Consider the following 57251-nt stretch of genomic DNA (forward strand, 5'->3'; position numbering starts at 1 on the left):
GCGAGTGGGTCGAGGAAGTGACGTACCGGCTGATTAACCGGCGGTACAACTACGAACTCCCCACGCTGATCACGACCAACCTGGCGATCAAGGACCTGCGCTCCTACCTCGGGGATCGCGTCGCCAGCAGGCTCGCGCAGATGACCACCCGAGTCGAGTTCGAGGCCGCCGACCGCAGACGCCACAGCGCCGCCGCCTGACCCTCCACAGGCCACTCCGCCGGACCGCGCCCTCGCAGCGCCGTCCCCCGGGCACCTACCGCCAGCGAACCTCTCCGCCGACGCCCCTGCGCGCGGAGGGCGATCGGAGCACCCCGCATGACCAGCACGATGAACGGCCCCGCCCACCACCGTCAGCTCGGTGACCAGACCTGGCAGGCCGACGCCGTCTGCCAGAGCACCGAGTACAACCCGGTGGATCCCGAAGTCTTCTTCCCCGAACCCGACGAGACCACCAAGATCGCCACGGCCAAGGCCCTGTGCGGCCAGTGCCTGGTCCGCCGCACCTGCCTGGACGCCGCTCTGGAAGGGGGTGACACCGACGGGATCCGTGGCGGCCTGACGGAAGAGGAGCGTGGGCCGCTGCACGACAAACTCGCCAGCCGCCTCGACTACAGCCGCGTCAATGCCACCATCGCCGGGCGCGACGTGCACCTCACCCATGCGGAGCGCCGCGCGGTCGAGCACGCGGCCTACCGCCACGGGGTGAGCGAGCAGCGCTTGGCCTGGCTTCTGAAAGTCACCGAGGAGCACGCCAAAAAGCGATACCGCGAGATCCGCCGGGCCGAGCGCAACCGAACCCTGAACCAGCCCACCACGAACACCCCATCCCCCGAGACCACCGGCGAGCGCCTGATCCGCGACGACTTCGGGACGGCGGCATGAACACCGCAAGCGCGCCGAAGACGGCGCACATATCCGGGTGGGACCGCGCGGCTGTCGTGGCCCTCGGGGGCGCGGGGTGCGCGCTGTCGTACGACGCCCTGCAGCAGATGGCCGTGGCTATCCACATCCGAGGCTTCCTTACCTACTTGTTCCCCCTGGTGATCGACGGGTTCATCGCCTACGGCATCCGAGCCCTCCTGGTCCTGCGCAACGCACCCCTGCGCGCCCGGCTCTACGTCTGGACGCTCTTCGGCACGGCCACCGCCGCCAGCATCTGGGCCAACGCACTCCACGCCGTGCGCATCAACCAAGACACGGTCGCCGGCACCGGCCTCCAACTTGGTGACGCGGTGGTCGCGGTGCTCTCCACCATCGCCCCGCTCGCCCTGGCCGGAGCGGTCCACCTCTACATCCTCATCGCCCGGGGCCCGGTCAAGGACACTGACCGGCAGAACCTCGGTCAGCCCGGTCACCTCGGTCTGACCGATCGGGGCGACGCCATCGAGGTCACCCGGACCGACCGAGCCGGTCAGCAGCAGTCAGCGGCCGGTCAGGTCAAGTCCGGTCAGTCGGTCACCGCGCTGACCGACCGGCTGCCGCTGTCCCCGACCGACGAGGACACCGCCACCCGGTCAGTGACCGGAGACTCGACCCCGGCCACCAGCGGCCAGTCGGTCACCGACCACCGCAACCGGAGCCACGGTGCCCCTGACCTGCCGGGACAGGCGGACAAGGGGCGGACGGTCGCTGACCGCCCCGACAGCGCGGCCCCGGTCGGTGATGGCCAGGGCAGCCCGGCGGCGGTCAGTGCCCCGCCGGTCACCTCGCCGCCGGTCACTGACCGGGCCGCTCGGCCGACTGGTGACCGGCGTCCTGACCCGGACACCGAGGAGCTGCTGAAGATCGCCCGGTCGGCGGTCAGGGCCGAGGACAAACTGACCCGCAAGGTGGTCGCCCAGGCGATACGAGGTCAGCAGATCCCGCTGTCCAGCGACACCCTGACCGCGCTGATGGCCCAGCTGCGCGAGCAGCACCGCCAGCCGGTCACCTCCTCCCGGCCCTGACCGAACCTCCACGGAGTGGGTGACCAAGCCGGTCACCCCGGCCGGTCACCCGCTCCGCATGTCTCCGAGAAACCCCGCCACAGCAGAAGCGGAGAGCACCCGATGCGCACTCACCCGGCCACGCCCGCCGAAGTCGACTCCTGGCTGACCGTCCTGCACCAGCACGGACACCTCCACCGCGCCCAGTCCGGCCCCGACACCACCTGGATCGTTCAACGCGAGCAGCACGACCGGCCCTGGACCCTGCACCACCCCGTCCTGGCCATGGACTGGATCGAGGGACTCGTCCGCGAAATCCAGCAGCAGGACCCGGAGACGAGCCGGTGAACACCAACGACCCGGTGGCCACCCCCGCTGGACAGCAGCGTGACCCCACCACGGCTCCTGGCGGAGCAAGCTATCGCGTACGACGGTCCTACGGCCCGTCGTACGCACTTGCCCCCGCCCGGGAGGGCGGGGGAAGCCCGGCTGGTCCCCGAGCGAGGGCACACGGGGACCAGTCGGGCAACCGGCACCAGGGGGCGCCGGTCATCGGGGGAGAAGCAGATGACCCTGCCGACCGCGAGCAGCCGAGCCCGAGCACGCCCGCCTTCCCCGACCGCACCCCGCGCCGCCGTAGCCGCAACCCGAGCGAGCGCGCCCGCAAGACGACCACCCGCCTCTCCGACACCGAGAAAGCCGAGATCACCGACGCCGCCACCCAGCGCGGCGTCACCGTCGCCCGCTTCCTCGCCACCGCCGGCCTGAGCGCCGCCCGCGGACGTGCCGCCGTGCACAGCAACGACCAGCTCGACACCGCCATCGACGAACTCGCCGCTCTACGCACCGCGCTGGCCCGGATCGGCAACAACATCAACCAGATCGCCTTCGTCCTCAACAGCGGTGGCCAGCCGCGCGCCGGTGAACTCGAACACGCTCTGGGCACGCTGACCGGACTTCTCGCCCGCGTCGATGACGCGGCGAACGACCTGGTGACCCGGCGGCTGTGATGGTTCCCGATATCGGACGCGGCTCCCGCACCCACGGCCTCCTCGTCTACCTGTACGGCCCCGGACGGCGCGAGGAGCACACCGACGCGCACCTCGTCGGCTCCTGGGACGGCTTCGCCCCCGACCCCGGCCGCGACACCGGCCTCGACCCCGACCCGAAGGTCACCCTCGCCCGGCTCACCGCCGCCCTGGACCTGCGGGTCAAGCAGGCCGGCGACCGCGCGCCCGCCAAGCACGTCTGGCACTGCTCGGTCCGCACCGCCCCCGGCGACCGGCGGCTGGACGACGAGGAGTGGAACGCCGTCGCCCAGCGCATCGTCCACGCCACCGGCATCGCCCCGGCCGGAGACCCCGACGGTTGCCGGTGGATCGCCGTCCGCCACGCGGAGGACCACATCCACATCGTCGCCACCCTCATACGCGGCGACCTGCGCAACCCGCGCCTGAACTACGACTTCAACAAGGCCCAGGCCGAATGCCGCCGCATCGAGCAGGAGATGGGCCTGCGGCGCCTGAACGCCGGCGACGGAACCGCAGCGAAGAATCCCAGCAGCGCCGAGAAGTTCAAGGCCGAGCGCACCGGCCGCCCGGAGACCTCGCGCGAGACGCTCCATGAGGCCGTTCGTCGAGCCGTGGCGGGAGCGGATTCGGAGGAGGAGTTCTTCACGCGGCTCCGAGAGGCGGGGGTGCGGGTGAAGCTGCGGCACGCTCCGTCCGGTGACGCGCTCGGCTACAACGTGGCCCTGCCCGGCGACCGCAACCGCGACGGAGACCCGGTCTGGTACCCCGGCTCCAAACTGGCCCCTGACCTCTCCCTTCCGAAGATCCGCCTACGCCTCACCGACGGGGCCGCCGAGCCGAGCGCGTCCGCGGTCGGCGCTGACCGGACGAACTGGTCACTGCCCGCCCGTCAACGACGCAACGCGGTCGTCATCGCCGAGCGCTCGGTCACGCTCCTGGAACGCGATGAGGACGGCGAGGCCGCCGCCCAGCTCGTTGGCGTCGGAGAACTCCTCGACGCGGTGGCCCAGACCTCACCGGCCACCACCCGCGCCGAGCTGGCCGCCGCAGCTCGCGCCTTCGAGCGGGCGACCCGCAGCCATGTCCGCGCCGAACGCGCTGACACCCGGGCTCTCCGCTCAGCCGCCCGGGGCATCGTCCAGGCCGGCGGAGCGCTCGGTCGAGGCGAGGACGGCGGTACCACCGCCATGCTCGTTTCCACCCTCGTCCTGGTCACCCTCGCCGCCGCCCGCTGGCACTCCGCGCGTGGACACGCCCAGCAGGCCCACGCCTCCCGACAAGCCGCCGCGCACCTGCGCACCGCCTACCGGCAGGCCGCCGCCACCCCGATGCGAGTGCTGCACGACCAAGGTCGGGCCCTTCCAGAAGCGCAGCGCCGCACGCACGAAGCCACCCTTCGCGCCGCCCTACCGGAGGAGGTCGTACGGGCAGAGGGCATGGAAGCGAGGACCGACGCCTTGATCGCCACCCTCGCCCAGGCCGAGCGGGCAGGCCACGACTCCGAAGCCCTCCTGCGCCAGGCCATCGACATGCGCGAACTCGACAGCGCCGATGACGTGAGCGACGTCCTGGTCTGGCGCCTGCGGCGCATCGCCCAGCTCCCGGCACACCCGGGTGACGGTGCCCGTCGTCCGCAGGCCGCCACCCGCCAGGCCACCACGCCGAGCGGCCGCACCAGTGAACGAATCGCGACGGCAGCCGCGCCGCTCGGGACTGTTCAAGACCCCAATCGCCGCTCGTCAGGTCGCTGACCTGGTCGAACCGGTAGTTGACCATCGACCGAGAGAACGCTGCGAAATGTATGGACAGCCGGTTCCACCGGCTGTTACGGATGAAGAAAGGACCAACAACCGGGAGATGACGCTCGTGCTCAGAACCACCACCCGCACCACGGAACCGGCACCCGCACTGCCCGTCCTCCCCACTGGTACCGACCCCCTGCTGCAGTTCCAGGCCGAGACGCGGCCGGCCGACGGCCCCGGGGCGATTCGCTGCGTCGGCCACTCACGCGAACTCGCTCTCGGGGGCATCCCCGTGATGTGCTCCGCCTGCCGTGCCCGACGCGACTGGCTGCTCATCAACCACGGGCGCAACGTCTGGGTCCGCTGCCGGTGTGGCAACCAGTGGCTCGAGCCCGAGATCAGCCGCGCCGACTTCGACGCCCTGGTTGGCGGCCCGCACGGGACGATCTACCCGAGTGTCGAGGCGGGCCTGGCCGCACTCGGCTTCGACGGTGTCTTCTCCGGTATCTATCTGGAGTAGGCGAGCTCTGGCAGCGGTGGAATCTGGCTGAAGAACGCGCTGGCCGCCGCCCGACGCGGCTTCCAATGCTTGAAGGCGTCGCGGTCGTAGCTGGTGCGGTCCTCGACCGCCTCGGCGAGCCGGCCGACGACAGCATCGCTGCTGCACGCACCGGAGCGACAGAAGCTGGTCGATTCCACCGAGGCGGCGGGGATCTGGACGATCCAGGCAGGGATCCCCGAGAACACCGCCAGCCTCGCCGTCCACGCACGGGCTGGATTTGATCGGCACCTGGGAGCGGATCGGCCGTTACCACGGTGTGTGGCGGGACGCGGTGCTCGTCGAGCGCCGCAGCCTCACCGTGGTGTGTGCCGGCCCTGCTCCGGAGGCTGGACCCATGGCCGCGTGCCGGAGGAGGGCGGTGGCCTCAGTCCTGGGTGACGGGCGAGCCGTCCTCGGCGGTGTGGTTCCACAGGCTGCGGTAGATGCGCAGGTCTTCCTCAGGCAGCTCCAGATCGCCGTGGACGCGGACGGTGCTGGTGTCCCAGGGCCGCAGCCCGTCGTGGCGGGGGGTTAGCAGTATGCCGAGTGCGGAGGATTCTCCTGCCTTGCCGGTGCGGGAGGTCACCTTGTGGTGGCGCAGCTGTACGTAGGAGGTGAACGCGGTCCGGATGGTGTTGTCGAAGCGGGTGGCGGCGCCGACGATGAGCTGGCGGGTTCCGTCCGCGTCGAGCTGGCGTCTGAAGCGCCATTTCGTGTGTTCGGTGGGGACCTTGGGGACATCGTCGAGCATGTCGAGCAGGAGGCGGCCCCATTCGGTGCGCGCTGCGACGGGGAGCCGATCGAGGTCGCCGAGTATGGTGTGGCGGTTGGCTTCGGTCAGCGGGTCGGCGAGGGGGCTGAGGGCGATGTCCTCGAGCATGAAGCGGATCATGAGGTGGGCGCGGGTGCCGTCGTCTCCGGCGGGCGCCTGGGGCAGCTGCGGAACGGAGTACAGCACGCCGTCTTCTCCGACGAGGTCGGTGTCGATATTGCCGGGCGGGGTGTCGGCGTCGGCCGCAGCGAGTTCGTAGTAGCGGACCGGTTCCTCACCGATGGGGACGGCCGGTTCCTTCGCGGCTCGGAAGAGGTAGTCGAGTACGGCGGTGGTTGAGCGCAGCTGGTTGAACAGGAAGTCCCAGTCGCGTCGGGTCAGGGCGATGGAGGGCATGCCGGTTGGCTGCCACGTTGCGGTGATCCCTTCCGGTACGCCGGGGTGGTCCAGGAGGAACACCGAGACCCACTCGTAGTCGTTGCCATCCACGTGTAGGACGCGGCCTCGTCCGTTGACCATGTCGGCGGGCAGCATGCGCAGTTGCCGCACACTGCCCTTGGCCTGGCTCATCGCCTTGGCCGCGACCTTCTGGATCCAGTTGGCCTCCAGCGCGTCGGCCTTGGGCGCAATCGTGCGGGCCTTGACCTGCACCACCGCACCGCGGTGGCCGGCGATCAGGATCCGGTCGCCCTGCTCACGCGAACCCGAGCCCTTCGCCGCGTTCGCTACCTGCTGGAAGACGAAGTCCGGCAGACCCCACGTGGCCGCCGCGGTGTGGGCGGCTTCCTCGGCGGCCGTACCGTGCTCGATGTGCGCCGGCAGGGGCAGCGCCGGAGGTATGCGCCGCAGGTGGGGGCCGTTCGGCGTTTCGACGATCAGCGTTAACGACGTGGCGTCGTCCTCGATGAGGCGCCACAGGGCCGGTGAGGGCGTTTCGGTCATGGCGCTCATTACACGCCACACCTGGCGGCCGGTGCCAGGCATGTGCCTCGAATTCCGGGGCAGGAGCCGGGAGTTTCGGCGGATTGCTTCGCGGGCCGGGCACGGCCGAAGCCGGTGACGGTGACGAACCCGCGCAGGGCCCGGCACCGCAACCGGGCGGGGTCGGGCACGCATCGCTGAGATGTCGGATGCTCCCCTTGGCCAGCAAAGCGACACGGCACGGCCGCCGAGGGCCGTGCCATCAGGGGGATGAATGACGGTGCGGCGCCGTAGGCTGTGTTCACGGCGCGGGGCCTGACAGAAAAAAATGAGGTGCCATGAGTCATCCCTGCATCCCCGCAGCGCAGTTCATCGGCCGGATACTCCCCGGCCCGTACGAGGCACAGCTCGGCGGCCCGGACCCCGAGGCCCTGCACCATCTCTTGGCCGCCGTCCACGCGGACTTCTGCTGCCCGCCGAGCGGCCACACGGTCTCCTGGCAGGACTGCTACGACGCTGCGCAGCAGCGTCCTCTGCCGCACAAGGCCGGCTTCCTGCTGAATGAGCGCGGCGAGCCGGTACCGGTCCCCGCCCATGTGCGAGACGAGGCCGCCGACCGGGCTCGCGAGGCCCAGGCAGCAGCAGCCTGCATCCACCGGGTAGCTGCGAACATGCCGCTGGGCAACCAGGGCTGAGGAGCGCGTGGCGGGGAGAACCTGTGAGGGAGCCCCAGGCGTGCTGCCCCGCGAGGTTCGCGCGGAGCAGCGATGCGCGCGGCGGTGGGGCGCTGCTGCTGGGCGGGGGGTGAACTTCCTCCGCCAGGCCAGCGACACGTACGCAAGTGGGCGGCGACCTCCGGGCATCCCCAGAGCCTCTGGTCGTCGGCCTTGGTGTCCTCCTTCGTCGGGTCGAGCGTACGCAACGAACGGGTGGACACACGACGAGGCCGCCCCTGACTGAGCGGCGTGGGGCGGCATTCGGTGGTCCTCGTTCAGACCCCGGCGAGCCGGTTGGAGAGGTCGAGGGCGTCGGTCGCAAAGGAGAGGGCGGCGCACAGGCCGGTCACCTCGTACAGGGTCGGGCGGACCAGGCGCGGCCAGTCGTCCGGGGCGGCGGGCCAGGAACCGAGGAGCACCTCGGCAGTGGTCAGCCCAAGGTACGTCGTGACGTCCCAGCCACTGCGCGATGCGGGCTCCCAGCGCAGTCGGATGCGCCCGAGGGGAAGTTGGGGAGTTTCGGCAGCGAGCCAGGTGATGTCGAGGGGGGCATCGGGGCGGGTGGAGATGCGCTGGAGAAGCGCGCTGTGCACGCCTTGCGGCATGGGGCGGGCCGCGACAGTGTGCAGCGCGAGGCGGGGCTCGGGGCGCGAGAGTGACGAGATGGGAAGCCTCCGTGGTGGTGGGGAAGCGATCAGGCCCAGGCGAGGGCGTCGCGCGCCCCCACCGGGAGGTAGTCCTCCTGGCCGTCGTCGGCGATGTACGCCTTGCCATCGCGGACGACGACCTTGGCTCCCACGAAGTGGGCGAAGGGGAAGTCGGGGTTGACGGCGAGACGGACCGGCAAGTTGGGGTCGAGTTCCTGGAGCTGGCGGAGCAGGTGGCCGACGGTCAGATACTGGGGCAAGGAAACCTCCGAGAGCGGTGTGGGATGACGGGCCAGAACGAGAGCAGTGCACGAGGCGGGCCGTCGTCGGCCCGCCCCGTGGTCCGGCGGTCAGCGCGAGGAGTGGGCGACGAGGGCGGCGAGGAATCCGGCGACGGCCTCGGAAGGGGTGTGGACACCGAACTCCTGGACCCACACCTCGCCGTCGGCGGGCAGCACCTGGACGCGCCAGACGATCTCGCGCGCCCGGGCGGAGGGGTCTTCGGGAAGCCAGCCGACGTAGACCCCGCCTTCCGGGCTCGTCATGTGAATGTTGGCTTCCGGGGTCTCGGTGATCGCCCAGTCGAGACCGTCCAGGAGGTCGAGCACTGGAGCGGCGCAGTGGTCGGAGGAGAGCCAGTGGCGGTTTTCCACGGCGGGCCGGACGACGGCTGGCAGGAGGGTGGCAGAGGCGTTCACGGTTGGACGATCCCTTCGTTGACCTGCGGTTTTCCCGACGCCCGTACGTTGGCATGCGGCATGCCGAAGTGCGTAGTCGTTTCCCCATGGATGCCGTCTGCCGTGGGCGAACTGGAGGCCATCAGCGAGCGGTCGGCGGGACGGGAATGGATCGGCGACCGCGGTTGTCGTACCTGGGTTGCGGCGAGGGACGGCACGACGGTGAAGGGGGAGCAGGGGATGGCCGAGGCGAGTAGACACTGGGACGGCGCCGGACTGGAACGCAAGATCCGCGCCGCCGGACGGCCCTGGACCGTGGGCGACATCGCGATGGTCGCCGACGGCCAGTGGGAAGTCGGCGCACAGCTTGATCATTGGCCGGACGAGGAGACGGTGGAGCGTCGGGTCGCCGAAGGCCGGCGAGTGGAGCTGACGATGGAGGAGCTGGCCCGCGCGGTGGGCCTCCGCGCCGAAGAGGGCCACCGCGACGAGAATCAGAGCTATCCGCCAACGGCGGGGGCCCGTTGTGGGCGCCGACGGCCCGACGACAGCCGCCGAGGAGGACGGTTCGGGCATGGCCCCCGGGGCGTGCCGCGTCTGCCCGGAGCGGGCGACAGCGGCCTGTGCCAGCCGAACCGCCGGTGCCTCAACCTCGGGTGCGGCGGCCTCCCGAGCCTCCACCACGCGCCGGATCGCCTGGAGGACGCACGGCTCTCCGCGTGGGCGACGCGGAGGCTGACCGCCGCTTCGGTGATCCGGTCGAGTTCGTAGAAGTCAGGCACGTACCCATGCCGGGACAGGGCGTGGAGACGGTCCTGGTGGACGGTTACCGCGTTGTTCGTGATGGCCAGGGCCGCGCGGATGTGCATGGCGCAGCGCAGGAGCGGGTCCTCGCTGGGGCGGCGGACCCCTAGGACCTCATGAGCTTCGATGGGCTGGCCCCAGGCGCTCTCGATCATGGCCGTGGCCTGGTCGACATGGTGGTGGTGGGCATGGTGGAACTCCTGTTGGGCGGGGACGGTCGCGAGTGGAGTGCGGCCTGGGGTGGGAGTCAGCGTCCGCGCCGGGGCGTCGGCGAGCTGGCCGGCAGCCGGGCAGAGGTCGCGGGCGCGGGGTGTCCCGTCCGTTTCTGCGCCGCCCTCGTGGAGCGGCTCTGCGCGGCCATCACCCGGAGGTCGGTTGCTGTGCGTGGTGCCCGCGCGGCACGGTGTACGGCCTGGGTGACCGCGGTGCGGCGTACGTCCAGCGGAGTTGGAGCGCGCGGGACCTGAGCCTCGGCGATCGGCGTGGCCGAAGCGACAGGGGTCATGGTGACCAAGTGCTGCATACGCCGGTCGACTTGGTGGCGTTCGCGGACCACCGGGGTCGACTTCGCCATCACAGCGGCGGTTGCGGCGATCAAGTGGGACGGGGTGCGGGCCGTGAACGTCGCTTCGGCACGAGTGCCCCAGCCTGGCGGGCCAGCCCACAGCTCGACGGTCCTCCGGTCGGAGCCGTAGCCGCGCCGATCGATAAGGATGCCCGCTTGGTCGTCAGGAGCGATGATCTCGACGGTGCCGAGTTCAGCAGCTCCGTCAAGGTTCCAGCCGGTATCGGTCAGCGGCCGGACGGTGTCCCTCCAGGGGACGGTTGGCCCTGTCAAGAAGCGGCCGAGGGTGTCGGAAGCGATGGCTTCGTCGTAGTCCTGGACCAGTGCGGCGGTGAGGCCGGCGACCATCTCGGCCGGGGTAACGTGGTTGAACGTTGCCGTCCAGCGTGGCGCCGAGAAGGCGTCCTCGGCTGCGCTGATCTTCCACAGTTCGAAGTCGTCGCCGAACCAGCCGATCCGTATCCGTTGGTCGGGAGAGGTTACGAGGAGCTGGCAGGGGCCCTCATCGAGGTACTGATGAGGCCAGTGGGCGACGGGCGCGAAGCCAGCCTCGCCGGTCGCGTTGGAACCAGCCAGATACATAGGGCTGACCAGTACCTCTTGGTACCGGGTCGGGTCATCAGGGGCGTACATGGTCGAGTCTCCGGAAGCGAAGGAGGAGAACGGATCCGCGTGAGCAGCGGTGGGAGCCGCCGGAGCGCACGCGGATGCCGTGGCGGCGGCGAGTGGTCACTGGTTCTCACTCCCGTCACCGGCCCCGGACCGGTATCGACTGAGCGGTCACGGCCGCAGGCACCCGCCGTTGCGGCTGTGGCGCGTGGGTGAACATGACGTTGGACGCGGCGGCGCTCCGCCGTAGGGCCGCCGCGGTCCGGGCGCCGTCGGCCCCCAGCCCCTGCGGAATGCCAACGTGGGTACGCGTTGCTGCCGCTGCCGGACGCGGTGCCGCTGTTCCACCTCGCAGCGCGAAGGGCTGGCTCCAGTGCTCGACACTCGAGTAGACGGCCCCCAACGCCTGGCCGGCATCGGTGAGCACGTAAGCGTCTCCGTGCCGGGAGCCCGTCCGCGTGACCAGGCCATCGGCCTGAAGCCGGACAAGTCGCTGCCGTGCGAGGCCGTAGTCCAGACCGGCCGCCTCGGCGATGTGAACGAACCGCATCTGGCCGTCAGCCGAGTGGAGGGCCTGAATCACGGCAGTCGAGTGCCGAAGATGCAGCGGCGCAGCGCGTCCTCGACACGCTCGGCTTCGGCCATCGGTTCCTGTGTCAGGTGGGTGCGGGACCAGTCCGACACCGTGCGGAGGACGGGGGCCAGAGACGTGCCGAGCGCGCTGAGCCGGTACGGCGCGCCCCGCCGGTCGTCATCGCGGATCACCAGTCCGTCCGCGTGCATCGTGGCCAGCCGTTTGCCGACGAACTGCTCACTGACGAAGGGGAGCTGCGCAACAACGTCGCGGACGCGCACGGGGCCGTTCACCTGCGCCAGGGTCATCGCGGTCCAAGTGGTCCACTTGGGCCCGATCCGGGCGAGAGCCTCCTCGACGCGCTGGGCGTCGATGGAAGCGATGGAGAAGGTGGGAGGCATGCCGGGGGTAGCCATGGTGGGGTCCTTATCGGGATGAGGTCAGCGTGAGCGGGGGGTCGCGAGGGAGGTCCTGGCGACGGGCGTGGCGGCCGAGTCGGAGAGCGCGCCTGACGTGGTCCGCGTGGTGGTGCGGCCGAGGGCGGCGGACACCCGGGAGGTCGTCGCGCGACCATCACGCAGGGCGGCTTCCCCCTGCGCAGTGAGCGAGAGGAGCTGGCCGGGCCGGTACACGTTCTCGGTGATGTCCTGATGCAGTAGCCCGTCGGCGACCAGCCGCTGCACGGTCTGCGGGAAGACCGCCGGGTCCTGCCACTGGGTCTCCTCCCGCGAGATGTACGGGTCCTCGCCGATCGCGTTGCGGCGAAAGCGAACACCTCCGGCCGCAATCGCTTCGAGGGCTACCAGCCCGCGCTCCCCGGCGACGGCCCAGTCGTCGTCCCGGTGGGGCCTCGTCTTCTGGCCCGGCCCGTGGCTCTTGTGGCTCGCGTGTTGATCAGGCTCGGGCGAGGAAAGAAGCCGGCGGTAGGCGGACAGGGACTCGACGAGCTGGCTGTATGCCCGGTCCTGCTGGGCCAGGCCGTCTCCGAGGTCCGGGAGAGCTGTCCGCAGCAGCGCGTACGACACCTGGGCTCGGCCGACTTCACCGCGACCAGTGCCTTCGAGCAGCCGCTGAGCCCGCTGGACCGCGTTGAGCACGCTCTCGTGTCGCTCATCCAGCGCCGCTGCGGCTTCGATGACGCGTGTAGCGGCCTGGTGCAGCGGCTCCTCCGGACCATGTGCGAGGGCGTGCACGCTGACATCCCCGACACCGAGCACTTCGACGACGAGATAAGGCCCAGGGTGTGTGTCTGCGTCGTACGGGTTCACTCCGTCGTCTCCATCCGGGCGAGCAGGGAGCGGACCAGAGCGGGCAGGCTCCCGGGATCGTTGTCGAGCCGAGGGCGGTCGCTCACTTCGCTGAGGAGATCGGCGTCATCGAGCAGGCCGCTGGAGATCTCCATGCAGGCGTCGGTGATCCGGGCGGCGGCGAGCAGCGACTGGGAAAGAACCTCGACGTAGTCGTCCGGCGCGAGGCCGGCGGCCTCGGCTGCGTTGCGGACCGCCTCCAACTCAAGTGCGTTGAAGGCGAAGTCGAACTCGTCGTCCCGCTCAGTACCACCGAGTGCGGCGACGATCGGGGCGCGTGGCTCCGTGGGTATGCCCACGCGGGTACAGATCTCATCGACCGAGGAGGTCAGCTCGGCGAACGACTCGGTGAGCCACCCCAGCGCGGAGGCGTAGGAGGCCAGAGCGAACAGGCCCGCCGACCCAGCTGGGCGTGGCTCTATGGCCACGAAGTCCTCGAACCGGTCGTTCAGCTCGGTGATCACGCGGGGCCCAGCGGCCAGCGGACCCAAGACGGGATGCAGGTAGGAGCGGGCGGCGGCCGTCGGGTACTCGGCGGCAGGGATGCCGCCGACGTTCTGAGCGGCCTCGGTGAGGAGATCCGCCAGCTCTGAACGGGTGAGCGCAGTACGGTCGTTGGTCATCGCTGGGCGACCTTTCGAGAAGCAGTGGCAGAGGGCGGCGCTGGTGACGGGGCAGCCGCGCGGCCCGTTGTCGGCCGTTCGGCGGTGAGCGTCGAGCGAGACCGGGCGGCCTGCACGCGGGCCTCCGTGGCGGAGTCCGGGCCGACCCCTTGCTGGGGCTCGGTCCGTAGGTGGGCCGCGCGGTAGACCGCGTAGTCCTTCCGGCTGCCAGCCGCCACGAGGTAGATCTCGCGCTTGTGGGTCGAGGTCGGTGGCGCTTGGCGGAACTGGATGACCAGCCGGTAAGAGACTTCCGGGTCGACGTACACCTTGTGGAAGCCGGCGAGACGGCCCTTCAACGGCAAGCAGTCGTTGCTTCCGCGGACCAGGTTCTGCAGCTCCAGCAGAGCCAAATCGCGCATCTCGAACGGGAGTTCCCGCAGGTCGGCGATGGCGTCAGGGTGCGCGGCGAAGGCGAAGCGGGCGCGGCTCACAGCAGCCTCCCCTGGACCGCGCGCTGGACCGGTACCGCCGCTGTCGCGCGGGGCGCGTCGAGCCCGGTCTGCGGTGTCGGAGAGGTTCCGGCGGACCGGGAACGGGCGATGCGGGCGATGCGGGCCCGGACGACAGCACCGTTGTGGTCGCTATACTCCGGAGGCTCGGGCAGCGGTTCGCTGCGCTCGTCCAGCCAGGTCTGGGCGACGCCGACGTCGGGGAAGGCGCCTTCGCGCATCGTGTACGTGCCGGCACCGTGGTTCCACTCCTCGTAGAAGAGGCGAACCGGTGCCTGGGTGGCCTGGGAGTCATTGACGAGTGTCCACGCCGCGCTGGGGTTGTCGTCAGAGGTGTAGGTGTCGAGGACCTCGTAGCGGGTGCCCGACTTCTGGATCTGCTGTTCCACCTGGAGGGTGAGGTCGTCGGCGGGCTCGATGTAGTCGCCACCGCGCAGTGCGATCCGTTCGAGCGGGCAGCCGCGTTCTGCCAGCCAGTTCTGTGCGAAGGACGCCGTGGCGTGGTGACTCGTCTCGAACGTGAACGTGGACTGCCGCAAATCCCGAGCGACCGCGATCGCAACGAGCTGTGGCTCGCCGGGTATCCCCCAGGCGACCGATCGGTCGTGGGCGAGGACGAAGCTGTGCGAACCGTTGGGCGTGGTGTGGTGCTGGGACAGCACCGTCAAGTCGCCAGTCCAGAAGGCCTCCATCGCCTCCTCGGAGTCGTCGTGGACCGGCGAGAGATCGTCGAGACCGAAGTCGAGAATGTCGTTCACGCAGCCACCCCCGCCTGCTCGGGCGCCGGGGTGGCCAGCACCCGGTGATTGGGGCGAGTTGCGCTGGTCGTGCAGGCCGCGAACGGTCCGTCGGGCGCACGCAGGTGCGCCAGGGTTTGGTCCAGGTGGTCGCGATGCCAGGTCGAGGGGCCGGACAGGCCGGCCTCCGTGTCGGTGAACTGTTGCCAGGCGAGCCAGAGTGCGTGGAGCCGGGCGACGGCCTCGGGGTGTTCGTGCCAGTGCGCGCACCAGGGACGGCTCGTGCTGACCTCCCGGCCGTACACCGGCAGGAAGAGGTAGTTCACCCAGTCGCTGAGGGCAGCGAGTTCGACGGCGTATTCCTTGCCGCCCAGGGCGAGGATGAACACCGAGGCGGGGCCGTCGGTCTTCTTGCCGTCAGCCGCCTCGGCTTCCGGAGCGCCGTCCGGCGGCTGGATGGCGACGGATTCGGGCTCGGAGCCGAGGCGGTCGAGGATGACGCCGTGCTGCCTGACCTCGGCCATGGTCTTGGCGAGGGTGCTGGCGAGGTCGTCGAGGTCTGCGTCGGGGACGCGGTACGGCTCGGGGCCGGGGGAGGTCGGGCTGGTGTCGGCCATGGGCGTGTGCTCCATCTGTGAGACGGCGACATGCCCGAGAGGATCCGGAGAATCAGCGGTTTGGTCCGGCCGGAAGAACGCGGTAGTGGAGCGCTATCGGTCGGCGCAGCGGGGACAGCGGGGACAGCGGGGACAGCGGAGAAAGGGTGGGTCCAGCAATTGCAAGGCACGCGCAGCCTGTTGTGGGACGACGCCGTTGCCGAGCGCGGTGAGCTGCGCTGGACGGCCGAGCCCCGGAGTCGCGGTGACCCAGCCGGCGTCGAGGCCCTGCATCCACTCCACGAAGTCCGCGCGGAGCCGACCGGCTGCGTCCGTGGGGGCCGGGGCCGGGCGGGTGAGGCTCTCCCATCGGGTGATGGCGGATCCGTACGCTCCCCATCGCCGGTCCGCGCCCCCGCCTCCGGCGTCTCCTCCGCCCAGAGGGGCAGGACCACCGCGGACAAGGGAGGCCGCCATCCCTTCCCGGGGCGGCGGCCCGGGGTGCCCGTGTCGCTGGCCCTCGGGGTCGGCAACAGAGACGCAGCGGCACTGGGCAGGGTCATGTCGCCATTGCCGTGCCGCTGATTCGGCGAACCCTTGATTCCGTCCGACGCCTTCGGGGTCGGCAGCAGCAGCCACTCGACCTCGTCGGCCAGGTTCGGACCGTGCCCCCCGCTCTTCCGCTTCGATGGATGCTGGCTGCCGCCGTTCTTCCCGATGTTGCTGGTCGGCGTCTTCAGCAGGGTGCCCGGCAGGCCATGCGGCGAGGAAGGTCCGCTCGCGGCGGTGCGGGGCCCCGACGTCGGAGGCGCGAAGCACGAGCCACTTCGCGTCGTACCCGAGGTCGGCCAGGGATCCGAGTACGGCACCGAGTGCCCGCAGAGCAGGCTGACCTGCGGTGTCTCCCAGACACCACGGGCAGGGTTCCACGTCGCCAGGGGAACCGGCGGGGGAGGTGAGGAGGCCGCGCACATTTTCGATCACAACCAGGCAGGGTCGGAGGGCTGCGACCGCACGGGCGACGTGCAGCCAGAGCCCGGAGCGGGTCTGGGCGTTGAGTCCGGCCCGGCGGCCGGCGACCGAGACGTCTTTGACAGGGGAAGCCGGCCGTCAGGACGCACACCCGGGGGACGGTGGACCAGTCGACGGCGGTGATATCGCCCAGGTTCGGGACGCCGGGCCAGTGGCGGGCCAGGATGCGTGAGGCGTTCGGGTCGACCTCGGCGTGCCAGGCGAGCGTGCCGCCGAGCGCGGACTGCACGCCCAGGTCGAGGCCGCCGTACCCCGAGCAGAGAGACCCGATCAAGGGGGTGGCGAGGCTCGGGGCCGTGACGCGTAGGTCCGGCGCGGCTGCGGAGATGAGGTAGATCAAGGCGAGTTCCAGAGGCAGAAGAGGCGGTGGAGGAGGGGTCTCACGGGTGGCCGCGCGAGGGTGGTCGGGCTGTCGACAGCGTGGGGAGACGGCTGGCCGGGGCTGGGGGTGACGCGCCTGGGCGTGGTGTGCTGCGGGCGCGGGCGGCCTTCACTCGGTCGGGCGGCGGCTCGGCCGTCGGCGGCGCGGATGCCGTGGCCTTCGGAGCCGGACTGCTGTTCGCGGTGGCCCAGCGGGCACGCACGTCGTCGAGCGGACCGAGCGCGTGCAGGGCGTGGTTGATCAGCCGACCGGGCCCCAGGACCTCGTCCTGGGCCAAGGCCCGGATGGCTCGCGCGGAGGCGGCGGCGGTGCGGGTGAGGGAGGAGCGCATCACCCGCTGCCCGAACCAGTCAGCGCTGCCAGGGACCATGCCTTCGCAGACGGCGGTCAGCTGCTCGCTCGACACAGTGCCGTCGGCCAGCAGACCGCGTCGCTGGGCCTCCCAGAGCAGGGTGATCCGGTCGATGGGTTCGCCCCGGTGGTGCAGCGCGCCCAGGCACCGGTAGAGCTGCCCGTGGGTCGGGTCGGCAAAGTCTCCCGGCCGCAGCCAGGCCACCACCTCCCCCATGGCCCCCGGCTGTTCGGCGAGGACGGCCAGGAGGAACCGCTCGTCCTCGGCGACCTGGCCGCTCTGCGCCGGAAGCGGGATGTCCGTGGCGGCAGAGGGCCCAGCGGTGGGTGGGACTGGACGAGGATCCGTTCCCCAGCGTCGCGCATGGTCGGTGAGTACGCCGGTCAGGACGTCCGCCGTGCGCAACGCTCCCTCGACCTCGCCCTGGACGGCGTCGGCCCGAGCCGCCTGGTGGAGACGGATCGCGTGCTGGGCGACGGTGCGGTGAATCGCCCCCTCCAGCACCATGCGTCCGTACACCGGGGCGTGCTCGGTTCGGGGACACGCCTGGATCAGAGTGTGGGCGTACGCCGCGGTCAACCCGCGCACGTGCTGTCCGGCCTCCTCGACCGCGTCGATCACCCACGACAGCGGCAACGGACCATCGGCCGAGAGCGCGGGATGCCCGTCGTTGCGCAGCTTGCGGAGGGCGGCGAACAGCGCCTGGTGGACGGGCCGATAGAAGTGGTCCGCAGCGAGCCACTCCAGGTGCGTGAGCTGCTCGGGGTCGAGGAGCGCGGCACCGAGGACCGCCTGCTCGGCACTCATCAACGGGTTCACCGCCGGCCTCCGGGATCAACGGAGGACGCCTCGTCCTGCCGGATGAGGAGGTCGGTGACTGCCTGATCGGCAGCGGCCATCGACAGCGCGAAGTCGTCCAGGGCGGCGGTGAAGGCGGGATCGGAGGCGGGAACCGAGCCTGCCCCGCCGTCAAGCCACCACCGGCCACCGCGCAGGACGACCGGAGCGTGGGCCAACCGCCCCTGCTGTGGTGCGGGCGCGCTCATGCCGACAGTCCAAGATCGTCCTGGCCGATGCTCTTCGCGAGGGCACGCTCGGTGATGGCCTTCGTTGCGCGAGCGGAAGCCGGGCCGACCACCTTGGCGGAGGGCTCCTTGTACCAGGGCTTGAGGTTGAGCATGGCGACCCGGATGCCGGTGGCCAGCAGCAGCACCTTGCCCTTGGGCAGGGCGCGGATGGCGTCCGGCGGCAGGATCCGCTCCGTGCGCATGCTCACCGAGGTGGACTTGCCGCCCTCGCTGGTCGACACCGAGGTGGTCTGGACGTCGTGATCGCCGACCTGACGGCTGAGCCGGTCGGCGAAGTCCGCGTCATCGATGCCAGATCCGATGATCTTGATGGTGGCGGCGGAGTACAGGGCGTCCATACCGGCCTCGCCCCAGCACCGCTGGCCCTGACGGTAGGACTGCAGGATCGTCATCGGGATGACGCCTCGGCTGCCCAGGTGGCTGTAGAGATCAGGGAGGTCCGAGATGCGGCAGACATTCGCCGCCTCGTCGAGGACGCACAGGGCGGGCGGGTCGAGTCGCCCGCCGGAGCGCTCGGCCACGATCACGGCCGCGCGCATCACGGCGTCGGCCGCTGCCGCGATGATCGCGGACGCGCTGCCGCCGCCGTCCTTGCTCAGCAGGTACAGGGTGTCGCGGGACATGGCGAAGGCGAACGGCTGGAACTCGGGGAGGTCGTCGTTGGGGGTGACCCAGGCGGCGACGTCCGGGTCGAGCAGGCAGCTCGCGTACTGCCTCGCGGTCTCATAGATGCCGTCGCGCGTTTCGGTCGCGCCGGAGACGGTGCCCTGGAGCTGGGCGGCGACCGCATGGTGGCCCGCGTCGGTGAGCAGGTCCACCGGGGTGCGGTCGGCCGGCATCGCGAGCCAGGCCAGGACGTCGGTGATCGGCCGCCGGTGGGACGCGGCGGCGAGGAAGAGGGCACCGAGGGTGTTGCTCGCGGCGGTGGACCAGAAGTCGGAGCCGCTGGACTCGTCCACGCTCGCGGTCACGAAGTGCCCCGCCAACCTCTTAGCCCCGGCGAGATCGCGGGCGTCAGCGAGGATGTCCCACCACATCTCGCGCGGGTGGTGGGCGATCTGCTGCGGATCGAGGGTCCAGATCGTGCCGACCTCGGCACGGGCGTCCACCGTGGTGGTGAAGGCGTCGTTCGCGGCTTTGTTACTGGTGAGCAGGACCGGGCCCGGTGCCGAGAGGATCGCGGGGATCGCCAGCCCGGACGTCTTTCCGGAACGCGGGGCCATGATCGCGACGATCACGTCCTCCCAGGACGCGCGGACCTCCGCACGACCGGGATCGAGGGTGCCGAGCAGGATGCCGCGGTCAGCGGGCAGGACCTCTTTTACTCTCCCGGCCGCCCAGGCTAGGGCGCAGGCTCTTCGCCTTGGCGACGATCTCCTTGTCCAGCAGCGGCGCCAGGTCCGCCTTGCGGGCGAGGCCGGACTTGGACCCGGCACGCCAGCGCATCCACAGCACCGCAGCGGTGACGACCAGGGCAACGGTGAGCAAGCCGGGGACGACGCGGGCACCGACCATCAGCATGCTGGTGCTCAAGGTCGGCCACAGCACCTCCGGGTGCAGCAGCGCGTCCGTGACGCGGAAGGGGACCCATGTTCCGCTCCCGACGAAGTTATTGGTGAGATTTCCGGTCAGCCAGGCCAGGGAGCCGAAGGCCATGGCGGCGCCGAGGATGCCGAACAGGAGGTAGAGGAGCGCGTCCGACCCGGTGGTGGTCGAGGGCGCGCTGGTGCGCGGGGAAGGCACGGCGGTTCCTTGGGTGTGCGAGCGGGCGGGGGCGGGGCGCGCTCGGCTCTCATGCAGCTCATGGGGGTACTCCTGGACGTCTGAAGCGGAACGTGTTAGCGGGGTCGGCCGGCAGAACGAGGCGCGGGGGAGGTGATGCGGTGGCCGGCGGACTGCCAGTCGACCGCGATGTTCCGGCGCTCGGCGAGGAGGCGCGGGCCGCCCGCTGCCGGTCTGAATCGACGTTCCGGGCAGCGGACGGCACAGGAGCAGCCTCGGCACCGAGGACATCGTCGAGCAACTCCCGGCTGCGCAAGACGTTGACCATCTGGTGGTGCCAAGGGTCCGTGCGCTCTGCGGGACAGGCAGCGAGACCGTCCTCGGCGACTTCCAACTGCTCACGGACGTCTTGGAGCATTCCGTACGCGGCGGCAGTCGTGTCCACGTCTCGAAAGTCGGATGGTGATGCGGGTCGTCGAAGTTGAGACGGGCGCGAGTCCAGTCGGCGGCAGAGGCGACGAGTTCGGTCAGCTCGGGCAGAGCCCCGACCAGTGCGCCGTTGACCTCCTCGATGATGCCCGCCACCTCATCGGGTGAGGCGTCCTCATGGAGGCGAGAGATCATTCCGCGGACCGAGTACGGATCGGCGGAAGCGTTGGGCAGGTGCCTGAGCTGCAGCGGCTTGTCGGAGCCCGGTGCCGTGCTGCGGTGGGCGAGCCGGATGTTGTGCTGCATGGCCGCACCGACGGCCTCGCCGATGCTGGAGTAGTACTCGGGCACGTTTGCCTCTTCCGGTGAGTGGTCCTTGACGGGTGAGTCGAGCGGGGGCGCGCGACGTACTGGAGGCCGACGGCGGAGAGAGCGGCCGGGGTCACCGTCGGGGGGTTGAGGCGCGCGGTGGGTGACCCGTCGCAGAGCAAGGCGCCGGCGTGAAACTGGACGCCGAGGAGACCTTGGCCTGGTTCGCCGCAGGAGAAGTGGCCAGAGCGGCACCACGGTGATCACGGACGGTCCGTGCTGCGGAGTAGCTCGTCGAAGCGGCGCCGACGCGGCGTAGCTCGGCCTCGGAATCGACGAGTTCGGACTGGGCCGAGCTGATGAACTCCGAGGCGAAGCCGAACCGGTCAGCGAGCGCATACGCGTCCTCGTCCAGGTCGTTGACCTGTTCTCCCGCTGCTTCCAGCGCCTCCCGGACACGCTCCAGCGCACCGTGCTCGGGGTGAAGGAGGTGGTCAACTGCCCGCTGAAGGCTGGCTCCGTCTTCGGCCGCACGGATCTGGTCCGTGATGCTGAGAAGTTCGGCTCCGGCGGCGTAGGGCCCCAGCGCATGCACCGGAGGGCTCAGCCGGGCCGTGTCGAGAGACGGCGGGAGGGTGACGTCATAGCGAGCGGCTCGAAGCATCTCGGCCGCATGGCTGGCGATGGCGACCTGGTCGGCGAGCGGAGTGGTGGTGGGCAGGCGATGGCGTCGGCCGTGCCAGTCGTCGATCTGCTTGAAACCGGCGTGACGGAGGAGCTGCGCGGAGAGGTCATCAGTAGCGCCCTTGGCAACGACGCTGCCGCTGAACTCGGACGTGATGGTGATCGAGGTAGGCACGGAAGTCTCCGGGGCAGAGGGAGCGAAGGACCCGTTGGAGGTGGGCCAGTGGGCAGAGCATCCGGCAATTCCGGGGTTTGGTCCGGCCGAGAATCGCTGGTAGAGGCCGCACGGTGGCGGTCAGCTGGGTGTCCCGCCGCAGCAGGGCACCCGGTCGGTCAGAAGAAGGGATTCTCTGTCGGCCGGTCGGCCCCGGTGGCGGCTCGGAGCAGTTCGGTGAGGTCTTCGGGCTCGGACGACCTCTGGTCTATCCACCACCCGGCGCGGGTCACCGTACGAGCGTTCTCCTCGATCTCCGCCCAGTCCGCTTCGCTGGTCGCGCCTTCGGTGACCAGTGCGGTGTAGGCGTTGGTCAGGATCTGGTGACGACAGCGCACGCCCCAGGGAACGGCCCGCTCGGTCCCCTCCAGGGGAGGCATCCGGTACTGCTCGGACCAGGCTTCGGACGCGGTCTGCTCCTCGGCGCGCTTCGCCTTGAGCCAGGCGGCCTTGTCCTGCTCGTCGCCCTCGTTCGAGGCACGCCAGCAGTTGGTGCTTCTCTGCACTTCACTCTTATGGGTGATCAGGGCTATGTGGCTCGTCAATGGGCCGTCGAGATTGATGGGATGGGGTCAGGGGTGGAGACAGCGTCGGCGACTGCCCGGTGAGTTGTCGAGCGTCGGTAAGATCAGCGCTCTCATTGGGGGTGCGATGCGAACATCAGGGCGGGCCGGCGAGGGGCAGAAGTACGCGCTGACCTCGGACAAGGACGACAGTGACTTCTGGGGCTTTACTCACGAGGCCGAGGGGCTCTTCACGTCTCTGCCGGATGAGGGGGGCGCACGCCGAGTGCACCTCGAAGGTTGTTTTCCGCAGGGTGGCCTACTGAAGAGCCTCGATCATGTCGGTAGCCGTCGCGCCATGGCGGGGAACGCATGGCTCGCCCTTCTCGACGGCGACGGTGCCACCATGGGGTCCTACTTCGTCAACGGGGTCACCGTCGTCGACGCCAAACCTTCTGCCCTTGGAACCGGCCTCGTCGACGTCACAGTGATGCTGTGGTGCGAGAACGCCCTACCCGGAGCGGAACGAGCGTGGAACCTGGTCCGCACGGGTCAACTGAACCGCATCGGCATGTGGCACGAACTCGCACCCGAGGATCGGCACGCGTGGCTGTCGGTAGCCCTGTGGTCCTGGGCGTACCAACGCCAGGGGAAGCTCGAAGAGCCTGCAGGCCAGGTGTTCGCCCTGGACGGCCGGCACATGGTCGACGAAGACAGCTTCTACTGTGCAATCGGTGAGGCGATCAACGGACCCGGCGGATACTTCGGCTGGAACCTTGACGCTCTCGACGACTGCCTTTGCGGCGGGTGGGGCGCCACTGCTCCATTCACCTTGCACTGGGATTCCTCGGCCGAGGCTCGGGAAGGGTTGGCAGAGCGCGTGCCCGCCGGTGACCGCGAGCTTGTGCTGTTCGACCTCCTCCTGGAGATCTTCGAGGAACGGGGCGTAAACGTCATCCTTCGGTAACGGCTGGTCGCTTCCAGGCATTGGTCCTGGACTCGGGCGGCCAGTTCGGCGCGCGCCAGCTCGCCTTCCTCCCCGGCGCCGCCCGTCCCGCGGTTCACCCGGTGGTGGGTCGTCAGGTCAAGGGCCGTGGCGCAGCGCACGCAGGCGCCTCCATCGCGGGAGTGCACCAGAGCGCGCACGGTGTCGGTCGGGCCGGTACGGCGTCGGGCCACGGCAGGATCTCCGTCCTGCCCGCGCGCCTGGCCGTACGGCACGGCCACGAGGAAGGCGCGGGCGAGGACGGGACCATGAACGACTGGGCGCGCTTGCGTCGCGTGCCGCTGGTCAGCCGCCGCTGGCCGTCATGAGGAAGCTGCCGACCATCTCGATGAGCTTCTGCGCGGCCTGGTCCTGGCCCGCCTGGAGCAGGCTCTCTCTCATGCCCTCGAGGGTTCGTCGCATGCGGCTGGGTTGCGGCTCCTCCCTCTCCGCTTCGCGCTGCAGCGCCTCAGCGTCCTCCGTGATCCGCTCACGGATCGGCTCAGGGACGTCCATGGTGACGGCGGCGGCGAGGACCTGCTGGGCGAACTGGGCGAGGTCGTCTGGAGGGAACCCGACGTTGTTGTTCTGGGTGTTGTGGTCCCCGATCTGGTTGATGCCGCCGTAGATGGCGACCGGGCGGGCGTCCTTCTGGCTGGTCACGAAATTCCTCACGTTGACGTGTTGGTCCCCGCACTGGATGCCAAGCGGGGTCAGGGCGAGCGCGTACGACGGGTCGAAAGCCTCTCGGGGACGAATGGCGACCGATCGGGAGTACACGGTGGCCAGCTTGCTGTCCACCAGGAAGGCCGTGGCCTTCTCGATCGTTTCCGCGTCGATTCGCTGGCCGAGAAAGACAGCACGGTCGGATTCCGCGAAGTCCTGCACCACGACGTGGAAATCAGGGACCTCGTCCATTGCAGCGACGATCAGACCATTCGCTGCGGCGTCGAACCGATGCAGCTTGTTGCCTCGCAGCTGGAAGAGACGCTCAGCCTCGTGCACCCCCTTGGGGGTCAAAGTGCACCTGGTCGTGAAGCTGTTGCACCCGGCGTTTCGCTGTCCGTAGTGGTTGACGAGACCGCGCTCGGCAAGCCACGCGACCAGTCTGAACACTTCCCCCTTCGCGACCTCGGACCACTCGCACGACCTGTGAGGGTCGACAGAAATGCGGCTATCCGTGCCTGCGGTCTTTTCACGTATCCAGAGCAGGAGCAGGTCCGCTTCGGTCTCAAACGTCACGAGCCGATCGTATGTGTTGGGCTTGCGGCCCGGATGGGTTCCTAGGCATGGGACCTGGCCAGTGGGCCGCTGAAGGACGGCATGGGCCCGGGACCGAGGCCCCGCCAGCGGCCGGGCTGGCTGGGAGCGGGACGGGGCCAGCCAGAGGCCCGGGGCAGTTCGGCCCGGCCCTCCATCAGCTCATGCCGCGGGTCCACATGTCCTCCTCGTCGATCAGCTCGTCCAGCACGCTGGTCAACGAGGGAGGTTGGTGCAGATAACTGAGCACTCCTGCCTGGAGCCATTCGACGAAGCCAGCGCGGCGGTCGGACAAGTCGCGGTCGGCATGGTGACCGCAGGTGTGGTCGATAGGCCAGATCGTCTTCACGGCCATGGAAGGGCCTCCTTGAGGAGTTGGGTCAGCGGTTGCGTGAGTACGCGATGCGGGGGTCAACCGGCCGAACCGCCGCTGTGGTGACGGCGGCGGCGGGGACCGGCGCCCTGCCCGGGATACCGGCACGGGCCGGGCTGGCGGCGAGCGCGGCGGCGCTCAACGGAGACGCGCGAGCGGGACCACGGCCGCGCTCACGGCCGACCGCCGGCGTGGCAGCAGGGCGGGGCCGAGCCGTCACCTCTTGAGCGAGGCGGGGCTGCACTGCGACCTGGAGCCCCGAACGGTGCAGGGCCACCGTGGCGTCGGCGACTTTCCCTAGCGCCTCGACGCGATCGGTGGTCGCGGGGAGCGTGTAGATGTCCAGGCTCGAGTTGTGCCGCCAGCCGTCTTCCACCAGCGCGAGCCCGCTGAGGCCGGAGACACGGTCGTCGAGGGCTGCGACGATGCCGAGCTGAGGGTGATCGGCGAAGGCGACGTCTGGTTCACCGAGCGGACCGCGGTCGCGTACCTGTGCCGTGTCGGGCGCCAGTGCCGGGTCAAGTGCGGCGTCCACATCGACCTGGTAGCCGGCCTTGTGCAGCAGTTCGATGGCCCGGCTCGTACGGCCGTGTCCGTCACGGTTCTGGTCGGCCAGCGCGTACAACGTCGGCTGGTCGGGGACGGGATGGAAGTCGAATCCCCTGAGCATCCAGGTGCTGGCCGCGAGGTTCTTTGGGTTCGCGGCGACGATGCCGTGGACGGGGTGGTGGCCGAAGGCCAGGTCGGGCAACACGTCGTAGTGGCTGGGCATGGCAGATCCATCCGAGGCGGGTGCGGTTGCAGGTGCGGGCGACGGGCGGATCAGTTCTGAGGGTGCGGTGCACGGAGGACTCCTGGATCGCGGTCGGTCAGAGCCGGGGAGCGGATGAGGAACTGGCGGACGGCGGCGCGGCCCGCGCGGAAGACTCCGGCGGCGGACCGGTCGGGAGCACGCGCTGGCCGACCGACGGCGAAGAGGCGAGAGCGACACTCGCCCGGGATGGAGCGGAGTCGGGCGGGAGCACGGTGGCGGCGCGCGCCTTGCCGGAGCGTTCCTGCTCCTGGCGTGGCGGTACGCCAAGCTGGTCCAGGCGGGCGTCGACAGCGGAGAGGAGATCCGGCACGCTGCCGCCGTGGCGCGCATGCGGACCGTCCGGCTCGGAGTCGTAGATCACCTCGTAGACGGCAGGCTCGACGGACCGGTGGCGGGTGACCATCCAGCTTTCCGGGGACTCGGGGTGCTCGGAGGGTGGCTCCTGCGGCGGCGAGATGATCAGTGAACTGCCGTCGGGAAGCTCGGCGTGGACGATGTAGTCGCTGAGGCCGTACTCGACGGTGCCCTCCAGGCCGCGCTGCCCGAGCGCGGAACAGAGGGCAGCCTGAAGGCGACGCGGATCGGACGTGGCGGTCGGGGGCGGGGTTTCGTGGTGCATGGAGTTCTCCGTTGCGAACACCCCGCCGCACGGCGGGAGCCGACGGGGCGTGGAGCTTGAAGGAGTGCGGGGTCCATGAGGATCCGGTGATCGGGCAATTTGGCGCTGCCGTGACTGCGTGCTAGGGATCACCGCGAGCGACCGGGAGCCGGCGGATGCGATGCCAGCGGGACCTGGGGCGAAGCAGGTGATCCGGCACGGGCGTTGTGCGTCGAGCGGGTCAGGGCGACGCGAGCCCGCTCGGTCTGCGCCGGCCGTTCGGTGTCCGCCCGGTGAACTAGGTATTCGCCGACGCGCACCAACGCCGGTCCCTTGGAACCCAGTTCGTGTGAGTAGTGCCAGCCTTCGGTGTTGCGGTGCTCCTCGGCACGCTCCTGGTAGAGGTGGAGCACGCGCGGCTGCGAACCGTCCATAAGCGCCATGACGCCGTCCCATTCGTGCCACAGCTCTTCCGCCCGGAACAGGATGGTGTCGATCCCGCGTATCCGACGGAGGTCGTCACTGATCGGTCCCTCGACGTAGTCGGGGCCGTCGGCGGCGGCGCGGACCCCGGCCAGCACCTCGGGTCCGTGGTCGAGGAACACCTCGGCGTGCTTCCACGCTTCGGCGTCCCGCTTGACCTTCCCGTCCCCGTAGACCTTGTCGTCCAGCGGCCAGCCGTCCGCGTCGCAGAGCGAGTCCGAAACCGCGTCCCAGGCGTCGCACGCCTCGTTGATCCCGGCGGAGGCCGAGGCCAGTGCCGGGAGGTGCCGTCGCCACGCCAAAGGGTCGGTGGCCTGCGACGGCTCGTTGTCACCGGAGGAAGGAGTGGAAGAAGCAGACATGATCGATTTCCGTTGCTGTGCTGGTCGTTGGGCTAGGCGGCCATGCGGGCGTCGGTGTCGAACAGCTCCCGCTCAGCCGGGTGGAGGATGTGCTGGGTGATGAACGAGCGGCCGGCGACCTTCCATAGACCTCGGCCCTTGGTCAGGGCGGACACCGCCTGGGTCTCGACGCCGGTCAGGCCGAGCAGAGATGCAGCGGCGGCGAGCTGGTCGGGCTCCTGGCGGTAGATGATGCGCGTGCTGCAGTCCGCGAGGAGCCCCTCGGCAAGGACCCGGCCGCGTGAGCCGGCGTCGCCCGCCGAGAGCAAATCGCTGAGGCGGTGGATCACCATCAGGTTCGCGATGCCCAGCCCTCGGGAGAGCTTCCACTGGCTCTGCATCCGCTCCAGCAGCCCGACGTGCCGCATCAGCCGCCACGCCTCGTCGTAGATCACCCAGCGCCGACCGCCATCGGGATCACTGAGGGCTGACTCCATCCACGCGCTCGCGCACGTCATCGCGAGTACCAGTGCCGTGTCGTCACCGGAGCCGCCGAGACGGGAGAGATCGATGGACAGCATTGGTGTGGTCGGGTCGAACCACACGGTGCTCGGCGCGTCGAACATGCCGCTCAAGTCGCCGTGCACGAGACGTCGCAAGGCATGGGCGAGGTCCTGGGCGGCTGAGCCGAGGTGCCCCGCCTGGTGGCCGAGGGCCTGGTCGAGGCGTTCGGGGGAGCCGAGTACGTGGGCGATCTCGCCGAGCAGCGGCACCGTGCCCCGGGCGGCGGCGTCAGCGACGACCAGATCCAGGGCCAGGTCGAGGGCGGTGTGCTCCATCGGCAGCAGGTCGCGCTTCAGCACGGTGCGGGCGAGGCTGGCCAGCAGCAGCAGACGGCGCTTGCGAACTTCCGAGAACCAGTCCTCCTCGCTCACGGAGGCGGGGCGGGCCGGGGCGTCCAGCGGGTTCAACCGTCCAGGGAGCCCCGGGCCCAGGGCGATGCTGTAGCCGCCGAGGGCTTGCGAGACAGCGGTCCACTCCCCCTTGGGATCGCAGGGGATGTAGATCCGGTAGCCGTGGGCGATCGACCGGGTGGCGATCGACTTCGCCAGCGCCGACTTGCCCATGCCGATGATGCCGGCCAGGACCGCGTTGGGGTTGGTGAAGCCCTCCACCCTGCCGCTGTTGTAGAGCGAGAACGGGTCGAAGCAGAAAGCCGCTTCCGCGTGCACATCGCGGCCGATGAACACCCCTTCGGCGCCCAGGCCGCCCTCGGCCACGAACGGGTACGCGCCGCTGGCTGTCGCGGTGGTCATCCGGTGGGCGGGCAGGTCGAGCTTGCCGCCGCGGGCGGACGCCGGACCGGGGCGACCGGCGAGCGGATAGGTGGGCCGCAGATCCGGGTCGAGGGTCTGCTCGGCGCGGTGCTTGGACGGGCTTCCGGCGAGGCGTGCCTGGCGGCGGGCCTCGGTGAAACCGGCTCGGGCGGCCCGCTGCTCGGCGCGTGTCGTCTTACGGGGCACGAACAGAGGGGAGGCACTGGCACGGGTACGGGGCATGTCGTTTCTCCAGGTGAGGGGTGGATCAGCGGCGGATGAGGCCGGTGAACGGGGCGTGCAGGTCGGCCGGGGTGGTGCGCCGCCGCACGAGATGAGCGGTGCGCTGGTGGCGCTGGCAGATGGTCAGTTCCGGTGCGCCCTCTGGAAGGCCGGCCTGGCACGCCTCCGGCTCGGGGACCTCGCCGGAATCCGGCCGGGGTGCCGCGTGGTAGGCGGCGTGGAGGTGTTCGGCGGCCTGCCAGATGCGGGTGCGGGCGGTGCGGAGCTGGTCGCCCTCGACCGCCACGAGCTGCCCGGTGCGACTGGCGTGGGCGTCGAGCAGCCCGTACAGCGAGACGAGGTGGGCGTGCAGGGTGTCCAGCTCGGCCCGGGTGGTGACCAGCGGGCCGCCCGGGATGTTGAGTGCCCGGTGGAAGTCGAGCGCGGCGGTGGCGAAGGGCACGAAGTCCTGCGCGGTCGGGCTGGCGGTGCGGGACATGAGGGTGCTCTTTCGAAAGGAAGGGTCAGGCAGCGAGCCCGAGCGGCAGGGCGGCGGCGGTGAATGCCTCGGCCTGTTGCCAGGTCAGGGGCCTCAGATCGAGCTGGGCGCCGACAGCGGCGGTCTCCACGACGGCGCAGGCGGTGCGCAGCTCGTCCTCGGTGTCGGCCGAGACGGTCAGCAGACCGGTCAGGGCGACGTCGGCGTGCCCGGCGATGAGCTGGCGTTCGCGGGACTTGATGTCCTGGTACTCGATCGAGTCCGCCTCGGAGTCGACCTGACCGCGCCGGGCCCGTTCGGCGGCGTCGGCGATCACGCTGGACTTCTTGCGCTGCACGTCGCGCAGGGCGGCGTCGAGGTTCTTCGGCTCATAGGAGAGCGACAGCGTGCGCCGGACGCCGCCTGTGAACAGAAGCTGGTGCAGGAACCCGGCCGACGTCTCGGTGCGCGGCCAGTTCTCCACCCAGTAGGTGGCGTGCACGGCGGAGTCGGTGGCGATGTGGTCCGCCTTCTCGACGACCACGACGGGGCCGGCGGCGGCGGGCTCGGCCTCGGGGCGAACGGCCGTGGACCAGCGGTCGAGTGTCGCCAGCGCCTTCGGGTCGTAGGAGGTGCGCACCACGGCGGCGATCTCGCGGGCGGTGAGCCAGCCCGTCGGGGTGAGACCGGCGGTCCGCGCCGCCTGGTCGAACGTGGAGGTGAGCTGGGCGAGGACGCTGAAGGCACCGGTGAGACCGCCACCGGCCTGGTTGATCAGCCGACGGGCCGCCTTGGTGTCCAAGGACACCGCGACGTACGCCTCGTGCGGGGCGGCTGCGGGGCCGGCGCTCTGGATCAGCTCGTTGTAGATCGCGCCGGCCATCGGGGTGTCGGGTCGGCCGTGCTCTTCCCAGTAGCGGCGCAGCGCGTCGCCGGAGTCGGGGATGGTGCGCTCGATCACCTGGATGCGGGCGATCTGTCCGGTACGGGCGAGGGCCGCCAGCGCGCGTCCCCAGCCGCCGACGTTGGCCTGCTGGGTGCCCGGGTCGAGCAGGGCGTAGGCGCGGGAGGAGACCTTGACCACCGCGGTCAGCGTCCCGGTGTGCGGGTTGTGGACGGCGCCGTACTTGCCATCGGGAGCGGTGGCCACGCGCAGGCTGGCGGCAGTGCCGGGAAGGTGGAGCAGTCCCTCGCGGGTCGGCCGCCGGGAGGGCCGGGTGAGCCAGACGAGCTGGTCTCGCATCCGACGCAGCGCATAGCGGACGACGATCGGGGCCCAGTCCGCCAGCGCGCGACCTCGGTGGCGGACGAAGACGAGCAGGGCGATGACCGCCCACAGCGGTATGAGCTTGAGAGCGCCGACCACGCCTCGGGCCAGGATGACGGCGAGAAGGAGAAGGCCGGTGAGTCCGGCGACGACCAACTGCGGGACGGTCAGGCCGAGCAGGACGCCGCGCCTGCTGCGGTGGGGAAACTTCACGGTGGGCGTGGAGGACTGGTGCTTGCCGGACATGGTGGTTCCAGACGGTGGGAGCGGGCGGAGAACGGGGCGCGCGGCGCTCTTCTGGACCTCATGGCGAAACCTTCCTGCTGGTGGGGAGGCGGGGGCGGGCCGTGGAGTGCGGCCCGCCCCCGGAGATGTGGGTCAGGAACCCGACGGCGGCTGGGTGGGATACACCCAGTTCGTCGGCGTCGCAGACCCGGTGGCCGATGGCCCGGACGCCGGAGTGCCCGAGGCCGAAGGTCCGGGGTCGGCGGGCGGCATGGAGGTCATGTTGGCGCCCGGAGTCGATGCTCCTGTGAGGTGACCGGAGCTGCCCGCGACGCCTTGGGCAGTCGATTCGGCCCCTTCCGATTCGTCCTCGCCGGGCCGGGTGATCAGCGGCGGGATCCCGGGGCGCTGGATCAGGGCACGGCCCTTGTCGCCGGAGGCGTTGGGGTCCTCGCCGTACCGGAAGCGGGTCTGCTGCTTGGGCGGGCCGGCGTCGATGCCCTCCTTGCTGAGGTTGGTGCCCGAGGGGTTGATACCGGAGGCGACGCCATCGGTCCCTGCACCGGGGACCTGGTTCGGCCCCTGCGGAGCGGGGGTGCCGGTGCTGGCCCGCATCGCGAGGCTGCCCGCGGTCTTCGCGGATCCGGCAGCGACTGCCATGCCTGCGACGCCGGTACGGTGCATGTCGTCGTGGCCACCACCGTCGCTGGCCCAGTGCACGAACTTGTACGTCGCGTAGGGGCAGAGCAGCACCAGGACCATCACGACGATGCCGGCCATCGCGTCGGACAGGGCCGCCATTCCGTCGCTGGCGTCGGTCTTGCCCATGGCGGAGACGCCGATCAGGAAGACGATGGTCATCAACAGCTTTGAAACGATGAGGGTGCCGGTGGCCTCGATCCAGCCGCGCCGCCACCGCTTCGCGACCTCCCAGCCGCCGCCGGCACCCGCGAACACCGCGAGCGCGACCATGATCAGGACGCCGACCTTGCGGGCGACCATCACGCCCCAGTAGAGGAAGGCGCCGATCGCGCACCCGAAGGCGACCAACGCGGGCACACCCCAGCCGAGGCCGTACATGGCCCCCATCTGATCGACCTTGATCACACGGCGGATCGCGTCGTCGATCGAGGTGTTGGCGGCTTTGAAGAGGCCGTCGGACAGCGCGTCGACCACGGTGATGGCGACGGTGGTGAAGGCGATGGCGGAGAAGCTGAACAGAACTCCGGTCATGGTGCCGAACGCCGCCTTGGCGAGTGCGCGTTCGTCTCGGCGCCAGGCTGCGGTCATGAGCTGGATGCAGAAGATGCCGACGGTCAGGGCGAGGCCGATGGGCAGCAGCAGCTCGTAGTTGTCGCGGAACCATCCGGCGTTGAGGTCGATCGCAGTCGTCTTGTTGACGGCCTTGGCGGCCAGGTCGGCCGCGCTGGACGCCAGCTCGCCCGCCGACTTCGCGATCCACGCGCCGAGGCCGTCGGTGACGGTGCCGGCGGGGTTGGTGGCGAAGTCGACAGCGCCGCACACCTTGTCCATCAGCGGGAAGTCGCAGACTCCCATGGGTCGTACCTCCGTTCTGGGGCGAGGGTCAGGGCGCGACGGACGGCATGACGCCGACCAGGGCGCAGGGGTGGTTGGGCCGGCACTGGACCGCGAGGGTGGTGGAACGGCTCTCCGCGCCGCCGGCGGCCGAGCCCTTCCAGCGAATCGACTGCTTGCCGGAGACCGTGACGGCGTAGACGTACGCCTGGGTGATCGCCCCGGGCTCGTCCTGGAGGGCCTGGGTGAAGGCGTGCGGGAAGTGCCCCTCGTTGATCTTGGCGGTGGCGACCTGCTTGTTGGCCGCCATCTCCTTCCACAGCACGGCCGAGGGGACCGCCTGGTCGACGGAGGCCCGGTCGGCGTACTTCGACTCCGTGGTCAGCCAGCCGCGCAGCGCCTTGCGCAGCTCGGGCTGCGAGTACGCGCGGGTGTCGTACGACCACAGCGCTGCGGCGGCGGCCTTCCCGTACGTGATCGGGTCGTGGGTCTTCGGCGGAACGGGGAGAGCGCGGGGCCGGGTATGCGGCCCGGACGGTGCCGCGGACGGCGGGGACGCCGTGGGCGAACTCGGCGGTGGCGCCGTAATATCGGAGGGGCTTCGGCCCTCGCGGGTGAGGTAGGCGGCCAGGCCGGCGAGGGCGACGAGGACCGCCAGGACGGCAGTGCCGAGCAGAGCCCGGCGGCGCACGCGAGATGCGCCGCCGGGGTGGGTGGAGTGCTGAGCCATCAGTGGACCTGCGTCCCGAGCGTCGAGAAGAAGGCGACCACGCCGTTGGCCGCACCGAGCAGAAGGGCCGCGCCCGCGCTTACCAGAACGCCCTTCTTCCCGTTCGCCTCGGCCTGGTGACCACCCGAGTGGTGACCCCAGGCCCACACGCCCGCACTGACGGCGAGGGCTCCGACCACGGCAATGAGCCCGAACAAGTTGATCGAGCCCATCACCTGCTTGAGGACGTTGAGGCCAGGGAGCCCGCCCTCGTTGGGCTTGATTCCGGGGTCGTAGGCGAGCTGTATGACCTGTTCAGCGAGATACACGGGAACTCCAGTTCGAATGAGCGTACGTCAAAGCCCGGCGGGGCGAACCAGCGGTGCGAGGGGAGGTGAGGAGGGGGAGGAGCGCCGGTCAGATGAGGCGGCGGGCCGCGAGAATCCGCGATTTCCAGGACGCGACGGTGGTGATCCGTACGACATCACCGGTGTGCGGGGCGTGGACGATCAGGCCCTGCCCGATCGCCATCCCGACGTGTTCCGGTACGGCGGCCGTCCCCTCGGTGAAGAGGAGGTCGCCCGGCTTGAGGGCATCGACCGAGACGGCCTTGCCGTCCTTGACCTGCGTGTACGTGGTCCGCGTCAGGGTGACTCCGGCGGCCTTGTACGCGCCCTGCATCAGGGAGGAGCAGTCGCAGCGGCCCATCGGGTTCTTGCCGTGGGAGTCGGTGCACGTGCCGCCCCACTGATACGGGGTGCCGAGCTGGCCGAGCGCCCACCGGATCGCCGTCTGTACCTTCGGCGGCGCGGAGGCGGGAATCTTGTACTCCTCCGGCAGTGCACCCGCCGGGATGGTGCCGAAGTCCGTCCCGTCGCCGTCCGCCGAACAACCCCCCGCGGAATCGGGAGAGGGGCTGCCGGTGTCGGCAGAGCCGGACGGCGACAGGCTCGGCGATGCGCCGCCGGCCTTCTGCAGCAGGGGCTCGATGGCCTTCTGCAGGGCGGTGGCCAGCGGCTCCCATTTGGCGTACGCCTCCGGGAAGCCCGACTTCTGTACCGCCTGGGCGGCCTGGGTGACAGAGAGGGACTGCCAGCCGGAGACCTTCTTGAGCCCCTCGTAGAACTTCGTCGAGGCGTGCACCGGGTCGAGGATCTGGCTGGCCGTACCCCAGCCCATCGACGGCCGCTGCTGGAAGAGACCCAGCGAATCGCGGTCGCCGTAGGTCAGGTTCCGCAGGCCGCTCTCCTGCAGCGCGGTCGCCAGGGCGACGACCTGCCCTCGGGCGGGGATGTTCATCGCGACGCCAGTGGCCTGGATCGTCTTGGCGTTGGGCACTTGGTCGGCAGGCGCGTCCAGCCCCGGCACGGAGACCGAGCCCTTGTCGCCGCCGTCCAGGATGGCCTTCACCTGCTTGGCGACGGCGGAGGCGTCCACACCTTGTGCACCGTCGGCCGAGCACGAAGCCGAGGCGGTCCCGGCACCGATGCCAAGGATCGGCAGTGCCAGCAGGAGTGGTCCGGTGGCGCACAGACCGACGAGCGCTCCTGTCGTCTTCTTCACGACCGCCGCCGTTCAGCACGACGGCGGTGCGGACCGGTCGAGGGAGGTGGGTCGGGGCGGGGGTGTGTCAGGGCATGCTGCATCGCAGTGGCTCCTCGGTGTTCGAAGGAGACGCGGTGCCGACTTCTCGTGCAAAGCCGTCGGCACCGCGCCGATGTGCATCCGCCTCTCGGCGGGCCCGGGTCAGAGGAGTCGGTAGCTCCCGGACGCCGGTTTCAGGTCACGGCGGCAGCCAGCCGCGCTCGTAATCTCAGGCAGTGCACGTGGGCCTCCTCCTGGCGCTCGCGGGCAGATGGGCAACATGCCTCCGACGCTGCTCGATTGGACGAGACAGCACGGATAAGCACAGCTCAACGGGGGTGAAGCAAGGCTCCTTCCCGGTGGCACGGCGAGACAGTAGACCGGGATTCCGGCCGCACCAAACGACTGCCGTCCGGGGGCTCAAAGCAGGGAGCCACCTCGTTAGGCGCGGCCGAAATTCGCCGTTAACCTCCGCTGCAACCTCGCACCGAATGCGCGCCGTTGAGCGCTGCCCGGAGCAGGTCCAGACTCCGCCGCGCCCGAAAAGAGGCCCTCCCCATGAGCTACACGCTGCACCGAGGCGACGCCCTGACCGTCCTGAAGTCCCTCCCGGACGAGAGCGTCCAGGCGGTGATCACCGACCCGCCGTACAACTCCGGAGGCCGCACCAGCTCCGATCGAACCGGCCGCACCGCCCGTGCCAAGTACGTCACGAGCAACTCGGCGCACGACCTCGCCAACTTCCCGGGAGAGAACCGCGACCAGCGCTCCTACCGCTCCTGGCTCACCGAACTGCTCACCGAGGCGTACCGGGCCTCGACCGAGCACGCGGTCGCGATGGTCTTCACCGACTGGCGACAGGAGCCGACCACCTCCGACGCCCTGCAGATGGCGGGATGGACCTGGAGCGGCACGATTCCGTGGATCAAGCCGTCCAGCCGGCCCCGCAAGGGCGGGCCGAAGCAGGACTCGGAGTTCATCATCTGGGGCGTCAAGGGCTCCCTCGACAACACCCGTGACCTCTACCTGCCGGGGCACTACATCGCCTCCCAGCCCCGCAAGGGCCGGGTTCACATCACCCAGAAGCCGGTCGAGGTCATGCAGCAGCTCGTCCAGGTCTGCCCCGAGGGCGGCACCGTCCTCGACCCGTTCACCGGCAGCGGCTCCACCGGGGTCGCGGCCCTGCGTGAGGGACGTCGGTTCGTGGGCGTCGAGCTGTCCGCGCACTACGCCGACGTCGCCGAGGAGCGGCTGCGGGCCGAACTGACGAAGGCCGACTTCGAGCTGGCCGGACCGGAGGCATGAGCGTGAGAGCGGAGAGGCCGGGGCCGGCGGCCCACAGACGCCAAAGGGGCGGCTGGTGCATCGACTAACTGATGCACCAGCCGCACCTCCTGTTATGTCAGGCCGCCTCGAACGCCCGCCGGATCAGCGGCGCCGCCTTCTCCAAGTCGGCTGCCGAGACGATACGGACCTCCAGGTCGCCGGTCCCGAGGTGTCCGATACCGCGCATGTCCCGGGTGCAGCCCTCCTCCAGCTCGACCGTGTCGGGGTCGAGTCTGAGGTACACCAGGATCGCCTCGTGCTTCGGACGGAAGATCACCGACGCCACGTTCACCAACCGCCGGTAGGCGATGTAGTGCCGCAACGACGCCACCTCCACCTCGCCCCATGCCGTGAGCGCCTCGTCCAGTTCCGCGTGCAAGTGCCGCAGGCACTCCGGCACCGTCCCGACGCTGGCCGGCGAGGAAGTTGCCGGAGCAGTCGGTACGCCGTCGACCGCCGTGACCCGCTCCCGGCCCCGGCGAGACGAGACAGGACTCGGGAAGCCGGTCACGGAATCGACGAGCAACAGCCCCAGAAGGTTGCCGTCGAAGATCCGGTAGCGCACCAGGTCGATCCGCTCAGGCAGCCTCTGCACCGCTACCCGGTCGTGGTGCGAGAAGCTGGCCGCGATGCAGATCATCCGCGGACGACGCCAGTCGACGGACTCAGCTGCCTCCGCCCCCAACACCTTCCGCACGAGCGCCTCGAACTCGTGGTGCGCCGACTCAAGCCAGGACAGCTAGGAGACCGCCTGGGACATCACCCCGCTGTCCGAGCCCTTTTTGAACTCGATCACCACCGGGCTGCCGTTTTCATCGAGCCCCAGGGTGTCGATCCGCCCCCGGGGCCAGGGGCCGGTCTGGTACTCCGATGCCAGGAAACGGACGCCCAGCATCTGCTCCAGGCCGGCCTCGACCCGCCGCTGCAGCTCCACCTCCAGCGCCACCGTCGAGCCGGCCAGCTCGACATCCCGTCCGTCCGCGTCCTGCCGGAACATCATCAGTTCGGCCACCAGCGCCCCCCTCCCGCGATCTCTGCAAGGAGGCCAATCGAACGAACGCTCTGGATATTCCGCGCGTCGTGCTGGGCAGCCGGGCTCCGCCAGTACGACGCGCTGTGCGGTGACAATAACGCCGAAGCACGCGGTGCGGCCCGCATGAGGATCGAGGCACTCCTGCCGCAAGAGGACCGTTGGCTGGGCAAGCTACTCGCTCCCTCTCGCGGGCCGCTCATCACCGCAGACGATGTAAGTAACGTCTTCCTGTCGACGTGACGCCAAAGAGTGCTGCTCGGGCGGTGTCGCAGTCCACGTCACCGCCTCCAACAAGGCCACCAGATGTGGGTGGCCAGAGTCCGACAGGCATGCTCCAGCGTCGTAGATCGCCGTGCGCAGGGCAGCCAGCTGAAATACTCAGTAGCGAGCTAAGCCGCTCAACCGAGGATGCTTCACCTGGCCCGGGCGGTTCAGAGCACGTGTGAACGGACGGCGGGAGGGATTCCCTGGTGGCCACTGGTCTGGTTTAGCGTGGCTCAGACACTCCAGCACACGGTCCCACCCGTCCACGAAGAGGGAGAAGCGACGCACAGTGGCCACATCGGTGCACGACGTTCTCAGAATGATCCGCGACAGCTCCCACACGAATCGTGACCGCGGTACCCGCTTCGAACAGCTCATGGTCCAGTACCTGCGAACCGATCCGCAGTGGACCCAGCAGTTCAGCCAGGTATGGATGTGGTCCGACTGGCCAGGGGCCGAGAGCGACAAGCGGGATGTCGGCATCGATCTCGTGGCTCAGGACCGGGAGACGGGCGGGCTCTGTGCCATCCAGTGCAAGTTCTACGAGCCGCAGCACACGGTGCAGAAGGTTGATATAGATTCCTTCTTTACTGCGTCCGGCAAGGGCAGCTTCACTCGTCGGATGATCATTTCTACGACGGAGAAGTGGGGCCCCAACGCCGAAGCAGCCCTTGAAGGCCAGCAGATCCCCGTCACGCGTATCGGTCTCGCGGAGATCAACGACAGCCCCGTTGACTGGGACATCGTCTGGCCCAAGCCGGGCGAGACTTTCGAGCTCCGCCTCAAGCATAAGAAGGCTCCGCGCCCGCACCAGCGAGAGGCGATCGACGCGGTTTTCGACGGCTTCGCGGACCACGACCGCGGAAAGCTGATCATGGCCTGCGGCACGGGTAAGACCTTCACCGGCTTGCAGATCGTGGAGCGGCTACAGAGGGAGCGAGCCGAGCGTGGCGAGGGCGGACATACTCGCATCCTGTTCTTGGTGCCGTCCATCGCCCTGCTCTCGCAGACTCTGCGCGAGTGGACCGCGCAGGCGCAGGTCCCGATGAACAGTTTCGCAGTCTGTTCTGACACAAAAGTCAGTAAGCAGGCCGCCACGAGTGGCGACCTGCAGGACATGGCTACCTACGATCTTGCGTTTCCCGCCACCACCAACCCTGCAAAGCTCGTCGAGCAGATGGAAAGCGTGGAGGCCGGCCCTGGCCTCACCGTAATCTTCTCCACCTACCAGTCGATCGCTACGGTGTCCCAGGCGCAGCAGGCTGGTGTGGGCGAGTTCGACCTGATCTTGTGTGATGAGGCGCACCGCACCACCGGGGTTTCGCTCACCCCGCAGGACGAGTCCAGCTTCGTGAAGGTCCACAACAACGTCTACGTCAAGGCAGCCCGCCGCCTATACATGACGGCGACCCCGCGCATCTTCAGCGATGACACCAAGACCGACGCCAAGCAGCAAGAAGTCGCTCTGGCCTCCATGGACGACGAGGCTCTCTTCGGACCGGAATTCCACCGCCTCGGCTTCGGCAAGGCCGTCCAGCAGGGCCTGCTTACCGACTACAAGGTGTTGATCCTCACCGTCGATGAGCAGTACGCCGCCGAATCACTGCAGCAGCAACTCGCCGACCAGAACAGCGAACTGTCGAATCTCGACGACGCCGTGAAGATCATCGGTTGCTGGAATGGCTTGGCCAAGCGCACCGGTACCTTCGCCGACGGAAGTGGATTCAAAGCGGGCGAGGCGCCGATGAAACGGGCTGTGGCCTTCGCTAAGAACATCGCCGACTCGAAGAAAATCACTGAACTATTCGCCGACGTCGTCGACGCCTACGACGGCACCGACGACAATATTCTGCAATGCGAGATCCAGCATGTCGACGGCACCTACAACACCCTGCGCCGCAACGTCCTGCTGGACTGGCTCAAGCAGGACCCCGGCGAGAACAAGGCCCGGATCCTCTCAAACGCCCGTTGCCTCTCAGAAGGCGTCGACGTCCCCGATCTAGACGCCGTGCTCTTCCTCCACCCCCGAAACTCCGTGGTGGACGTCGTCCAGTCCGTTGGACGCGTCATGCGCCTGGCCGAGGGTAAGAGCTACGGCTACATCATCCTGCCTGTCGGAATTCCCGCAGGCATGGCCCCCGACAAAGCCCTCTCCGATAATCAGCGGTTCAAGACCGTCTGGCAGGTCCTCAACGCGCTCCGCGCCCACGACGACCGCTTCAACGCGACCGTCAACCAGCTGGAACTGAACAAGAAGCGTCCCGACAACATCATGGTTGGCCATGCCGGCCCGGAGACCGATTCCCTCAGTGACGGCACCGGACATGCGCAGGGCGATGCAGCTGCGGCCCGCTGGGTGCAAAGCGCCTTCGGTGTTGAGGACTGGCGTGAGGCGATCTACGCCAGGATCGTCAACAAGGTTGGCGAGCGGCACTACTGGGAGGACTGGGCCAAGGACATTGCACAGATCGCCGAGAAACACGTCGCCCGCATCAGGGTGTCCCTGAAGCTTCCGCAGAAGAAGAAGGCGTTCGAGACGTTCGTCGAGGAGCTGCGCGCGAACATAAATCCCGGTGTCAGCGAAGACGATGCCATCGACATGCTCGCCCAGCACCTCATCACGAAGCCCGTCTTCGACGCACTGTTCAAGGATTACGCGTTCTCGGAGCACAACCCCGTCGCCCGCGCCATGCAGCGCGTGCTAGACACCCTCGAAGACCAGGCGATCGGGGACGAGGCCAAGAAGCTCGAGAGCTTCTACGAATCCGTACGCGTACGTGCCGAGGGCATCGACAACCACGAGGGCCGTCAACGCGTCATCACCGAGCTATACGAGAAGTTCTTCAAGACCGCCCTGCCCAAGACAGCCGCCGCGCTCGGCATCGTCTACACCCCTGTCGAAGTCGTGGACTTCATCCTCCGGGCGACGAACCAAGCCCTGGGCAAGCACCTCGGCCTTTCCCTGTCCGATGAAGGCGTCCACATCATCGACCCCTTCACGGGCACGGGAACCTTTGTCGTGCGCCTCCTGCAGTCCGGGCTCATCAAGCCGGAAGACTTGCTCCGGAAGTACGTCGGCGAACTCCACGCCAACGAGATTGTGCTCCTGGCGTACTACATTGCCGCAGTCAACATCGAGGCCGCATTCCACGATCAGTGTGAAGGCGATGAGTATATCCCGTTCGAGGGTATCGTCCTCACCGACACATTCCAGCTTGCCGAGGACAACGCGGAAAATCTGTTCAGCGGGCTCGAAGGTAACAGCGAGCGGGCCAAAAAGCAGCAGGCACAGGACATCCGAGTCATCATCGGTAATCCTCCCTATTCCGTCGGGCAGGACAGCCAGAACGACGATAACCAGAACCTCAAGTACGAGGCGCTGGACGAGCACGTCCGCACGACGTACGCTGCCAAGTCGACTGCATCAAACAAGAATTCCCTCTACGACTCCTATATCCGCGCCATCCGCTGGGCCTCAGACCGCATCAAGGATGAGGGCGTCGTCTGCTTCGTTTCTAACGGCGGCTACATTGACGGCAACACGGCGGATGGCCTGCGCAAGTCGCTCGTCGAGGAGTTCGATGCGATCTACTGCTACAACCTTCGTGGCAATCAGCGCACTGCCGGTGAACTTTCCCAGAAGGAAGGCGGCAAGATCTTCGGCTCCGGCAGCCGCAACACCGTTGCCATCCTCCTCTTGATCAAGAGCGGTGACGCGGCAGGAACGGACTGCGAGCTCCACTACCGGGACATTGGCGACTACCTCAACCGAGAGCGGAAACTCGCCATCGTCGCTAGCCAGGACCTCAGCACAGTCGAGTGGGAGCAGATAGTTCCCAGCGCCGAAGGGGACTGGATCAACCAGCGCGACCAGCAGTTTGGGGCGTTCCGGGCCATCGGGGAGAAGGGAAAGGCTCCCCAGTCCGAAGCTGTGTTCACACTGCACTCCAGCGGCCTGAAGACCGGACGTGACGCCTGGCTCTTCAACTTCTCCAAGCGGAAACTCTCGGCGAACGCTCGATCAATGATCGACTTTTACAACAGCCAGATGGAAGGGTTCGCGGAGTACTGCAAGGCCGCAGAGATCGCCACTGCAACAGCGGCGGACGTGTCGAAGTTCATCGACTTGGACCCCAAGAAGATTAGCTGGAACGAGTCGGACAAGGACCGGATCGGAAAGGGTGTCGTCTACGCCTTTGATAGGGACTCCGTCTGTGGCAGCACCTACCGTCCGTTCACAAAGCAGTGGGCGTACTTCGACCAGCGCCTTAATCAGCGGTCCTACCAGCTTCCGCAGATCTTCCCGACACCCGAGCACGAGAACCTCGGCATTTACAACGTAGGGAACGGTTCTGCCGTGCCGTTCTCCGTGCTCATGACCGACTCGCTGCCGGACCTGCACGTAACGGGAGCGGGAAGCGGAGGTCAGTTCTTTCCCCGCTACTCCTACCGTCAGCTCGGTGCTGGCGACGATCTATTCTCCGCTACCGAGGGCGACGGTTACGAACGCGTCGATAACATCAGCGATGCCGCTCTTTTCGACTATCGCAAGACGTATAACGGCGAATCCATCACCAAGGACGACATCTTCTACTACGTCTACGGTCTCCTGCACTCCCCGCAGTACCGTGAGCAGTTCGCCGCCGACCTGAAGAAGTCTCTGCCGCGTATCCCCAAGGCTCAGGACTTCAGCGGCTTCGCCGACGCCGGCCGTAAACTCGCAGACCTGCACATCAATTACGAGTCCGCCGAGCCGTACGCCGGAATCGTAGAAGACTTTACCGGCGCCAAGGACACACCCCCGTCTGAACTGTATCGCGTGGCCGCCAAACTGAAGTTCCCCTCCAGGAAGGGGGATAAGGACAAAACCACGATCATCTACAACAGTCGCGTGACCCTCTCCAACATCCCAGAGGAGGCGTACCGGTACCAGCTCGGCGCGCGTTCCGCGATTGAGTGGATCATTGACCGCTATTACGTCAAGACCGACAAGCTGAGCGGCATCGTCAACGACCCCAACGACTGGTCCGATGATCCGCGCTACATCATCGACCTCCTCAAGCGGATCGTGACCGTCAGCGTAGAGACGGTGAAGATCGTGGAGGCTCTCCCCCCACTGGACATCCTGGAGTAGGCATCAACCTGGCTCCGGACCATCTCGCACGTTCACGGATGACGGCGAGTAGCCCGGACCTGCCCAAGGGCAGGTCCGCTGGCCGAGCAGACGGCAGACCCATCGAGACCTACTGCTGCAACGCCGCGCGAGCTAGCCACCACGCGCATATGATCTTTGCTCAACTGAGTGGACTTGATAGGGGGGGAATGTGTCAGGCGAGGGCGCTGCCCATGAGGAACAGCACGAATCAGTCAACGGCTTGATCTCGGCATTCGGTAAGGAAGTCGCCGCAAAGCTCAACGGCCCCGGCGGCGAGGAGGAAGCCCTGACCTCCCCAGTGGAGGGCCTGTTGCGCGGAATGGCCAAGCGCCAGAACATCAGCGCAGTTGCCTACGGTCAGACCAGCATCAAGCAGCTCAGCGCGCGCCCCGACTTCGCCATAGGCGTCGGCAGCAAGATCATCGGTCACGTTGAACTCAAGAGGCCGGGCAAGGGTGTTGACCCCACCGCGTGGCAGGCAAAGAGTCATGATCGTCGGCAATGGGAAAAGATCCGCGTCTTGCCGAACCTCCTGTACACCGACGGGGAGCAGTGGGCGCTGTTTCGCGAGGGACAGCAGATTGGCAAGACCGCATTGCTCACAGGTGACCTGCGTGAGGGCAACGTGGTCCCTGCCGATGAGCAGTTCGCACAGCTCCTCGCCATGTTTCTCAGCTGGGCACCCCAGCAACCGGCCAGTCTGAGCGACTTGGTCAAACGCATCGCCGGCCTCAGCCGCTTGCTGCGCGACGAAGTGGCAGAGCAACTAACTCGCGAAGCTGAAGAGGAAGCGCAGCGCGCCTTCACTATCGTTGCCGATGACTGGAAGAACCTACTCTTTCCTGACGCTACGCCGGAGTCATTCGCCGACCAGTACGCCCAGACAGTCACTTTCGCACTGCTCCTTGCACAGATCGAGGGCATCGATCTGAAAACCCAGCCGCTTCCTGATGTCGCGCGAAAACTGGGCAAGCGGCACGCCCTCATGGGTAAAGCCTTGGCAGTCCTCACCGACGACGCTCTTGACGACCTGCGCGGTGTCGTCGGAGTGCTTGTGCAAGTGATTTCCGCTGTCGACCCCGCTCTGTTCGAGGACGAGACCGGTGACGCGTACCTCCACTTCTATGAGGGGTTCCTGGGCGCCTACGACTCGAAACTGCGGCAGAAGACCGGTATCTACTACACTCCCAGCGAAGTGGTGCGCTTCATGGTGGGATTTACCGACGCTGTACTACGCAGCCGACTAGGGCAGAGCGAGGGGTTCGCAAGCGACGAAGTGACAGTCGTCGACCCCGCCACTGGTACCGGCACATTCCTGATCAACATCATCGACCGCGTTGCCAAGGACGTGGAAAGTGAATATGGATCGGGTATCAAACCGTCCAAGCTGCGCAAACTTGCCGATCGCCTCATCGGTTTCGAGAAACAGACCGGTCCATACGCCGTGGCCGAACTGCGCATCAGCCATGCCTTCAAAGCTCATGAAGTCGGAATCGCTGACAACGCAGTCCGCCTGCATGTCACCGACACACTGGACGACCCTTCTCTCGAAGTGCGTCTTGGCTTCCACTACGAGGCCATTGCCAAGCACCGTCGGCTTGCCAACAAGGTCAAGACAACAGAGAACGTAATGGTCGTCATTGGCAACCCTCCCTACCGCGCAGGAGCCAAACGGGCCGGTCTAGGGCGCTGGGTGGTCGAGGGAAATGAGGTCGGCTCCGGGCCCATTCTCGACCAGTTCCGCGCCGTTGGGTCGCGCCGTCGCGACTATGTCCTGCACAACCTCTACATCTACTTCTGGGCATGGGCGGCTTGGAAAGCCTTTGCCGAGAGCCCGCATGATGGGGCTCACAAACCGCCGGCTGGAATAGTCGCGTTCATCACCAACGCTGGATACCTGGATAGTCAAGGTACAGCGGGTATGCGCAGCTACCTACGCAAGGCCGCCGATGAAGGCTGGATCATTGGTCTGTCTCCCGAAGGCCGACAGTCCAATGCCAGCACGCGGATCTTCCAGGCGATGCAAGAGGAGGTGTGCATTGGTGTTTTCGTCCGCCATGGAGACCCTAACCCGGACACGCCGGCGCACATCCGTCGGCTCGACGTCCCTCCGGGGCGACGCGAGGAAAAGTTCACCTGGCTGGAGAGCCTCGGCATCGACGGTCACCAGGATGGAGCCGAGTGGCAGGATTGCATTTCTGAGTGGCAGGCCCCGTTCCAACCTGGTGCCGGAGTGGCTTGGGAGGGCATGCCCACTCTGAACTTGCTCTTGCCCTGGACCACTTCGGGTAACAAGAACAACCGGACTTGGCCGGTCGCTCCTATCCAGGACGTACTAATCGATCGTTGGAAGCGACTCATCAAGGCCCCGAAGAACCACAAGGCCGCCTTGATGAAGGCAACGGACGACCGAACCCCTGAAAAGGCCGAGCCACCGCTACCGGGACACGAGCCCGGTTCGCTGCTCCCGTTGTCCGAAGAGACCGACCAGTCTCCGAAGCTCATCCGCTACGGAAGAATGACCTTCGACCGGCAGTGGCTCATCGCCGACCGCAGAGTCATCGACCGCCCCCGACCGCCCCTCTGGTTCGTCCAGGGGCCCGCCCAGGTCTATCTTTCAGAGCTGCACACAGAACCTGGCCGTCCCGGGCCGGCAGTGGGGTTCACCGCACTCATTCCCGACAACCACCACTTCAAGGGTACTCAGGCTGGGCGCATAATCCCTCTCCACCGGGATCCCCATGGCCTTCAGGCCAACGTGACACCGGGTCTCTTGCCGGCAGTGGAGCAGGCCATCGGAGTTCCTATCACCGCCGAAGACCTCTTCGCGTACATCGCAGGTATCGCAGGCCACGCTGGGTACAGTGAGCGTTACAAGGAAGAACGCACCGCAGGTGGAGTCCGCGTCCCCCTCACCCGGAGCCCCGAGCTCTGGCAACAGGTCACCGAGATCGGTCGCAGAGTCCTGTGGCTGCACACTTACGGTGAGCGCTACAGCAATCCGGAAGCCGGGCGCCCCCAGCAAACTCCAAGACTTCCTGACGGTATCCGCCCCCTGTGCACCGCCCCTATCGGCGAAACCCCGCACGGCATGCCCGACACCATCGAGTATGACGAAACCACCCACACACTCACCGTGGGCTCCGGCACCATTGCGCCAGTTTCACCGGAAGTTTGGGACTACCGGATCGGTGGTGTGCGGGTCGTCGAGAAGTGGTTCGATTTCCGCAAGCGCGAACCTGATGTGGAGCGCCAGACTCCACTGAACGACCGCAACCCAGAAACTTGGCCTCCGGAGTACACCACGGAGCTATTGAGCCTTCTGAATGTCCTTGGCTCCCTGGTTGCAATCGAACCCGAGCAGGAACGGCTACTCGCTGCTGTAGATGAGGGGAGTCTGATCAGTGTCGATGACCTCACCACGCTGGGCGTACTGCCCGTTCCACCCTCAGCAGAGAAGAAGCCGGTGATCCCCCGCTCTACCGCCCAGGATCACTAGCGGGGACCGGAGCGTAGAAGGAGGCGATCGGGCGTATGCGCCCGATCGCCTGCGGATCTGTATCTCTGCCACGCTTCTTCTTCGCGTTCGGCTGCATGGATACTGGGCTCACCTTCGGCCCTGGGGGGAGCGCCTGGAGCGCGAAGTGGAACTTCGGAGGCCAGAGCCCCGCAGAGGGTCGATGTGCCGATGGCTCGCCCAGAGGCAGCTCGATGGTCGCCGCGAAACCTCGCCCGCCGGGCGGGGACGCGCAGAGCGCTTAAGGCTGGTAGCCATGCCTCCTCCCTACCCTCCCGGGTTCCGGGCCCGCGCCATCGCACTGGTCCGCGCCGGCAAGTAGTCCGCGGTTCGAGCTCGGCATCCATCCCGACATCCCTCCGAGAACGAGGTGGAGCAGGGACATCCCAGGGACTTATCAGGGAGTTTCACGTCTGCCCCAGGGAGGTTTCAGTGACTTTCCGTCGCGTAAGCAGGGAAGGCCATGACAGCGCTGAAAGACACGAAAGTGCTGGTCAGGGCGCATCCGCCTAGCACTCGATGATGTTCACCGCGAGGCCGCCCCGGGCCGTCTCCTTGTATTCGACGGACATGTCCGCGCTGCTGCCCTTCGTGGTCTTGATGACCTTGCCGGCTTCGATGTGCGCGCCTGCCCTCCCATCTCTGGTACGGCCCGTGCGTCGACTCGACCGCGCCACGCGCCGTACCCGCACCGCACTCTTCCTGACCGTGTAGAACACCCTGGCCATGGCACTGATCAGCGAGCCGAGGACCGGGGCGTATCACCCCGGGTTTCGAGGCGGCTGGGCGAATGCTCGCCCGGTACGTGTAGGGGTCCGGGCCGGTAGGCGCTGTCGACGGTGGAGACCAGCAGCGCCCAGTCCAGTACACACCGCCGTTCCAGCCCTCGCCGTACGGGATGCCGTGGGCGTCGGGGGCGCAGCCGTCCAGTCTCTACCCAGAAGTACCCCCCCGGCGGCCCTGTCTACGATCTCCTGTTCCTCGATTCCGACGCCGACGCGCGGTAGGGGCTCACGCGTTCCGCTCGCCACCGCTTCGCCGCCTCTCTCGCGAACATCTCGAGCCTTGTACTCCGAGGGTGCATGTAGACGTAGCAATCGGCAGCGCGGATTTGCACGATATTGATTTGGTCCATGAGGGCCCGAGGGATGGTGCTAACGATGTTGTTCCTTCCCAGGGCCAGGAGATGTCGGGGAGTGATCGGCAAAACGATGGAGTGTGCGTCACCGATGGCCATGTTGTACGACCAGGGCCTGGTATCCGTACGCACGGTCACCGCTGGATTGTCGCCGATCAAGAACTGCCCATTTTCTGGCGTCAACACCTCCAACCGCCAGTTCGAAGCCGTGGCACGCACTCTGTTGAACATGCTCTCGATGCTGGTGCGAAACAGTGCGCCTGTTCCGAAGCCCTGGGTGACCTCGGACTGCTCGACGAGACGCCCAGCGAAGGCATTGAGGGCGCCCTCGCTGGCAAGGTGCAGCCCGGTCTGCCGCAACGCCTCACGGCGCAGCGGGTCCGGGAACCGTCCGACGACCTCCCTGCGGACCTTCACACGCACGGTCTCAAACGCGTTGGTGTACACGTCGCGATAGCGGTGTGACCGCACGTAGTGCAGCACGATCAGGTCACGCAGAGCCTCGACGTGCAGGGGATCGGCGAACGGTGTGCCTGCGTACACTGCCTCGATGGCAGCGTGAGCGCCCCTCTCTACGGAGTCCCACAACTTCTCAGCAGACGCGGAGTCGAACGCCACGAAGGTGTCGGCCCAGCCGCACGTCCGTGTGCTCGCGAGCTTGTTCCGACGCTCCGGGTTTTGCACATCGACGGGACGCAACTGAAGGCCGCTGCCTTCCGGCCCGGCTGTGGTGAACTGCTTGAGCAGGACCTGCGAGACGAGGTGCTGCCGGCGTATCTGCGTTGCCTTCACCCTCATGATTCTGGCAAGGTCCGGGCGCAGGGGCCAACGGTTTCCCGAAGTCAGAATGGGTTTGCGCTGTCCCACGACGACACGACACCCACCCTCTGTGTATCGCGGCGGCAGTTCCGGCACTTCGAGGCGTAGGAAGGCTGGGTCAGGCGGAGCGGTGCTGAGGGTCGGCGTCCTGTGCTTCGGCGAAAGTGCCGTAGTCGGTGGACCGGTCGAGGAAAGTGAAATCCATGTCTCCAGCGGTGAAGCGGCTCGTGTAGTAGTGACCCGAGGCGACCTTGGGAGACAGACCAGTGACCGCTATGCGGCAAGCACCCTCGTGCCGAGGACTACGGTGCTGATGCTCGACACGAGGTCTGTTCTCGTAGAGGAACCCGATTTCGCACGTACTGGAGTTCTCGGGGGCATTGAGAGTGGCGTTGCTGGAGTGGGAGGTGCTTTCCGCGGTGCGGAGCATCGCGTGCAGGCTCCAGAACGTCTGCTCGATGGTCATGTATGTCGTGATCGGGCCCCGGTTACCCCCTTCGGGGATGTGGCTGTCGGGGCTGGGGGACAACACAACACGCCATGTCCCCGTGACCCATGGGCGGCCAGTAAGACGGTGGATACCAGGCCAATGCCAGGCCCATTTGTCGAAGGCGAGTACGCCATAGCCGACGACAGATGGGACGTAGGCGAACAGGTAGCGAAACTCGGACGGGTACAGGCCCAAGGCCACTAGTACGCCGGTGTAGATCGTGGTGGCGATGGTGGCGCCGGTCCGAAGGGCGGTGGCCTGGTTCATCCTCAGCCTCCGTAATTCAGGTAGCGCCAGCCGTGGAGGATCAGGTCCAGGGCATCCTGCTCCCTCCACTTCTGCTCCGAACCGAAGAGCATCTTGATCTCGTTTGGTTCCTGCATGAGCTGGCGTTCGGTGGCTGAGTCGAGCTGTCGGTAGACCTCAGCCAAGCTCGCGCTGACGGCGTCATCGAGGTCCCCGTTCAAGAAGACGGGATTGGGCACGTTGTAGATCAGGCACTCGGAGAAGTAGGAGGGCAGGGCCTCGATGACGCCCTCGGCTGTGAGGTCGTTCTCCACGTTCTTCAGCACTCGCACAACGAACTTGTATCGCTGGTGGGTCGCGGTGTTCTTCGCGCGCCCATTGGCGAACTGAAGCTCGGGCCAGTTCACGATCTTCTTGCCATCTTGGCCGAAGACCACACTTCCTTCGTACATCCCGCCCGGTGCTGCACCGTCATACAGAACGTACTTGAAGCACGGCACGACGTCGGTGCTGGGACGGCTACCTGGGACTTCGGGTACGTAGAAGGCGATGTTGTGATCCGACTCCACGTTTCCGAACGAGGCGTCCAGTGCTGCGTAGACCTCGCGGCGAAGGACGTCTTTCGTCCAGGACCCCGTGTAGTCCGGGCCAGCGAGAATCGGCACCTGCCCGTCATAATAGAAGCACTCGTTCAACTGGACCTTGATATCGACGTCACTGTCTCCACGGACGTTGGTGTTGTTTGGGTACGAGCCCTTGGCCTCCACGTGGATGTTGACGCCATGGAAGGCCGCATGCTGATCAATCGCAGCCCGCACCATGCCCTCTGCCCGCCTGAGGCGACGCTCCTCTGATGGCCCCGGCGGACTCTTCCACTTACTGATCAAGGCCAACCGCTCGTACGTCGTCAACTGCCGTGCCACGGAATCCTCCACCCCATCGGTCTAACGCCGAGAGCAGCTTAGAAGCCGGGACTGACAACGAGCCGTGGCTAACTCACGGTCAAGTGCGCCACGTATCTAGTGACCGTCTCCGCGTTAGCAGGCAGCGGCCGCCGACCAACGCTCGCGCACCAGGCAATGAAGGCGGCCGTGTCGGAGGAGTACATCAGGCGGGTGGAGTCGGTCAGCTGGCGGTCGGTCTCGGCCGTCCCCACGGCTATGTGCTGAGGGCCAGAGCCTGGGGCGCGGAGACTTGTCACGCTGCTCATCGTGGGGCGGCCCGACACCTCGTCGGCCCGGACGTCGCAGCGGGTGCTCCCACGAGGTGGGCGCAGGCTCAGGCCGTGACACGGCGCCCGTCTACGACAGAGGACGCGCCCCCTGGTGCGGGTCCTCTTCTGCGTGGCGAAGTGGTCAGCCGGAGAACTTGGATGCGCGGTCGGACCCCGGGCTGCGTCGCGAGGCCGGAGCCGTCGGGCAGATGGCGGCTCACCTCGTCGCCCAGACGCGGTCGGCGTGACCCGACAGGCATCGGATGTTGCGAGGCCACTTCGGCGACAACCCTCCGTAAAGACTGACGGTTACTCAGGTGTTCTTGACGCCCCATCATTCATTCAAGATCATCTTGCACGTGCGTTGCACAAGGTACTGAAAAGCGACAGGGATCAGTGAAGGGCTGTGAAGGTGAGTATTCGCAGGTCAGATGGAGTGTTGAGGTGTTGTGCCCCTTGGGTCCAAGGGGCACAACACCCCGCCGGTCAGATGTCCCGGAAGAGACCAGCCAGCGTGGTGACCTGCCACGATGAGGGGGATTTGGCCGCTGACCTGCGCGAATGGTCTTTCAGCTGTTTCATGCTCGTGCCGGTTGATGAAGCCGGAAGTCCCAGAAAAGTCCCAGAGGACTCCCACGGCTGACGGACGCCCTTTCGGTTCGACTCACCGTAGGGCAGCGCGGTGGGGCCGGGGCTGTGCGCTGGAGGTCGGCCTTGTTCCTTCGCGGTAGTAGGCGGCTCACCTCCGCTCGTGCGGAGAGCACGTCTGCTGGCCTACCTGGGTGTGCCGGTTCAGTTTCGCCGTGCCGCGTCCGCATTCCGCACCAACTTCGCCGCGTGGTCGGCCGAGTCGGCCAAGTTCCGGAGTGCGCGGGAGACCCGGCTGAGGAACACCACAGCGTGGTCGGCGAGGGTGGAACCGCTTCTGACGTGCAGATCCTCGAAGTGCCAACTCTCCGTGTATTTCGGACGCTCCATCATGCCGGCTGCCTGGCGGTCCTTGAGCCCGCAGAAGAGAGCTGCTGATCCGTCGCGCCCGTCTCTGCGCGCATCCTCGGGGGGCCTGGACCGCCAGGCATCTCGGCCGGGCATCCTGGCGTGCGCCTGGGCGGATCTCTGTCGTTCGTCATCCCTGTGCCCGTCAGATCGGCCCTGGTGCCGGTCGGACAGGTATCCAGAACTTCATCAGTGCCGATGTAAGAGGCTGTCATTCTTCGCGTGGCTGTTTCACATGTGCGCCCAAGGGCAACGAAAGGCAACGGATCATGGATGTCGGGGAGTTCGTGGCCGAACTGAACGCGGCCGGTGTGGTGATGCACGAGGAGGAGGGAAGGCTCCGATATCGCGCACCCCAAGGAGTGATGACACCGGAGCGGATGGAGGCGCTCCGTGCACACCGTGACGCCATCCTCGCTCTGTTGCGCGCTGAGGAGTACGGGCCCGCCGTGAGCGCCGACCCGGCGTCGTCCCATGAGCCCTTCCCGCTCACCGACGTCCAGTCGGCCTACCTGCTCGGCCGGAGCGAGGCGTTCGACTACGGCGGCGTGGCGTGCCACGGCTACCTGGAGATCTCCCTCCCGCGCTGGGGTGCCGAACGGATCGAGAAGGCCTGGAACGAGCTGATTCAGCGTCACCCCATGCTGCGCGCCGTGGTCGTGGCGGAGGGGTACCAGCGGGTGCTCCCGAAGGTCCCGCACTACCGCGTCCGACACGAGGACCTGCGCGGCGCCACTCAGGAGGCCGAGGCGCGGGCCCTGGAGTCGACCCGGAGCGAGATGTCCCACCAGGTGCGGCAGACCGACACGTGGCCCCTGTTCGACATCCGGGTCACCGACACCGACGAGGCGCTGCTTCTGCACGTGGCCGTCGACCTGCTCATCTGCGACTACAGCAGCATCCGGCTGCTGCTCGAGGAATTGGCGGACCTGTGTACGGGCACCGCGCGGCCCGAACCGCCGGACGCGACGTTTCGTGACCACGTCCTGGCTGCGGGAGGGGTGCGGGAGGGCTCCCGCTACCGGCGGGACCGCGACTACTGGTGGTCCCGGATCGATGACCTGCCGGCCGCCCCCGACCTGCCGCTGCGCACCGACTCGCTCAGTGCCCCGCCGCGCTTCACGCGGCACGGACTGCGGCTGACCCCCGCGCAGCTGGCGGCCCTGGCCCTGCGCTCCACCGAGGCCGGTCTGACCGCCTCCGGCGTCCTCCTGCAGACCTTCGCCGAGACGATCGGCCGCTGGAGCCGCCATCCCCGGTTCACCCTCAGCCTCACGGTGCAGAACCGGCTCCCGCTGCAGCCCGGGACCGACCGCATCATCGGCGATTTCAGCTCCACGAGTCTGCTCTCCGTGGACCTCACCGAAGGGTCGACGCTCGTCGACCGCATGCGAGCCGTCCAGGCACGCCTCTGGGAGGATCTGGACCACCGGCTCTGCTCGGGCGTCGAGGTACAGCGGGAGCTGGCCCGCCGCCGCGGACGCGCCGAGGCGCTCTTGCCGGTCACCTTCACCAGCACCGTCAACGGCTCCTCGGGCGCCGAGTCCACAACCTCGCTGATGCCCGGAGGCCGGCTGGTCCACGGCATCACCCAGACCCCCCAGGTCTGGATCGACTGCCAGGTGATGGAGGACGGCGGCGGCCTCCTCGCCCACTGGGACGTGCGCGACGGAGTCTTCCCCGAAGGCATGGTCGACGACATGTTCGCCGCCTTCGCCGATCTCGTGACGCGGCTGGTCGACGCTCCCGCCGCCTGGGAGGACGCCGACCCGCTGGCGCTCCCCGTCCGGCAGACACGCTGCGTGGCCGACGTCAACGACACCGCCGCCGCACTCCGCCACCAGCTTCTGCACACCGCGGTCCTCGACCAGGAGGAACGCACCCCCGGGCGGACCGCGGTGGTGACCTCCTCGCGGAGCCTCGACTACGGCGAACTCCTCGGCAGGGCACGCGCCGTGGCCGCCGCCGTCCTCGACGCCGGCGGCCGGCCCGGACAGCGGGTGGGCATCGTGATGGAGAAGGGCTGGGAGCAGGTCGTCTCCGTCCTCGGCATACTGCTCGCAGGCGCCGCCTATCTGCCCGTGGACACCACGCAGCCCGCGCTGCGCCGTAACGCCGTACTGGCCGACGCCGAGGCGCACCTCGTGCTCACCCAGTCCGCACTGCTGCGCTCCCTCGACCTCCCGGCGGGTGTGCGAGCGGTCGCCGTCGACGCCCTGGCTCCCGTCGGCCGGGGGGACCACGCCGTCCCGCGGCACCGGGCGGCACCCGACGACCTCGCCTACGTCATCTACACCTCGGGCTCCACCGGCACTCCCAAGGGTGTGATGATCAGTCATGCTGCCGCACTCAACACCATCGACGACGTCAACGCCCGATTCTCGGTGACCGCCGACGACCGTGTGCTCGGACTGGCCCAGCTCGGCTTCGACCTGTCGGTGTACGACATCTTCGGTCCCCTCTCGACCGGGGGCACGCTCGTCCTGCCCGACGCGGCCCGCCGCGGTGATCCCGTGCACTGGGCGGAGATGGTCGCCGATCACGCCGTCACCGTGTGGAACTCCGTGCCTGCGCAGATGCAGATGCTCGAGGAGTACCTCCGCACCGAACCCGGTGTCGACGTCTCCCGGCTCCGCCTGGCGATGCTGTCGGGTGACTGGATACCCGTCACCCTCGCCGGCGCAGTGCGGAGCCGTGTTCCCGGGCTGGACGTGGTGAGCCTCGGCGGCGCCACGGAGGCGGCCATCTGGTCGATCTGTCACCCCATCACCACGGTCGAGCCCGGCGCGCGCAGCATCCCGTACGGAAAGCCCCTGGCGAACCAGCGCTTCCACGTTCTGGACACGTTCCTGCGCGAGTGCCCCGTCCACGTCACCGGCGAGCTGTACATCGCCGGAGCTGGTCTCGCCCTCGGCTACCTCGGTGACGCCGAGCGCACCGCCGAGCGGTTCGTGACCCACCCCGTCACCGGCGAACGGCTCTATCGCACGGGCGACACGGGCCGGCGCCTCGACGACGGCGCGATCGAGTTCCTCGGCCGCCTCGACCGTCAGGTCAAGCTGAACGGCCACCGGGTCGAGCTCGCCGAGGTCGAGGCAGCGCTCCTAGCCCACCCCGCCGTGGAGACTGCCGCGGCCACCCTCCAGGGCGACGGCACCGCACGCCGGCTCGTCGCCTTCGCCGAGCCCGTGCGGACCGAAGCACCCGAACTGCCCGGCGTGCTGCGGGACAAGGCGGCTGCGGGCGCTACCGAAACCGTTCCGGCGGGCGAGGTGGCCGAGATGGTCGAACTGCTCGACATCTCCGCCCTTCAGGCGATGGCCGTCCTCTTCCGGTCCTGCGGACTCTTCCCCGACGCCACCTCCGAGCACACCGCCGAGGAGGTCATCGACGCCGTGGGCGCGGCCGCGGAGAACCACTACCTCGTACGGCGCTGGCTCAACGCCCTGGAGCAGGAGGACCGGCTCGTCCAGGACGCGCACACCGGCCGCTACCGCGCGCTGCGGGAGGACGTGTCCGGGGAGCACGAGGACGTCCTGGGCCGGATCGACGCGCTCGAACCCCGGATACGCTGGGGCGCCGAACTCGTCCGTTACCACCGGGTCTCCGAGCAGCACCTCGCCCGGCTCCTGCGCAACGAGATCGACCTCAAGACGCTGCTCTTCCCCGAGGGTCGGCTGGAGACCGCCGAGGCGGCGTACCGGGACAACCTGATCAGCCGCCACAACAACGCGGTAGTGGTGGCGGCGCTCCGCGACATCGCACAGCGGCACAGCGGCCCCGAGCCGCTCAGGCTCCTGGAGATCGGCGCCGGGGTGGGCGGCACAAGCACCGTCCTGGTGCCCGAGCTCGACGGTCTGGGCGTCGACTACCTGTTCACCGACCTGTCCCACTTCTTCCTGACCGCGGCGCAGGAGAAGTTCCAGGACTTTCCCTGGGTGCGCTACGGGCTGTTCGACCTCAACCGTGACTACCGCGCGCAGGGCCTCGCGCCGAACTCGTTCGACGTGATCCTGCTGGCCAACGTCCTGCACAATTCCGTGCATGCCGAGCACGTCCTCGCCCGGCTGCGGGAGCTCCTCGCGCCCGGCGGCTGGCTGGTCTTCATCGAGGCGACCCGCGACGCGTACCACGTCATGACCTCCATGGAGTTCAATGCGGGCCTCCACGGCTTCGAGGACGAGCGCCGGGAGACGGGCCAGACCTTCTTCGGAAGGGAGCAGTGGCTGCGGATGCTCCGCGAGGCGGGTGCCGAGGTCGCCCTCTGCCTCCCCGAGGAGGACAGCCCGCTGTCCCGCGTCGGCCAGCACGTCTTCGCGTCCCGGTTCAAGGCCGACCGGACCCGGCTCCGGCCCGAGGCGCTCGACGGCCATCTGCGCGACCGGCTTCCGGCGTACATGATTCCGGCCGAACTCCAGATCGTGGACCGTGTACCTCTCACCAACAACGGCAAGGTCGACCGCGCCCGTCTCGACGCCTGGACCGCCTCCGCGGCGCGGGGGAGGGTCGAGGAGGGCGGCGACGCGCCACGCCCCGGCATGGAGCAGACCCTGGCCGCGCTCTGGACGGACGTGCTGCCCGTCCCCTTCGTCGGCCGTGAGGCCAACTTCTTCGACCTCGGAGGCGACTCGCTCCTGGTGGCCCGGCTCGTGACCATGATGCGCGAACAACTGCCCGAGGCCGCCGACCTGGAGTGGGACGATCTGCTGCGCCTGGTGATGAACCGGCCGACCGTGGCGGCGCTGGCCGGCCGGCTCGGCGCCGTGCGCTGCACGGCCCCCGGTCTGGCGGGGGCGCTCCCCGCCTCCCCAGTGGTCCGGATCAGCGAAGGGGCCGCAGGTGCGTCGGGTGCTGCCACCAGGGTGCTGGTGCACGACGGGACGGGCACCCTCATCCCGTACCGTGCGGTGATCAGCGAGCTGCAGGACCGGCTGCCCCTGGCCGGACTCGTCGTCGACGACATCGAGGGGTTCCTGAAGGCGGATCCGCGCACCCAGGTCGCGGAGCTCGCCGACCGACACGCCGAGGCTCTGCTCGCCGAAGGGCTGGGGCGCGTCCACCTCGTCGGCTACTGCATGGGCGGTCTGCTGGTGCCCGAACTCGCCCGCCGGCTGACCGACGCCGGGGCGGAGGTGACCGGCGTCACCGTCATCAGCAGCTACCGGGTGCCGTACCTCGTAGAGGACGATCTGCTGGCCGAGTACATCTTCGCCCGGCTGATGCGGGCGGACCTGGTCGGACTCGGCTACCCCCGGGACGAGTCGGCGACACGGGACCTCGTGCGGGCGACCACCGAGTGCTTCCCGAGCACGGTGCCGCAGGGCAGCCTCGTCGACATGCCGGAGTCGGCCCTGACCGGGCCCGGCAGGGAGGCGCTGCGGGCCTTCCAGGCGCTCGCCGGGCGGCCGCAGGAGAAGCGTCTGCGTGCCATCGGGGCGTCGATGCCGGTGGAGGACGCCGAACTCCGCTCCGCGGAGCGGTTGACCCGGCTGTACCGCATCGTCAAACACAGCCTGGTCGCCGTCGCCTCGCACGAGGCGACGGCCTGTGACCTGCCGGCCACGTTCGTCCGCCAGACGGGCGAGGCCGAGATCTTCCCCGGCATGCACCGTGACATGACGGACTACTGGCAGCAGGTGTGCGGCGAGGGACTGAGCGTGGTCGACGTGTCCGGCGACCACTTCAACTGCGTCCAGCCGCCCCACGCCGAGGCCGTGGCGCGCGCACTGCTCCCCGAGGACGCCCGGTGAGCGGCGGCGTATCCCTGATCGGCGTCCTCGGCGGGTACGGAGCGGTCGGCGCGGCCGCCGCCCGCGCCCTCGCCGCCGAGGGAGAATTCCGGCTGCGGATCGGCGGCCGGGACCCCGAGGCGGCGGCGCGCTGCGCCGCCGCCCTCGGCGGGCCCGCCGACGCGAGGGCAGTCGACGCCCGGTCCGAGAGGAGCCTCGAACGGTTCGCCCACGGCTGCGACGTGGTCCTCAACTGCGCGGGGCCCGCCTACGAACTGGCCGGCCGTCCCCGTCGGGCGGCGGCCGCCGCGGGGGCCGACTACGTGGACGTGATGGACGGCTGCGGTCCCGGCCCCGCCCCGGCGGGGGAGCGTACGTCGGTTCTGTCGGCCGGTCTCTCGCCTGGTCTGTCCGGGCTGCTGCCCCGCATCCTGGTCGACGAGCGGGTCCCCCCGGGGACCGCCCGGTTCACCGGGTACTACGTCTCCCTCGGCGCCTTCACCCGGACCGCTGCCATGGACTACCTGCTGAGCCTGGACCGCGGTTACGGCACACCGCGTGCCCAGTGGCGCGACGGGCACGTGGTGCACGGTGTCCTGCGCGGCGAGCAGGAGCGCGTGGTTGCGGGGGTGACGCACCCGGTCACCGTGCACCCTTTTCTCACCCAGGAGTTGGTGAGCCAGGCCCGTGTGCTGGCCCTCGCCGAGGCCCGCTGGTACAACGCTTTCGACGGCCGGCACCTGCTCGACGCGCTGAACCGCCACCGGGCCGGCGACGGCCGGGCGGGCAGCCTCGACGCGCAGGCCGCAGCAGTGGTGCGGGCCAGCACGCTCGACGCCCTCGGGCGGACCCCGTACCACGTGCTGTGCGGCGTACTGAGGTTCCCCGGCCCCGACGGTGCGCAGGTGCGGCGGACGGCGGTGATCCGCGGCGAGGACGGCTCGGCGATGACCGGAGTGGTGGGCGCGGTCGCGGCCCGGGAGGTGGCCCGGGGGCTCGTCCCGCTCGGAGTGCACAGGGCCGCGCAGTTGCTGCCACCCCGAACGGTGCTGGACGCGTTGCGGCGGCACCTGCGCGGCACGGTCGTCACGGTCTCCGGTGAGGGGGCCGCCGAGGACGTCGTCCCCGCGGACCCGGTC

General features: G+C 68.4%; 51 protein-coding genes and 4 pseudogenes (2 of these 55 only partly in view). 17 read left to right on the forward strand and 38 right to left on the reverse strand.

Annotated elements, in window-relative coordinates:
- The 7 genes from ACFYSH_RS28490 to ACFYSH_RS28520 form a co-directional block, all read left to right on the forward strand.
- Positions 1–200: the end of an ATP-binding protein gene (locus ACFYSH_RS28490; protein ID WP_359468883.1), read on the forward strand. 505 nt of this gene lie to the left of the window's left edge; 200 of the gene's 705 nt are visible here — the last part of the coding sequence; the start codon falls outside the window, past its left edge; it ends in the stop codon at positions 198–200.
- A 117-nt stretch (positions 201–317) separates the two neighbouring features.
- A complete protein-coding gene (locus tag ACFYSH_RS28495; RefSeq protein WP_359468881.1) occupies positions 318–884 on the forward strand; it encodes a WhiB family transcriptional regulator in 567 nt (188 codons plus the stop codon).
- Positions 881–1948 carry a DUF2637 domain-containing protein gene (locus ACFYSH_RS28500; RefSeq protein ID WP_388756254.1) on the forward strand — a complete coding sequence of 356 codons (1068 nt, stop codon included), beginning with the start codon at positions 881–883 and terminating at the stop codon, positions 1946–1948. Before ACFYSH_RS28495 ends, ACFYSH_RS28500 begins: the two co-directional genes overlap by 4 nt.
- A gap of 102 nt (positions 1949–2050) precedes the next feature.
- Complete coding sequence (locus tag ACFYSH_RS28505) at positions 2051–2275, forward strand: hypothetical protein (RefSeq protein ID WP_093803236.1); 225 nt, start codon at positions 2051–2053, stop codon at positions 2273–2275.
- Positions 2272–2937: a MobC family plasmid mobilization relaxosome protein gene (locus ACFYSH_RS28510; protein WP_359468875.1), complete on the forward strand. Its 666-nt coding sequence runs from the start codon at positions 2272–2274 to the stop codon at positions 2935–2937. The genes ACFYSH_RS28505 and ACFYSH_RS28510 overlap by 4 nt, the downstream gene beginning before the upstream one ends.
- Positions 2937–4709 (forward strand): relaxase/mobilization nuclease domain-containing protein, encoded by a 1773-nt coding sequence (locus ACFYSH_RS28515; RefSeq protein ID WP_359469016.1) that lies wholly within the window; start codon positions 2937–2939, stop codon positions 4707–4709. Before ACFYSH_RS28510 ends, ACFYSH_RS28515 begins: the two co-directional genes overlap by 1 nt.
- Before the next feature lie 106 nt (positions 4710–4815).
- Positions 4816–5220 (forward strand): hypothetical protein, encoded by a 405-nt coding sequence (locus ACFYSH_RS28520; RefSeq protein WP_359468873.1) that lies wholly within the window; start codon positions 4816–4818, stop codon positions 5218–5220.
- On the opposite strand, the gene ACFYSH_RS28525 is transcribed toward ACFYSH_RS28520, so the two are convergent.
- Positions 5208–5447, reverse strand: coding sequence for a hypothetical protein (locus tag ACFYSH_RS28525; protein ID WP_359469025.1), 240 nt, complete (start codon positions 5445–5447; stop codon positions 5208–5210). The genes ACFYSH_RS28520 and ACFYSH_RS28525 overlap by 13 nt on opposite strands.
- On the opposite strand from ACFYSH_RS28525, the pseudogene ACFYSH_RS28530 reads away from it, so the two are divergent.
- A pseudogene (locus ACFYSH_RS28530) lies at positions 5386–5554 on the forward strand (GNAT family N-acetyltransferase); the annotation flags it as partial. The gene ACFYSH_RS28525 and the pseudogene ACFYSH_RS28530 overlap by 62 nt on opposite strands.
- A gap of 72 nt (positions 5555–5626) precedes the next feature.
- Here ACFYSH_RS28530 and ACFYSH_RS28535 read toward each other — a convergent pair.
- Positions 5627–6955: a hypothetical protein gene (locus ACFYSH_RS28535; protein ID WP_359468871.1), complete on the reverse strand. Its 1329-nt coding sequence runs from the start codon at positions 6953–6955 to the stop codon at positions 5627–5629.
- Positions 6956–7272: 317 nt separating this feature from the next.
- Here ACFYSH_RS28535 and ACFYSH_RS28540 point away from each other — a divergent pair, with 317 nt between their 5' ends.
- Positions 7273–7629: a hypothetical protein gene (locus ACFYSH_RS28540; RefSeq protein WP_359468869.1), complete on the forward strand. Its 357-nt coding sequence runs from the start codon at positions 7273–7275 to the stop codon at positions 7627–7629.
- 296 nt (positions 7630–7925) lie between these two features.
- Here ACFYSH_RS28540 and ACFYSH_RS28545 read toward each other — a convergent pair whose 3' ends face one another.
- The 3 genes from ACFYSH_RS28545 to ACFYSH_RS28555 form a co-directional block, all read right to left on the reverse strand.
- Positions 7926–8243 (reverse strand): esterase, encoded by a 318-nt coding sequence (locus tag ACFYSH_RS28545; protein ID WP_359468866.1) that lies wholly within the window; start codon positions 8241–8243, stop codon positions 7926–7928.
- 101 nt (positions 8244–8344) lie between these two features.
- Complete coding sequence (locus tag ACFYSH_RS28550; protein ID WP_359468863.1) at positions 8345–8557, reverse strand: hypothetical protein; 213 nt, start codon at positions 8555–8557, stop codon at positions 8345–8347.
- Positions 8558–8647: 90 nt separating this feature from the next.
- A complete protein-coding gene (locus ACFYSH_RS28555; RefSeq protein ID WP_359468860.1) occupies positions 8648–8995 on the reverse strand; it encodes a DUF317 domain-containing protein in 348 nt (115 codons plus the stop codon).
- Positions 8996–9097: 102 nt separating this feature from the next.
- On the opposite strand from ACFYSH_RS28555, the gene ACFYSH_RS28560 reads away from it, so the two are divergent.
- On the forward strand, positions 9098–9745 hold the full coding sequence (locus ACFYSH_RS28560) for a hypothetical protein (protein ID WP_359468857.1): 648 nt from the start codon (positions 9098–9100) through the stop codon (positions 9743–9745).
- A gap of 280 nt (positions 9746–10025) precedes the next feature.
- Here the strand turns inward: ACFYSH_RS28560 and ACFYSH_RS28565 are convergent, their stop codons facing one another.
- The 15 genes and pseudogenes from ACFYSH_RS28565 to ACFYSH_RS28635 form a co-directional block, all read right to left on the reverse strand.
- Positions 10026–10976 carry a DUF317 domain-containing protein gene (locus tag ACFYSH_RS28565; protein ID WP_359468854.1) on the reverse strand — a complete coding sequence of 317 codons (951 nt, stop codon included), beginning with the start codon at positions 10974–10976 and terminating at the stop codon, positions 10026–10028.
- A gap of 115 nt (positions 10977–11091) precedes the next feature.
- Positions 11092–11502, reverse strand: a complete 411-nt coding sequence (locus ACFYSH_RS28570; RefSeq protein WP_388756261.1) for a hypothetical protein — start codon at positions 11500–11502, stop codon at positions 11092–11094.
- Positions 11503–11531: 29 nt separating this feature from the next.
- Complete coding sequence (locus tag ACFYSH_RS28575) at positions 11532–11942, reverse strand: winged helix-turn-helix transcriptional regulator (protein WP_359468850.1); 411 nt, start codon at positions 11940–11942, stop codon at positions 11532–11534.
- 24 nt (positions 11943–11966) lie between these two features.
- A complete protein-coding gene (locus tag ACFYSH_RS28580; protein WP_388756264.1) occupies positions 11967–12719 on the reverse strand; it encodes a large ATP-binding protein in 753 nt (250 codons plus the stop codon).
- A gap of 71 nt (positions 12720–12790) precedes the next feature.
- Positions 12791–13456, reverse strand: coding sequence for a hypothetical protein (locus ACFYSH_RS28585; RefSeq protein ID WP_359468845.1), 666 nt, complete (start codon positions 13454–13456; stop codon positions 12791–12793).
- Positions 13453–13929, reverse strand: coding sequence for a hypothetical protein (locus ACFYSH_RS28590; RefSeq protein WP_359468842.1), 477 nt, complete (start codon positions 13927–13929; stop codon positions 13453–13455). Before ACFYSH_RS28590 ends, ACFYSH_RS28585 begins: the two co-directional genes overlap by 4 nt.
- Complete coding sequence (locus ACFYSH_RS28595) at positions 13926–14705, reverse strand: glycosyl hydrolase (RefSeq protein ID WP_359468839.1); 780 nt, start codon at positions 14703–14705, stop codon at positions 13926–13928. The genes ACFYSH_RS28590 and ACFYSH_RS28595 overlap by 4 nt, the downstream gene beginning before the upstream one ends.
- On the reverse strand, positions 14702–15301 hold the full coding sequence (locus ACFYSH_RS28600) for a DUF4913 domain-containing protein (protein ID WP_359468836.1): 600 nt from the start codon (positions 15299–15301) through the stop codon (positions 14702–14704). Before ACFYSH_RS28600 ends, ACFYSH_RS28595 begins: the two co-directional genes overlap by 4 nt.
- Before the next feature lie 93 nt (positions 15302–15394).
- Positions 15395–16309: a DNA cytosine methyltransferase gene (locus tag ACFYSH_RS28605; RefSeq protein WP_388756316.1), complete on the reverse strand. Its 915-nt coding sequence runs from the start codon at positions 16307–16309 to the stop codon at positions 15395–15397.
- A gap of 121 nt (positions 16310–16430) precedes the next feature.
- Positions 16431–16541: pseudogene (locus ACFYSH_RS28610) on the reverse strand (DNA methyltransferase); the annotation flags it as partial.
- Positions 16542–16692: 151 nt separating this feature from the next.
- Complete coding sequence (locus ACFYSH_RS28615; protein ID WP_359468833.1) at positions 16693–17865, reverse strand: DnaB-like helicase N-terminal domain-containing protein; 1173 nt, start codon at positions 17863–17865, stop codon at positions 16693–16695.
- A complete protein-coding gene (locus tag ACFYSH_RS28620; protein WP_359468830.1) occupies positions 17862–18092 on the reverse strand; it encodes a hypothetical protein in 231 nt (76 codons plus the stop codon). Before ACFYSH_RS28620 ends, ACFYSH_RS28615 begins: the two co-directional genes overlap by 4 nt.
- Positions 18089–19877: pseudogene (locus tag ACFYSH_RS28625) on the reverse strand (type IV secretory system conjugative DNA transfer family protein). The gene ACFYSH_RS28620 and the pseudogene ACFYSH_RS28625 overlap by 4 nt, the downstream one beginning before the upstream one ends.
- An 850-nt stretch (positions 19878–20727) precedes the next feature.
- On the reverse strand, positions 20728–21453 hold the full coding sequence (locus tag ACFYSH_RS28630; protein ID WP_359468827.1) for a hypothetical protein: 726 nt from the start codon (positions 21451–21453) through the stop codon (positions 20728–20730).
- Positions 21454–21611: 158 nt separating this feature from the next.
- Positions 21612–21998, reverse strand: a complete 387-nt coding sequence (locus ACFYSH_RS28635) for a hypothetical protein (RefSeq protein ID WP_103759900.1) — start codon at positions 21996–21998, stop codon at positions 21612–21614.
- A gap of 145 nt (positions 21999–22143) precedes the next feature.
- Here ACFYSH_RS28635 and ACFYSH_RS28640 point away from each other — a divergent pair, with 145 nt between their 5' ends.
- On the forward strand, positions 22144–22962 hold the full coding sequence (locus ACFYSH_RS28640) for a barstar family protein (RefSeq protein WP_359468824.1): 819 nt from the start codon (positions 22144–22146) through the stop codon (positions 22960–22962).
- Between the two features lie 20 nt (positions 22963–22982).
- On the forward strand, positions 22983–23309 hold the full coding sequence (locus ACFYSH_RS28645) for a hypothetical protein (RefSeq protein ID WP_104784841.1): 327 nt from the start codon (positions 22983–22985) through the stop codon (positions 23307–23309).
- Here ACFYSH_RS28645 and ACFYSH_RS28650 read toward each other — a convergent pair.
- The 12 genes from ACFYSH_RS28650 to ACFYSH_RS28705 all read right to left on the reverse strand — a co-directional run bounded on the left by ACFYSH_RS28650 (position 23287) and on the right by ACFYSH_RS28705 (position 34165).
- Positions 23287–24222: a hypothetical protein gene (locus ACFYSH_RS28650; RefSeq protein ID WP_359468821.1), complete on the reverse strand. Its 936-nt coding sequence runs from the start codon at positions 24220–24222 to the stop codon at positions 23287–23289. The genes ACFYSH_RS28645 and ACFYSH_RS28650 overlap by 23 nt on opposite strands.
- A gap of 175 nt (positions 24223–24397) precedes the next feature.
- Positions 24398–24595, reverse strand: a complete 198-nt coding sequence (locus ACFYSH_RS28655) for a hypothetical protein (RefSeq protein WP_181011498.1) — start codon at positions 24593–24595, stop codon at positions 24398–24400.
- Between the two features lie 25 nt (positions 24596–24620).
- Entirely contained in the window at positions 24621–25385 is a 765-nt protein-coding gene (locus tag ACFYSH_RS28660) for a hypothetical protein (protein WP_104784838.1), read from the reverse strand.
- Positions 25386–25482: 97 nt separating this feature from the next.
- Entirely contained in the window at positions 25483–26046 is a 564-nt protein-coding gene (locus tag ACFYSH_RS28665) for a hypothetical protein (protein ID WP_359468818.1), read from the reverse strand.
- 128 nt (positions 26047–26174) lie between these two features.
- Positions 26175–26870: a hypothetical protein gene (locus ACFYSH_RS28670; RefSeq protein ID WP_359468815.1), complete on the reverse strand. Its 696-nt coding sequence runs from the start codon at positions 26868–26870 to the stop codon at positions 26175–26177.
- 32 nt (positions 26871–26902) lie between these two features.
- Positions 26903–28408, reverse strand: a complete 1506-nt coding sequence (locus ACFYSH_RS28675; protein ID WP_359468813.1) for an ATP-binding protein — start codon at positions 28406–28408, stop codon at positions 26903–26905.
- Positions 28409–28433: 25 nt separating this feature from the next.
- Positions 28434–28886 carry a DUF6238 family protein gene (locus ACFYSH_RS28680; RefSeq protein ID WP_359468811.1) on the reverse strand — a complete coding sequence of 151 codons (453 nt, stop codon included), beginning with the start codon at positions 28884–28886 and terminating at the stop codon, positions 28434–28436.
- A gap of 25 nt (positions 28887–28911) precedes the next feature.
- Positions 28912–30378 carry an SCO6880 family protein gene (locus ACFYSH_RS28685; RefSeq protein WP_359468809.1) on the reverse strand — a complete coding sequence of 489 codons (1467 nt, stop codon included), beginning with the start codon at positions 30376–30378 and terminating at the stop codon, positions 28912–28914.
- A gap of 132 nt (positions 30379–30510) precedes the next feature.
- The gene (locus tag ACFYSH_RS28690) at positions 30511–31914 is read right to left on the reverse strand and encodes an ATP-binding protein (protein WP_359468807.1); all 1404 of its coding nucleotides are present in this window, start codon (positions 31912–31914) and stop codon (positions 30511–30513) included.
- Between the two features lie 28 nt (positions 31915–31942).
- Positions 31943–32623, reverse strand: a complete 681-nt coding sequence (locus ACFYSH_RS28695; protein WP_359468804.1) for a hypothetical protein — start codon at positions 32621–32623, stop codon at positions 31943–31945.
- Positions 32623–32931 carry a DUF6112 family protein gene (locus ACFYSH_RS28700; RefSeq protein WP_011029048.1) on the reverse strand — a complete coding sequence of 103 codons (309 nt, stop codon included), beginning with the start codon at positions 32929–32931 and terminating at the stop codon, positions 32623–32625. The genes ACFYSH_RS28695 and ACFYSH_RS28700 overlap by 1 nt, the downstream gene beginning before the upstream one ends.
- Positions 32932–33019: 88 nt before the next feature.
- Entirely contained in the window at positions 33020–34165 is a 1146-nt protein-coding gene (locus ACFYSH_RS28705) for a C40 family peptidase (protein WP_359468801.1), read from the reverse strand.
- A 579-nt stretch (positions 34166–34744) separates the two neighbouring features.
- On the opposite strand from ACFYSH_RS28705, the gene ACFYSH_RS28710 reads away from it, so the two are divergent.
- Positions 34745–35491, forward strand: a complete 747-nt coding sequence (locus tag ACFYSH_RS28710) for a site-specific DNA-methyltransferase (protein WP_150517395.1) — start codon at positions 34745–34747, stop codon at positions 35489–35491.
- Positions 35492–35588: 97 nt separating this feature from the next.
- On the opposite strand, the gene ACFYSH_RS28715 is transcribed toward ACFYSH_RS28710, so the two are convergent.
- Together ACFYSH_RS28715 and ACFYSH_RS28720 are read right to left on the reverse strand one after the other, a co-directional pair.
- Entirely contained in the window at positions 35589–36209 is a 621-nt protein-coding gene (locus tag ACFYSH_RS28715) for a hypothetical protein (protein ID WP_388756278.1), read from the reverse strand.
- Positions 36210–36251: 42 nt separating this feature from the next.
- Positions 36252–36524: a hypothetical protein gene (locus tag ACFYSH_RS28720; protein ID WP_388756281.1), complete on the reverse strand. Its 273-nt coding sequence runs from the start codon at positions 36522–36524 to the stop codon at positions 36252–36254.
- A 604-nt stretch (positions 36525–37128) separates the two neighbouring features.
- Between ACFYSH_RS28720 and ACFYSH_RS28725 the strand changes: the two genes are divergently transcribed.
- Together ACFYSH_RS28725 and ACFYSH_RS28730 are read left to right on the forward strand one after the other, a co-directional pair.
- The gene (locus ACFYSH_RS28725; RefSeq protein ID WP_359468798.1) at positions 37129–41943 is read left to right on the forward strand and encodes a DEAD/DEAH box helicase; all 4815 of its coding nucleotides are present in this window, start codon (positions 37129–37131) and stop codon (positions 41941–41943) included.
- Positions 41944–42133: 190 nt separating this feature from the next.
- On the forward strand, positions 42134–45463 hold the full coding sequence (locus tag ACFYSH_RS28730) for a type ISP restriction/modification enzyme (protein ID WP_388756284.1): 3330 nt from the start codon (positions 42134–42136) through the stop codon (positions 45461–45463).
- 527 nt (positions 45464–45990) lie between these two features.
- Here the strand turns inward: ACFYSH_RS28730 and ACFYSH_RS28735 are convergent.
- The 4 genes and pseudogenes from ACFYSH_RS28735 to ACFYSH_RS28750 form a co-directional block, all read right to left on the reverse strand.
- Positions 45991–46179 (reverse strand): annotated as a pseudogene (locus ACFYSH_RS28735) (L-serine ammonia-lyase); the annotation flags it as partial.
- Positions 46180–46445: 266 nt separating this feature from the next.
- Positions 46446–47411 (reverse strand): DUF4238 domain-containing protein, encoded by a 966-nt coding sequence (locus ACFYSH_RS28740; protein WP_359468794.1) that lies wholly within the window; start codon positions 47409–47411, stop codon positions 46446–46448.
- A gap of 145 nt (positions 47412–47556) precedes the next feature.
- Positions 47557–48195, reverse strand: a complete 639-nt coding sequence (locus tag ACFYSH_RS28745; RefSeq protein ID WP_359468791.1) for a hypothetical protein — start codon at positions 48193–48195, stop codon at positions 47557–47559.
- 2 nt (positions 48196–48197) lie between these two features.
- Positions 48198–49097, reverse strand: a complete 900-nt coding sequence (locus ACFYSH_RS28750; RefSeq protein ID WP_359468788.1) for a hypothetical protein — start codon at positions 49095–49097, stop codon at positions 48198–48200.
- Between the two features lie 1555 nt (positions 49098–50652).
- Here ACFYSH_RS28750 and ACFYSH_RS28755 point away from each other — a divergent pair.
- Together ACFYSH_RS28755 and ACFYSH_RS28760 are read left to right on the forward strand one after the other, a co-directional pair.
- The gene (locus tag ACFYSH_RS28755) at positions 50653–56133 is read left to right on the forward strand and encodes an amino acid adenylation domain-containing protein (protein ID WP_359468785.1); all 5481 of its coding nucleotides are present in this window, start codon (positions 50653–50655) and stop codon (positions 56131–56133) included.
- Positions 56130–57251, forward strand: the 5' portion of a protein-coding gene (locus ACFYSH_RS28760; RefSeq protein ID WP_359468783.1) for a saccharopine dehydrogenase NADP-binding domain-containing protein. 21 nt of this gene lie beyond the right edge of the window; only the first 1122 of its 1143 coding nucleotides appear in the window; the start codon lies at positions 56130–56132; its stop codon lies off the right edge, out of view. The genes ACFYSH_RS28755 and ACFYSH_RS28760 overlap by 4 nt, the downstream gene beginning before the upstream one ends.

Source organism: Streptomyces sp. NPDC005791 (assembly GCF_042871485.1).
Classification (GTDB): domain Bacteria; phylum Actinomycetota; class Actinomycetes; order Streptomycetales; family Streptomycetaceae; genus Streptomyces.

What these genes read in the sequence shown, in the direction of transcription:
- ACFYSH_RS28745 (WP_359468791.1), bottom strand. Translation starts at nt 48,195, where the DNA reads ATGAACCAGGCCACCGCCCTTCGGACCGGCGCCACCATCGCCACCACG.
- ACFYSH_RS28695 (WP_359468804.1), bottom strand. Translation starts at nt 32,623, where the DNA reads ATGGCTCAGCACTCCACCCACCCCGGCGGCGCATCTCGCGTGCGCCGC.
- ACFYSH_RS28600 (WP_359468836.1), bottom strand. Translation starts at nt 15,301, where the DNA reads ATGGCCGACACCAGCCCGACCTCCCCCGGCCCCGAGCCGTACCGCGTC.
- ACFYSH_RS28640 (WP_359468824.1), top strand. Translation starts at nt 22,144, where the DNA reads ATGCGAACATCAGGGCGGGCCGGCGAGGGGCAGAAGTACGCGCTGACC.
- ACFYSH_RS28685 (WP_359468809.1), bottom strand. Translation starts at nt 30,378, where the DNA reads ATGTCCGGCAAGCACCAGTCCTCCACGCCCACCGTGAAGTTTCCCCAC.
- ACFYSH_RS28540 (WP_359468869.1), top strand. Translation starts at nt 7,273, where the DNA reads ATGAGTCATCCCTGCATCCCCGCAGCGCAGTTCATCGGCCGGATACTC.
- ACFYSH_RS28575 (WP_359468850.1), bottom strand. Translation starts at nt 11,942, where the DNA reads ATGGCTACCCCCGGCATGCCTCCCACCTTCTCCATCGCTTCCATCGAC.
- ACFYSH_RS28680 (WP_359468811.1), bottom strand. Translation starts at nt 28,886, where the DNA reads ATGTCCCGCACCGCCAGCCCGACCGCGCAGGACTTCGTGCCCTTCGCC.
- ACFYSH_RS28655 (WP_181011498.1), bottom strand. Translation starts at nt 24,595, where the DNA reads ATGGCCGTGAAGACGATCTGGCCTATCGACCACACCTGCGGTCACCAT.
- ACFYSH_RS28675 (WP_359468813.1), bottom strand. Translation starts at nt 28,408, where the DNA reads ATGCCCCGTACCCGTGCCAGTGCCTCCCCTCTGTTCGTGCCCCGTAAG.
- ACFYSH_RS28690 (WP_359468807.1), bottom strand. Translation starts at nt 31,914, where the DNA reads ATGGGAGTCTGCGACTTCCCGCTGATGGACAAGGTGTGCGGCGCTGTC.
- ACFYSH_RS28570 (WP_388756261.1), bottom strand. Translation starts at nt 11,502, where the DNA reads ATGCGGTTCGTTCACATCGCCGAGGCGGCCGGTCTGGACTACGGCCTC.
- ACFYSH_RS28505 (WP_093803236.1), top strand. Translation starts at nt 2,051, where the DNA reads ATGCGCACTCACCCGGCCACGCCCGCCGAAGTCGACTCCTGGCTGACC.
- ACFYSH_RS28710 (WP_150517395.1), top strand. Translation starts at nt 34,745, where the DNA reads ATGAGCTACACGCTGCACCGAGGCGACGCCCTGACCGTCCTGAAGTCC.
- ACFYSH_RS28620 (WP_359468830.1), bottom strand. Translation starts at nt 18,092, where the DNA reads ATGAGCGCGCCCGCACCACAGCAGGGGCGGTTGGCCCACGCTCCGGTC.
- ACFYSH_RS28725 (WP_359468798.1), top strand. Translation starts at nt 37,129, where the DNA reads ATGATCCGCGACAGCTCCCACACGAATCGTGACCGCGGTACCCGCTTC.
- ACFYSH_RS28535 (WP_359468871.1), bottom strand. Translation starts at nt 6,955, where the DNA reads ATGACCGAAACGCCCTCACCGGCCCTGTGGCGCCTCATCGAGGACGAC.
- ACFYSH_RS28660 (WP_104784838.1), bottom strand. Translation starts at nt 25,385, where the DNA reads ATGCCCAGCCACTACGACGTGTTGCCCGACCTGGCCTTCGGCCACCAC.
- ACFYSH_RS28585 (WP_359468845.1), bottom strand. Translation starts at nt 13,456, where the DNA reads ATGACCAACGACCGTACTGCGCTCACCCGTTCAGAGCTGGCGGATCTC.
- ACFYSH_RS28515 (WP_359469016.1), top strand. Translation starts at nt 2,937, where the DNA reads ATGGTTCCCGATATCGGACGCGGCTCCCGCACCCACGGCCTCCTCGTC.
- ACFYSH_RS28500 (WP_388756254.1), top strand. Translation starts at nt 881, where the DNA reads ATGAACACCGCAAGCGCGCCGAAGACGGCGCACATATCCGGGTGGGAC.
- ACFYSH_RS28755 (WP_359468785.1), top strand. Translation starts at nt 50,653, where the DNA reads ATGGATGTCGGGGAGTTCGTGGCCGAACTGAACGCGGCCGGTGTGGTG.
- ACFYSH_RS28495 (WP_359468881.1), top strand. Translation starts at nt 318, where the DNA reads ATGACCAGCACGATGAACGGCCCCGCCCACCACCGTCAGCTCGGTGAC.
- ACFYSH_RS28670 (WP_359468815.1), bottom strand. Translation starts at nt 26,870, where the DNA reads ATGTCTGCTTCTTCCACTCCTTCCTCCGGTGACAACGAGCCGTCGCAG.
- ACFYSH_RS28565 (WP_359468854.1), bottom strand. Translation starts at nt 10,976, where the DNA reads ATGTACGCCCCTGATGACCCGACCCGGTACCAAGAGGTACTGGTCAGC.
- ACFYSH_RS28520 (WP_359468873.1), top strand. Translation starts at nt 4,816, where the DNA reads ATGACGCTCGTGCTCAGAACCACCACCCGCACCACGGAACCGGCACCC.
- ACFYSH_RS28665 (WP_359468818.1), bottom strand. Translation starts at nt 26,046, where the DNA reads ATGCACCACGAAACCCCGCCCCCGACCGCCACGTCCGATCCGCGTCGC.